This window comes from Janthinobacterium sp. GW823-FHT03B06, assembly GCF_058796955.1.
This window is the reverse complement of the sequence record NZ_JBXAJE010000009.1, coordinates 163,610-211,533: the sequence shown is the minus strand read 5'-3', so window position 1 is coordinate 211,533 and position 47,924 is coordinate 163,610. Positions and strand designations below refer to the sequence as shown.

Here is a 47,924-nt window from a genome sequence, read left to right as displayed (position 1 = left end):
GACGCGTGGCGAGCCACGCGACGACTCCCCGCTTCTGAGGGGCGCTTGCAAGAGATGTATTCATCTACTGGGATAGGATCTTAGTTCAGGCTCCAGACGTATTGCACCTTGACGCTGGCGCTGACCGGCTTGCCGCCAGCGAGGGCCGGCTTGAACGTGCACTTGGCAATGCCAGTGCGCGCCGCCTCGTCGAGGGCAGGATGGCCGCTGCTCTTGACCACGCTTGACCCTTGGACCTTGCCGGTGGCGTCGACATCAAAGGACAGGTTGACCGTGCCCGTTTCCTTCGCCTGCAGCGATGCGGGCGGGTAGACCGGTTTGCCGCACACGCCAAAGTCGATGACGGGGCGGCGCTCCAGCACGGGTGCGCTGTCGGCGGCGACGGCCTGGCCGTAGATGCCGAGGCAGGCGCCGGCCAATGCCAGCAGCGGCACGGCCGCCTTCCAGTTCAGGGCTTGTGGTGCGGGGCGCAGCAATCGTTTGATACGTGACATAAGATCTCCTCCGTTGGCCGCCTGGGCCAGGTGGTGGGTTGAGAACTGGAGACGTTCCAGTTCCGAGAGTGCAAGAGCCAGACGCCGCGGTTCGCCCAGTTGTCTTGCTGCGAAATCATCTGCAATATGTTCGCGTTCGAGGCGCACGCTGCGTGAAATCCACCAGACGGCGGGGTGGAAGAACAGCAGCGCCTCGATGGCGTTTTGCAGCAGGTTGATCAGATAATCGTGGCGCCGGATGTGCGCCAGTTCATGCGCCAGCAGCGCATCGAGCAGGTGCGGCGGCATGCCGGTGAGCAGCGCCGCGGGCACCAGCACCATGGGGCGCCAGATGCCGGCCGTGAGCGGACTGGCGATGTTGTCGAGCACGCGCAGCCGCACCGGCCGCGCCACGCCGGCATCGTGCGCCATGCGCGACAGCCTTGTCTGCAGTTGTCCATGCGTGGTGCCCGTGTTCCTGGCGCTGCGCTCTATCCACAGCATGCCCAGCGCCATGCGCACGGCCAGCACGGCGGCGCACAGGGCCCACACGCCGACGACGGCGCGCAGCAGCAGGTCCAGGTCGGGCAGGCTGTCGGGCGCCAGCAGCGCGGCGGGCAGCAAGGCGCTGGAGTACAGCGCGCCCGTGGCATCGGCCCCGGCCAGGCGCAGATACAAGCCCGCCGCCGGCCACGCCAGGCAGGCCAGCAGGGCGCCGCAACCGACGGCGTAGCGCGCCTCGGGACGCGCATTGCGCAGGGCCGCCCACGCCAGCGCCGTGGCGCAGCCGATCAGCAGCCCTTGCCACAGGAAGTGCAGCAGGGTCCAGCCCAGCGCCGGCACGAAGCCGCTCATGACTGATCGTCCTTGAGCATTTTTTCGATTTCCTCGCGTTCGGCGCGCGACACGCCCGTGCGCAGCGCCGCCAGCACCAGCGCCTTGGCCGAACCGGCAAAGGCCTTCTGCATCAATTCCTTCAGCAGATTCGTCTGCAGGCTGTCCTGCGCCTGCGCTGGCGCATACACGTGCGAGCGCTGGCTTTCGTCGCGGATCAGCAAGCCCTTGCCGTGCATGATCTGCATCAGGCGCAGCACGGTGCCATAGGTGATGGCCGGCTTGGCCAGCGCCATCGCCTCGTGCACCTGCTTGGCCGTGGCCGCACCCAGCGGCCACAGCGCCTGCAGCAGATCGAGCTCGGCTGCCGTCGGTTTCGGGATGTCGTGCGTCTTGGTCATGCGGTCTTCCTCTTGCCTGAAATTCAATATGGCTAGATTAAACCTTGTAGACAAAAATGTATACTTTAATTTTCAGTAGCGTATAAACGCCTGTCAGACATGACATAAAACGTAGACAAGCTTGTTTATAAGGAGACCAGACAGGCAAAAAAAAAGACGCCGCAGCGTCTTTTTTTGGGGCGAGTGAAAATTATCCAGCCAGCTTGGCCTTCAGCAGTTCCGTCAGCTGGGCCGGGTTGGCCTTGCCTTTGGATGCCTTCATGGCCTGGCCGATCAGCGCGTTGATCGCCGCTTCCTTGCCGGCGCGGTACTGCTCCACCGACTTGGCGTTGGCCGCCAGTACTTCATCGACGATGGCCTCCAGTGCGCCCGAATCCGAGATCTGCTTCAAGCCCTTGGCGTCGATGATGGCGTCGACCAGGTGCTCGTCGTTTGACTTCGCTTCCCACATGCCGGCGAAGACTTCCTTTGCCGCCTTGTTCGAGATCGTGCCGTCGGCGATGCGCTTGAGCATGGCGGCCAGCTGCGCGGCGGAGACGGGCGCGTCGTCCAGGTCCACGCCTTCGCGGTTCAGGGTCGACGAGACGTCGCCCATCAGCCAGTTGGCGGCGGCCTTGGCGTTTTCCTTGCCGGCCTTCTCGACCACGGCGACGAAGTAGGTCGCCATGGCTTTCGATTGCGTCAGCACCAGCGCATCGTAGTCCGGCAGTGCGTATTCGCTGATGAAGCGGGCGCGCATGGCGGCCGGCAGTTCCGGCATCGAGGCCTTGACCGTGTCGATCCACGCTTGCGAGATGACCAGCGGCGGCAGGTCAGGGTCCGGGAAGTAGCGGTAATCCTGCGCGTCTTCCTTGCTGCGCATTTCGCGCGTTTCCTTGCGGTCCGGGTCGTACAAACGCGTCGCTTGCACGACCTTGCCGCCGTCTTCGATCAGTTCGATCTGGCGGCGCACTTCGACGTGCACGGCTTCCTCGATGAAGCGGAAGGAGTTCAGGTTCTTGATCTCGCAGCGCGTGCCGAATTCCTTCTGGCCGACGGGACGCACGGAAACGTTGACGTCGCAGCGGAACGAGCCTTCTTGCATGTTGCCGTCGCAAACGCCCAGCCACATGACCAGCGAGTGCAGGGCCTTGGCGTAGGCCACGGCTTCGGCGGCGCTGCGGATTTCCGGTTCCGAGACGATTTCCAGCAGCGGCGTGCCGGCGCGGTTCAAGTCGATGCCGCTCATGCCGGCATAGTCTTCATGCAAGGACTTCCCGGCGTCTTCTTCCAGGTGGGCGCGCGTCAGGTTCACCGTCTTGGTGACGAATTCGCCATCCTTTTCGTAGCCGAAGGTCAGTGCGCCGCCGATGACGACAGGGTCTTCGAACTGGCTGATCTGGTAGCCCTTGGGCGAATCGGGATAAAAATAGTTCTTGCGCGCGAAGACCGAGTGCGGCGCGACGGTGGCGCCCACGGCCAGGCCGAAGCGGATCGCGCGGTCGACGGCCTGCTTGTTCATCACCGGCAGCACGCCGGGCAGCGCCAGGTCGACGGGGCTGGCCTGCGTGTTGGCTTCGGCGCCGTACTTGATCGGCGAACCGCTGAAAATTTTGGATTCGGTCGTGAGCTGCACGTGGTTCTCAAGACCGATGACGACTTCCCATTGCATAGTGTTCTCGCTTAATTTGGTGGCGCCGCCTGGGCGGCGCGAATTTTTTCTTAATTTTCTTAAATGCCGTCAGGGCTGCGCGTATGCCAGTCCGTCACTTGCTGGAACTGGTGGGCCACGTTCAGCAGTTTGGCTTCGCCAAAATAATTGCCGATGATTTGCAGGCCGACGGGGCGCTTGCCATTCTTCTCTCCTGCGCCGAAGCCGCAAGGGATTGACATGCCGGGCAGGCCGGCCAGGCTGGTCGACAGGGTGTAGATGTCGGCCAGGTAGTTCGCCACCGGGTCGTCCGTCTTGTCGCCCAGGTCCCAGGCGACGGTCGGCGCGACGGGGCCCATGATGACGTCGCAGACGGCGTTCGGGCCATTCAGGACGGCGTCGAAATCCTGCGCGATCAGGCGGCGGATCTTTTGCGCCTTCAGATAGTAGGCGTCGTAGTAGCCATGGCACAGCACGTAGGTGCCGACCATGATGCGGCGCTGCACTTCCGGACCGAAGCCCTGGGCGCGCGACTTCTTGTACATGTCCTGCAAGTCCTTGTACTCGGCGGCGCGGTGGCCGTAGCGCACGCCGTCGTAGCGCGACAGGTTCGACGATGCTTCGGCCGGGGCGATCATGTAATAGGCGGGAATCGACAGGGCCGTATTCGGCAGCGAGATGTCGACCAGGGTGGCGCCCAGCTTTTCATACTGCGCCAGCGCGCCGCGCACGGCCGCTTCCACGTCCTTGGCCAGGCCCTCGCCGAAGTACTCGCGCGGCACGCCGATGCGCAAGCCCGTCAACGGCTGGCCCAGTTCACGTGAAAAATCTTCCGCCACGCCGCCCTGTTCCGGCGACAGGCTGGTCGAGTCGCGTTCGTCGAAGCCGGCCATGGCGGTGAGCAGCAGGGCGCAGTCTTCGGCCGAGCGGGCCATCGGGCCGCCCTGGTCCAGCGACGAGGCAAAGGCGATCATGCCGAAGCGCGAGACGCGGCCATAGGTCGGCTTGATGCCGGTGATGCCGCAGAAGGCGGCCGGCTGGCGGATCGAGCCGCCCGTATCGGTGCCGGTAGCCGCTGGCGTGAGGCCGGCCGCGACGGCGGCGGCCGAGCCGCCGGACGAGCCGCCCGGCACGGCTGTTTTATCCCACGGGTTCTGCACGGCGCCGAAGGCCGAGTTCTCGTTGCCGGAACCCATGGCGAATTCATCGCAGTTGACCTTGCCCAAAGTGACCATGCCGGCCGCCTGGAATTTTTCCACCACGGTGGCGTCAAACGGGCTGGCGTAGTTGGCCAGCATTTTCGAGCCGGCCGTCGTACGCCAGCCTTTCGTGACGAACAAGTCCTTGTGCGCGATCGGCACGCCCGTCAATGGCGTGGCCGTGCCGGCGGCGATACGCGCGTCGGCGTCGGCAGCTTGCGCCAGGGTCAGGGCACGGTCGACGTGCAGGAAGGCGTTCGAGTTGTCCGCTTCGATGCGGTCGAGGAAATGCGTCGCCAGTGCAACGGCGGAAATTTCCTTGTTCTGCAAAAGCGTGGACAGCTGTTTGATGGATTTTGTATGCATGGCGTTTCTATTGTGATATTCGGCAAGAAGGCGGGAACGGCGCAACGGCGTGTTTATTCGATAACCTTGGGCACCAGGTACAGGCCATCCTGTACCTTCGGCGCCACGGCCTGGTAGGCGTCGCGGCGATTCTGTTCCGTGGCGACGTCTTCGCGCAGGCGCAGGGCGATATTGTCCATGTGGGCGGCCAGCGGGTGGCTCAGGGGCGCCACGCCATCGGTATTGACGGCTTGCATTTGTTCTGCCAGTGCGAAAATCTTGTTCAATTGGGCCAAAGACGTGACGGCCTGGTCGTCGGCCATTTCAAGTTGGGCCAGGTGGGCGATGCGTTTTACGTCGGAGAGTGTCAGGGACATGGCGAATGGCGCGGAGTGCCGCGCATTAGTATTAAGTTGGCGTTTTGATAAAACGCGGGTATTTACTGCTATTTTGCTCACAAAAATCGAGGAATGCCGCGTAACTCGCGGCTGCAAGAGTCGCACTTTTCCATGGTTTTTGAGCAAATCGCATTCAAATTATAAGGTAGAATGGCGGGTTAATGCGTTGCCGGCGCTGATGGACCGCTGCCGCAGCATAGAAAAGATTGCGCAAGCGCCAAGCGAAACCCGAAAAAATCGCCTCCACGGATTTTCAGGGTGCCTGAAAGCGCCCGCTTTGAAACTCCCCATAAACAGCTTTTGCGCAGCTCGATGCGCTACAGGACACTCATGTTTGGTTTTTTACGCAGGTATATCTCCACCGATCTGGCCATTGACTTGGGCACGGCCAACACCCTTATTTATGTACGCGGCCTCGGTATCGTCCTGGACGAGCCATCCGTCGTCGCCATCCGCCAGGAAGGCGGTCCGAATGGCAAGAAGACCATTCAGGCAGTCGGCAAGGAAGCCAAGCAGATGCTGGGCAAAGTGCCGGGCAATATCGAAGCGATTCGTCCGATGAAAGATGGCGTGATCGCCGACTTCACCGTGACCGAACAAATGCTCAAGCAATTCATCCGCATGGTGCATGACTCGAAATTCTTCCGTCCATCGCCGCGCATCATCATTTGCGTGCCGTGCGGTTCGACCCAGGTCGAACGCCGCGCGATCCGTGAATCGGCTCTGGGCGCCGGCGCCTCGCAGGTGTACCTGATCGAGGAACCGATGGCAGCGGCCATCGGCGCGGGCTTGCCCGTGTCGGAAGCGACCGGCTCGATGGTGGTCGACATCGGCGGCGGCACGACGGAAGTGGGCATCATCTCGCTCGGCGGCATGGTCTACAAGGGTTCCGTGCGCGTGGGCGGCGACAAGTTCGATGAAGCCATCGTCAACTACATCCGCCGCAACTACGGCATGCTGATCGGCGAACAGACGGCCGAAGCCATCAAGAAGGCCATCGGTTCGGCTTTCCCTGGTTCGGAAGTGAAGGAAATGGAAGTCAAGGGCCGCAACCTGTCCGAAGGCATTCCGCGTTCGTTCACCATTTCCAGCAACGAGATCCTCGAAGCGCTGACCGACCCGCTGAACAACATCGTCTCGGCCGTGAAAAACGCGCTGGAACAGACGCCGCCGGAACTGGGCGCCGACATCGCCGAAAAAGGCATGATGCTGACGGGTGGCGGCGCGCTGCTGCGCGACCTGGACCGCCTGCTGATGGAGGAAACCGGCCTGCCGGTGCTGGTGGCCGAGGACCCGCTCACCTGCGTGGTGCGCGGTTCCGGGATGGCACTGGAACGTATGGACAAGCTCGGCTCGATCTTCTCCTACGAATAATCTGACAGAAGGGCCGGAAACCATTCCGGCCTTTTTTTGGTTTTGGCGCCGGCGTCTGACCGGGGCCTGCACGTTGGCGCACTGCGCCTGGCCTGATTATTGGAAGTCATGGAATACAGTCCTCCGCCACTTTTCAAACAAGGCGCCTCCGCCCGCGTCAAGATGATGGTGTTCGCCGGCATTTCTATCGCCCTGCTGCTGGTCGATTCGCGCATGCACGCGCTGACGGCCGTGCGTCAGGCGGTCGGCACCGTGCTGTATCCGGTGCAGATGGCGGCCCTGGTGCCGCGCGACGTGGCGCTGGGCGTCGGCAATTACTTTTCTTCGCTGTCGGCCCTGGAAAAACAGGTGCGCGACCTGAAGCACGAACAGATCGCCTCGGCGCAGATCCTGCAGCAGGCGCAGCTCAACATCGTTGAAAACAACCACCTGCGCAAGCTGATGGAAGCGCGCGAGCGCGTGCCCGTCAAGACCATGATGGCCGAAGTGCTGTACGACACGCGCGATTCGGCCTCGCGCAAGATCGTGCTCGATCGCGGCATCCAGAATGGCGTGGAACTGGGCCGCCCCGTGATCGACAACCTGGGCGTGGTGGGGCAGGTCACGCGCGTGTTCCCGTTCACCTCCGAAGTAACGCTCTTGACCGATGAAGAGCAGGCCATTCCCGTGCAGCTGCTGCGCAACGGCGTGCGCAGCGTGGCCATCGGCCGCGGCAAGTCGGGCACCATGGAGCTGCGCTTCACGGCCCCCAGCGCCGACATCCAGATCGGCGACATCGTCATCACCTCGGGCCTCGACGGCCTGTACCCGGCCGGCCTGGCCGTAGCGCGCGTGACCCTGGTCGAGCGCAATGCGCATGGCCCGTTCGGCCGCGTCGTGTGCCAGCCGCTGGCCGGCATCGAACGCAACACCCAGCTGCTCATCCTGATGACGTCGCCCGATATTCCGCCGCGCCCGCCCGCCGAAGATGTCAAGACGGGCCGCAAGATCGCCGGCAAGATGGCGCCGATCAAGGACCCGGCCAAGGAGCCTGCCGCCGCCGCGACAGCCCCCGCCGCGAAGCCGCCCGCCAGCGCCGCGCCGAAACCGGCGGCGCCGGCAGGACCTGCCGCAACGCCTGTAACAACGCCAGCACCTGCCGCCGTGCCACCGAAGGAAGCGACACGATGAACCGCCCGCATTACATCCTGCTGCCGGTCAGCCCCCTATTCATCGGTTTTTCCCTGCTGTGCGCTTTTTTGCTGAATCTGCTGCCATGGGGCCAGTTTGTCGGCGTGCCCGATTTCGTCGCGCTGGTGCTGGTCTTCTGGGGCATCCACCAGCCGCGCAAGGTCGGCATCGGCGTCGCGTTCTTCATGGGCCTGATGATGGACGTGCACGATTCGACCCTGCTGGGCGAGAATGCCTTGGCGTATACCTTGCTGTCGTATTTCGCCATCATGATGCACCGGCGCGTGCTGTGGTTCCCCATCCTGACGCAGGCGCTGCACGTGCTGCCGCTGCTGCTGCTGACGCAGGCGCTGCAATTGCTGACGCGGCTGATCGTCTCGGGCCGTTTCCCCGGCTGGCTCAATTTCATCGAGAGCTTCGTCGCCGTCGCCCTCTGGCCTTTCGTGACGTGGATCCTGCTGGCGCCGCAGCGCCGCGCCGTGGACCGCGACCATAACCGGCCGATCTGACGGGCGCCTGCCATGACCGAACTGAAAAATACCGAGCGCGAACTGCATTTTTTCCGCATGCGCCTGACCATCCTGGGCGCACTCGTCTTCGTCTGCTTTTCGCTGCTGCTGGCGCGCTTCATCTGGCTGCAGGTGATCAAGCACGAGGACTACGCGACCAAGGCTGAGGACAACCGCATCGCCGTGGTGCCCATCGTGCCCACGCGCGGCCTGATCCTCGACCGCAACGGCGTGGTATTGGCGCGCAATTACTCGGCCTACACGCTGGAAATCACGCCGTCGAAATTGAGCGCCAGCCTCGATTCGGTGATTGACGAGCTGTCGACCCTGGTGCAGATCGATATCAAGGACCGCCGCCGCTTCAAGAAGCTGCTGGAAGAATCGAAGAACTTCGTCAGCGTGCCGCTGCGCACGCGCCTGACGGACGAGGAAGTGGCGCGCTTCACGGCGCAGCGTTTCCGCTTCCCCGGCGTGGAAGTGCAGGCGCGCCTGTTCCGCCAGTATCCGATGGGCGAGGTGGCTTCGCACGTGGTGGGCTTCATCGGCCGCATCAACCGCAATGAAGCCAAGGCGCTGGAAGAGGGCGAGGACGCGGCCAACTACAACGGCACCGACCATATCGGCAAGGAAGGCCTGGAAAAAAGCTACGAAAAGCAGCTGCATGGCACCACCGGCTACGAAGAAGTGGAAGTGTCGGCCGGCGGGCGCGCCATGCGCACCCTGTCGCGCACGGCGGCCACCCCCGGCAACAACCTGATCCTGTCGATCGACATCGAACTGCAGAAGGTGGTAGAGGAAGCGTTCGGCGAATGGCGCGGCGCGGCCGTGGCCATCGACCCGGCCACGGGCGACATCCTGGCCTACGTCTCCAAGCCAGGCTATGACCCCAACCTGTTCGTCGACGGCATCGACCAGCAAAGCTGGAACGAACTCAATACCTCGCTGGACCGGCCGATGGTCAACCGTCCCCTGTCCGGTACCTACGCGCCCGGTTCGACCTTCAAGCCCTTCATGGCGCTGGCCGCGCTGGAACTGGGCAAGCGCACGCCGAGCCAGTCGATTTCCGATCCCGGCTTCTTCATCCTCGGCGGCCACACCTTCCGCGACGACAAGGTGGGCGGCCATGGCACGGTGGACATGCACAAGTCCATCGTCGTCTCGTGCAACACCTATTACTATCAGCTGGGCCGTGACATGGGCATCGACGCCATCCACGACTTCATGAAGCCGTTCGGTTTCGGCCAGCTGACCGGCATCGACCTGAATAATGAAAAGACGGGCGTGCTGCCGTCGACGGAGTGGAAGCGCAACCGCTTCAAGACGCCGCAGCAGAAAAAATGGGTGGGCGGCGACACGATTTCGGTGAGTAACGGCTCCGGCTACAACTCCTACACGCCGCTGCAGATCGCCCACGCGACGGCCAACCTGGCCAATAACGGCGTGGTGATGAAGCCGCATCTGGTGAAGATCATCGAAGACGCGAGCACGCGTGCGCGCACCCTGACGGTACCGAAGGAAAGCTACCGCATCGCGCTCAAGCAGGAAAACATCGACATCATCAAGCGCGCCATGGTGGGCGTGACCAGCGAGCAGGGCGGCACGGCCGCGCGCATCTTCACCGGCGTGCAGTACACGGTGGGCGGCAAGACGGGCACGGCGCAGGTGGTAGGCATCAAGAAAAACGAGAAGTACAATGCCAAGCTCCTGGCCGAGCGCCTGCGCGACAACGCCCTGTTTACGGCCTTCGCGCCGGCCGACAAGCCGCGCATCGCGATCGCCATCGTGGTGGAAAACGCGGGCTTCGGCGCCGGCGTGGCCGCGCCGATCGCGCGCAAGGCGCTCGACTACTACCTGCTGGGCAAGCGCCCGAGCGACAAGGAAAAGGACACCACCAAGGTGCCCAAGGAAGATGTCGACGAAGTGCGTACCCTGGAAGAAATCACCGACGAGCAGGCCGCCCCGGCGCCGCCTGCCAGGCAATAAGGAAGCACATGCCCATTAACGAGAGGCGCTCGCTGTGGCGGCGCGCCAAACCCTACCTGGCGGTGTTCGATCCGCCGCTGATGATCATCATCCTGATGCTGCTGTGCACCAGCCTGCTGACCCTGTATTCGGCCAGCATCGGCATCCCCGGCAAGATCGAGGACCATCTGCGCAACATCATGCTGTGCTTTTTCGTCATGTGGGTGGCGGCCAACGTCACGCCGCAGATGATGATGCGCATCGCCGTGCCGGCGTACACGGTATCGGTGATCTTGCTGGTGGCCGTGGCGCTGTTCGGCACCATCAAGCTCGGTGCGCGGCGCTGGCTGCATATCGGCGTGATCGACATCCAGCCGTCCGAATTCCTGAAGATCGCCACGCCGCTGATGCTGGCCTGGTTCTTCCAGCATAATGCGGGCGCCCTGCGCTGGAAATCGTTCCTGATGGCGGCCGTGCTGCTGCTGGTGCCCGTCTACCTGATCGCGCGCCAGCCCGACCTGGGCACGGCGCTGCTGGTGGTGGCGGCCGGCTTTACCGTCATCTTCCTGGCCGGCCTGTCGTGGAAGGTGCTGGCCGGCTTGCTGATCACCTTTGTTTCCTGCCTGCCGATCGCCTGGTCGCACCTGCATGATTACCAGCGCGACCGCGTGATGATGCTGATCGACCCGACCAAGGACCCGCTGGGCAAGGGCTTCCATATCATCCAGTCCATCATCGCCATCGGTTCCGGCGGCATGACGGGCAAGGGCTGGACGCACGGCACGCAGGCTCACCTGGAATTCGTTCCGGAGCGCACCACCGACTTCATCTTCGCCGTGTATTCGGAGGAGTTCGGCCTGGTCGGTAATCTGATTCTGATGCTGATGTATTTACTGCTGGTGGGACGGGGCATGATGATCGCCGCCAACGCCCCCAGTTTTTTCACTCGCCTGCTGGCAGGAGCGATAACTATGATTTTCTTTACGTATGCGTTTGTCAACATGGGCATGGTCAGCGGCATCGTGCCGGTGGTCGGCGTTCCCCTTCCATTCCTCAGCTATGGCGGCACCGCGCTGCTGACCCTGGGCGTGGCCACCGGCATCCTGATGAGCATTCAGCGCCACCGCAAGCTGGTGCAGACCTGATGCGGGCGCCTATCGATACCTTCGCCATGCGCGGGCTGAGCCTTGTCGCCTTGCTGACCCTGGCCGCCTGCGGCACCGCGCCGCACAAGCCCGCATCGAACAACGTGCCGCTGCCGTCGGGCGGCAAGGTCAAGGTGCCCGTGCGCCAGGATCCCACCTTGCCGGTCTTGCCGGCGGCCGGCTCCGGGCGCGGCGGCTACTACAAGGATGACGGTCCGGGCGACAATCCGCCTGCCAACCTGCGCGACGTGCCCGATGCGGAAGTGCGCAACGAGCCGTATTCGACGCGCTCGAACCGCCCGTATGTCGTCTTCGGCAAGACGTACACGCCGATCACCGACAACGAGCCGTTCAAGCAGAAGGGCACGGGCACCTGGTATGGCAAGAAATTCCATGGCCAGCGCACCTCGTCGGGCGAAATCTACGATATGTACAAGATGACGGCGGCCCATCCGACCTTGCCGATTCCATCGTATGCGCGCGTGACGAGCATCGACAGCGGCGAGCAGGTGATCGTGCGCATCAATGACCGCGGCCCGTTCCACGCCACGCGCGTGATCGACGTGTCCTACACGGCGGCGCTGAAACTGGGCTTCCTCGGCAAGGGCAGCCACCAGGTGGTCGTCGAACGCCTGCTGCCGGCCGATATCGATGCCATCCTGGCGGCCCGCGCGGCGCCCAAGCCGGTGCCGTCGGTGGTGGCCATTTCCATCGATACGCCGGCCGACAGCGAACCGGAAATGCGCGCCGTGGTGCAGCCTGAAATCACCGCGCTGTCAGCGGTCGATGCCACCGTGGCCGCGCCCGCGCCAGCGGCGCTGGCCACCGGCTTCTACCTGCAGCTGGGCGCCTATTCGCGTGCGGACAATGCGGAAGCGGGCCGCGCGCAACTGGCGCCGTATGCGCAAACGCTGGGCAATCTTGATGTGGTGCCGGCCGGCCCGTTGTTCCGCCTGTACGGCGGACCGTTCACGAGCCGCACCGATGCGGCGCGCGCGGCGGCCAGCCTGCCGGCGTCGGCGGGTGTCAAACCGATCGTCATTGAGAGATGAGCGTAGGTCGGATTAGCGTGCAAGCGCGTAATCCGACACCATGGTTGGCGTCGCTGGCGTTGTCGGATTACGCGCAAGCGCTAATCCGACCTACCTGGCTGAAGCACAGTGAGCATCGCAGGTTGCCTATGCCGGACGCGCAGTAGGTTTGGTCCGGCGCTTATTTACAGGAGCGCAGTTCCTGCTCGTCGAACTGCTTCGTGATCTCGGCCAGCCGCGCGCGCGTGGCGGCGTCGAGGTCGCGGAACTGGTAGGCAAATTGCTTGCTGGCGCTGTAGCGCGGCGCGACGCGGGCGCTGTGCACGCCCTGTTTGTTGAGCGATGCCAGCTGACTTTGCGCGCTCGTTTCCGACTTGAATACGCCCAGTGAAATGCCCCAGCGCAGTGGGCTGTTTTCGTTCATGATGAAGTAATTCGTCACGCCCAGCTGCTTCAATTCGCCGGCCTTGCGGTCGGCGCCTTCCTTGCTGCCCTGCGGCGGGATGTACACCATGTAGCTGGAAATGTCCTGGCCGGCGACATTGCGGCGCGACTGGCGGTCGCCCAGGCTCAGCGCGGCCACTTGCGCTTCGAAGCGGCGGCCATCGGCCAGCAGGAAATTGCCCACCTCCGTGCACGCATACGATGGCGGCGGCGCCGTGGTTTCTGCGGCGACCGGCGCAGGCGCTGTGGCCACGGCCGGTGCGGTCGCCTGCTCCTGGGTCAGCAAGGTGAGCTTGCCCGCCTGCAGCTGGTTTTTCAGGCGCGCCGGCTCGCGCGTCTCGCTGCGAAAACTGCCCAGATAACCCTGGCCGATGGCCAGCACCAGCAGGTTGACGCCGGCCAGCAGCCAGAAGACGAATTTCAGCATACGTGGTTTCCTTGTGTTCCTGCGGCCCCGGCGCGCGCGGCCGCCTGCAGGCCGATCATAACGATATTGTCGACCAGGTGCAGCGGCACCGCCAGCGCCAGGGCTGGTGCGATGCGCGGTGCGGCGCCGCCCGACAACAGGCAGGCGCTGGCGCCGTGCATGCGCACGGCCCGTTCGATGGCGCCCGCCTGCGCCGCCAGGCAGCCGGAGAGGATGGCGTCGTCCGTGTTGTCGGCAAAGCCGGCGGGCAGCATGGCATCGCTGGCGATGTGTGGCAGCTGCGCCGTATTGCGCGCCAGCGAACTGGCCATCAGTCCCAGTCCCGGCAAGATCATCCCGCCGAGGAAAACGCCGTCGGCCGTGATGGCGTCGATGGTGGTGGCGGTGCCGCAATTGGCGACGATGACGGCCTGGCCAGGCGCCAGCGCGTGCGCGCCGATGGCGGCGGCAAAGCGGTCGCAGCCCAGTTGCGACGGCGCGCGGTAGCCGTTCGTCAGTCCGGCCAGCTGCGGCAGCGAGACAAAGTCACGCGGCACGACCGGCAACATGGCGCGCAGGCGCGTGCCGATGACGGCGCCCGCCACGTTCGACAGCAGCGCTTTGCTGATGGCCAGTGGTGCCCAGTGCGCCGCCAGGGTGTCGATCTGCGCATGCGCGACGGCGCCGCTGGCCAGCCAGCCGCCGGCGGCACTGTCGGCGGCCACGAGCGCCCATTTGATGCGCGTATTGCCGGCGTCGATCAGCAGCAGCATGCGCTCACTCCCCGGCCAGGCGCAAGGACACGTCGCCCGACATGACTTCCTGCAGGCCGCCGTCGGTGCGCAGCAGCAAACGGCCCAGCTGATCGACGCCGGCCGCCACGCCTTGCTGCAGCAGCTGGCCGTTGTCGAGGATTTTCACGTGCTGGCCCTGCCAGGCGTGCAGCAGGTTCCAGCGTTCCGCAAACGGCGCAAAGCCGGTGTCGTCGAATTCGGCCAGCACGCCGGCCAGGCGGCTCAGCAGCGCCGCCACCAGGGTGTTGCGCTCCATCTGCGCCAGCCAGGGCACGGCCGAGACGCTGCGCCCGATCTGCCGTTCCAGCGCATCGGGCATCAAGAGATTGATGCCGCAGCCGATGACGGCCCACACGCCGCCGCTATCGTCGCCCTGTGCCTGTTGCGTTTCGACGAGGATGCCGGCCAGTTTGTGGCCATCCTTGAGCAGGTCGTTCGGCCATTTCAGTTGCACCGGCACGCCCAGCGCCGTCATGCTTTCGGCCAGCGCCACGCCGACGGCCAGCGGCAGGCCGACCAGCTGGTGCAGCGGCCCCTTGAAGCGCCAGGCCAGCGAGAACATCAGGCTGGCGTCCGCCTGCGACACCCACGGCCGTCCGGCGCGCCCCCGTCCGGCCGTCTGCTGGCCGGCGATGCGCAGGGTGGGGCCGGCCAGGCTGGCGCAGCGCGCCAGCAGGTCGGCGTTGGTCGATCCCGTTTCATCGACCACTTCGATGGCAACGTGCGAGGCGCCGGTGGCGCAATGGGCGGCGATGGCCGCGCTGTTCAAGTCTGAGTGCTTCGTCATGTTGGTCAGTTCAGTTGCGCGCCTTGTGCGGCGCATTCGCGAAGGCGCGGTCGTAGACGGCATTGGGCAGCGCGCGCAGCAGCTTGGCGACGACGCCCATCTGCCACGGGATCACGCGGTAGCTGTCGCCGTCGGCGATGGCGCGCGCGGCGCGCACGGCGAATTTTTCGGCCGGCATCAGGAAGGGCATGCGGTAGGCGTTGTGGCGCGTCATCGGCGTGTCGATGTAGCCGGGCGTGATGGTGACGACCTTGATGCCCGCCGGTTTCAATTCCAGGCGCAGCGATTCGCAGTAGCTGATGACGGCCGCCTTCGAGGCACTGTAAGCTTCGGCGCCGGGCAGGCCGCGGATGCCGGCCACGCTGCCGATGCCCACCAGGCGTCCGCGGCCCTGGTTCTTCATGGCGGCGATAAAAGGCGCGAAGGTGGCGACGGTGGCCGTGACGTTGATGGCGATGAGGCGCGCGAAGGCGTCGAGGTCTTCCGCGTGTTCGCTCAGGGTGCCGTAGGACACGCCGGCGCTGGCGATGACGACGTCGATGCCGCCGGCGTGGGCGATGAAGTCCTGTGCTGCGCCTTTCAGGGCGGCGTGGTCGCACACGTCGACGGCGTAGGCGCGGTGGCGTTCAGGGTGGGGCAGGGAAGCGATCAGTTGCTGCAGCGCGTCGCCGCGGCGGGCCAGCAAGCCCAGTTGGGCGCCCTGGCGCGCGTACTGCAGCGCCAGGGCGGCACCCAGTCCGCTCGACGCGCCCGTGATGAAAACGCGATGCATCAGGCGATGCCCGGGCGCGCCAGGGAAGTGGCCATGCTTATTTCTTTTCCGCTTTGGCTTTCGCGACCAGCACGTCCATCACGGTGAGCGCCTGGCCGTTCAGCTGCTCTTCGTTCTTGGCCGACTTGCTGCCCTGATCGGCTTGCGAAGGCGAGGTGATGTAGCGGCCGTCGATGGCGATCATGGGCCAGAACGTCACGTTATAGCCCTGCATCATGGCGTCCGCGCGGCGCACGCGGGCCGAGACGCCCATCGAACGGTAGGTGTCGATGAATTTCTGGCGGTCCACGCCCTGCTTGGCGACGAAGTCGAAGACGGCGTCGTCGGTGTTCAGGCGGTTGCGTTCCACGTGCATGGCGTGGAAGACGCCGGTGTGCAGCTTGTCGACCAGGCCCATGGCTTGTAGGGTGAAGAACAGCCGCTGCTGCGGCGCCACGCTCTCGTCGCGCGACACGTGCACGCGCTTGAAGACGATATTGTCGCCCTGTTTCTTGACCCACGCCGCCAGCTGCGGTTCGAGCACGTTGCAGTGCGGGCAGTAATAGGCGAAGAATTCCGTCACTTCGATTTTCTTGCCCGACTCCGTCGCCTGCGGCGCGGGCAGGGTTTCGTACTCGACGCCGTTCTTCGGCTCGGCCGGCGAGGCGGACGCGCCCAGGGCGATGGTGCAGAGGGCGGCGGCGAACAGGATTTTCTTCAGAAAACGCATGCTGGTTCCTTATTTTTGGTTGCGGACGACGGCGACATCGATGCCGTTTTCAGACAGTTTGGTGCGCGCGCGGTTCATCGCTTCGAGCTGGTTGAACGGCCCGATGCGTACCCGGTGCAGCACGCCGGCGTCGGTGCTGCGGTCGCTGATGGCCGCTTCGAAACCGAGCAGCGCCAGTTTGCCGCGCGTGCTTTCGGCGTCCGACATGTCATGGAAGGCGCCGGCCTGCAGATAATAAATCCATTTGTCGCTGGCTGCATCGGCCTTGGTTTCCTTCACGTCTGCCTTGGCTTGCGGTGCTGGCGCCGCTGGTGCGGCCGCCGGCGTTTTCGGCGCCGGCTTGTCCTTCAAGGTACCGATCAATTCCTGCAGCGCGTCCGGCGGCGGTGCCTTCGGCTGCTGCGCGGGTGCGGGCGCCGGCGCCGGTGCGGCTGGCTGCGTCGGCGTGACGATCTCGCGCGGCTCCTTGGAGAAGTCGCGCGCCGCTTCCTTGGCCGCTTCCTTGTTGCCGTACATCGGCTTGTTCGGGTCGGCGATCTGGCCGGCCGTCGGTTCGGCCGACTTGCCGGCCTTGCCCGATTTGTCGGTGAAGGGCGAGGCGCCCTTGGTGATCACCAGGGCGACCACCACGGCGATGCCCAGGCCGATGACCAGGCCGATGATGATGCCGACCAGGGTATTGCCCTGCTGGCGCCGGGTCGAAGAGAAGCGGGAAGCATGATTCATTGACGGTTTGACCTTCGCGATTACATTTTGTTTGGCGCGGACACGCCGATCAGTGCCAGGCCGTTGCGCAGCACCTGGCGCGCGGCGACGACGAGGGCCAGGCGGGCCATCTTGACGGCGTCGTCCTCGACCAGCACTTTTTCGGCGAAGTAGAAGCTGTGCAGGTTGGCGGCCAGCTCGCGCAGGTAGAAGGCGACCTGGTGCGGTCCCAGTTCGGCTTGTGCGCGCGCCAGCATTTCCGGGTAGGCGGCCAGAGTCGCCAGCAGGGTCGCTTCGGTCGGCGCCGTCAGCGGGGACAAGTCCACGCCGGCAACCGTGCTTTCATCGCCGCCCCAGTTTTCCAGGATGCGGCAGATGCGCGCATGCGCGTACTGCACGTAATAGACGGGGTTTTCATCGGTGGTTTTCAGGGCCACGTCGACGTCGAAGACGAATTCCGTGTCGGCCTTGCGCGAGATCAGGAAGAAGCGCACGGCGTCGCGGCCTTTGGCGATGTCGCCGCCGCCCGACCATTCGATCAGGTCGCGCACGGTCACGTAGGAGCCGGCGCGTTTCGAAATCTTGACTTCTTCGCCGTCCTTCATGACGGTGACCATCTTGTGCAGCACGTAGTCGGGGTAGCCTTGCGGGATGCCCATGTCGACGGCCTGCAGGCCGGCGCGCACGCGCGCGATGGTGCCGTGGTGGTCGCTGCCCTGGATATTGATGGCCTGCACGAAGCCTCGCTGCCATTTCACCAGGTGATACGCGACGTCGGGCACGAAATACGTGTAGGTGCCGTCCGTCTTGCGCATGACCCTGTCCTTGTCATCGCCGAAGTCGGTCGTGCGCAGCCACAGCGCGCCATCCTGCTCGTAGGTGTGGCCCGCCTTGATCAAGGTTTCCACCGCGCTGTTGACCTTGCCGTCCGCGTACAGCGACGATTCCAGGTAGTAATTGTCGAACTTCACGCCAAACGCCTGCAAGTCGATGTCCTGCTCGTTGCGCAGGTAGGTGACGGCGAACGGGCGGATCGAATCGATGTCTTCCACATTGCCGTTGGCCGTCGCTGGCAAGCCGTCGCTGGCCGCAACCGTCTTGCCGGCCTTGAAGTCGCTGGCGATGTCGGCGATGTAGTCGCCGTTGTAGGCGGACTCGGGCCATTCGGCGTCGCCGGGCTTGAAGCCGCGCGCGCGCGCCTGCACGGAGTTGGCCAGGGTCTGGATCTGCACGCCCGCGTCGTTGTAATAGAACTCGCGCGTCACCTGGTAGCCTTGCGCGTCGAACAGCGAGGACAGGGCGTCGCCCAGGGCCGCCTGGCGGCCATGGCCCACGTGCAGCGGACCGGTCGGGTTGGCCGAGACGAATTCCAGGATGACTTGCTTGCCGGCGCCTGCCGTGCTGCGGCCATAGCGATCGCTTTCGCCCAGGATGGTCTTGATGACGGCCTGCTTGGCGGCGGCGGAGACGCGCACGTTGATGAAGCCGGGACCGGCGATTTCCACTGCTTCGACCAGGCCCTTGCCGGCCGGGTTGGCCAGCACGGCCGTCACGATGGTTTGCGCCAGTTCGCGCGGGTTCTGTTTCAGCTGCTTGGCCAGTTGCATGGCGATATTGCAGGCGACGTCGCCATGCGATGCATCGCGTGGTCGCTCGAGCACCACGGTAGGCTCAAGCGAAGTGCCGGCCAGGACGGGAGCGAGGGCGGCCTGGAACAGGGCGATGATTTCTTGTTTCTGTTGGGCGAGCATGAGCAGGATGGCGGTGGAACCGCGTTAAGAATGAATAGAATGAATCGAAAAGCAAAACGGACGGCCATGACATCGCCGCCCAGACTGCGTTAATTATACTGGTTTGCTGCCGGGAACAATACGCTAGCCGGCAGTGTCCCCGTGCTGGCGCGTTTCACGATATTATCAGGACAGCATGCCCATGTTGGTGCGCGAAAACATCAGCATGGCGCATTCTGCTTGTATATATGCAGTTTTTTGCCGCAATTTACATGTATCGCTGCAATCGCTTGGGTCAGAGGACGCCACAAACGCTACAATCGACCCTTTATTGATGACGCGCGGCCGCGACTTTGCCTCCATGCAGCCCGCCGCGCGCAGCCACACCGGATAACTATGAACAAGCGCCCCACGCTGAAATTGAAAACCAAGCCGGCGCCAGGCCAGGCGCCTGCCGCACCGAAATTGCGTCCCAGCTACCATCCCGACCTGAAACCGGTCTTGCAGCCAGGCTTCCAACCCGATTTGCGCGCCGACTCGCTGGCGTTTTGCCTGCTGGGCGCGGCCAATGCCGTGGCGCAAGTGCGCACGGGCACGGCCCTGCCGCAGGCGCTGGCCAAGGTGTTTGCGCAATCGAACGCCAGCCCGCAGGCGCGCGGCGCCATCCAGGATATTTCCTACCGCACCATGCGTCAGCTGGGCCGCAGCGAAACGCTGGTCGGACTGATGACGTCGAAGGCGCCGGAGCCGCCGATGCTCGCAGCCCTGCTGTGCTGCGCGCTGTCCTTGATGTCGGCCGAGCCGGGCGAGCAGCCGTACGAAGAATTCACGGTGGTCGACCAGGCTGTCACGGTGGCCACCTCGCACCCTGACCTGGCGCACGCCAAGGGCATGGTCAACGCCGTCTTGCGCCGCTTCTTGCGCGAGCGCAAGTCCTTGCTGGAAGCGGCCTTGCAGCAACCTTTGGCGCAATGGAATTATCCGCAGTGGTGGATCGATTCGCTGCGCCTGGCTTACCCGCGCGACTGGCAAGCCATTTTGACGGCCGGCAATGCCGTGCCGCCATTGACCTTGCGCGTGAACCGCCGCAAGAGCACGGTCGAAGCCTACCTGGCCGTGTTGCAGGAAGCGGGTATCGCCGCGCGCCAGGTGGGACCGTTCGCCGTGCGACTGGACAAGCCGATCGGCGTGGCGCTGATCCCCGGCTTCGAGCAAGGTGTCGTCTCCGTGCAGGATGCTGGCGCGCAACTGGCCGCGCCGCTGCTGGATTTGCAGGACGGCATGCGCGTGCTCGATGCCTGTGCGGCGCCGGGCGGCAAGACGTGCCATATCCTGGAACTGGCCGACGTGCACGTGACGGCCATCGATGCGGACGCCAAGCGCCTGCCGCGCATCGCGGAAAACCTCGAGCGCCTGGGCCTGGACGCGACCTTGAAGGCGCAGGACGCGCAATCGAGCGCATGGTGGGACGGCCAGCAGTACGACCGCATCCTGGCCGATGTGCCGTGCACGGCCTCGGGCATCGTGCGCCGCCATCCCGATATCCGCTGGTTGCGCCGCAAGGGCGACGCGTTCCAACTTGCAACACTTTCATCCAAAATTCTGGACAACCTGTGGCAGATGCTGCGCCCCGATGGTAAATTGCTGTTCGTGACATGTTCGTTGTGGCCGCAAGAGTCCGAGGCACAGGCGGCGGCATTTGCGGTGCGCAATAATGCGACCCGATTGACAGCGCCTGGCCAGCTGTTGCCGACTGGCAGCGCGGAGCAGGACCACGACGGTTTGTTCTATGCGCTATTCCAAAAAAATGCGGCTTGAGCGATTCGTCGAACCTTTTCTCACGGACACTACCGGCACACTTGTGACAACACGACTCTTCCGACTCCTGGCCCTGCTGCTGATGCTGGCATGTACCATGCCACGCGCGCATGCCGCCGATATGGTCGAGATCACCCGTGCCTACATCGAGGCCAGCGAAGAGGGCTACAAGCTGGCCGCCACGTATTCCTTCGAGCTCAATCATGACCTCGACGATGCCGTGCAGCATGGCGTGCCGCTGTATTTCACGACGGAAATCGAACTGACCCGGCCCCGCTGGTACTGGTTCGATGAAAAAGCCATCGTGGCGCGCCAGACCAGCAAGCTGTCGTACAACGTGCTCACACGCCAGTACCATGTGTCGGGCGGCGGCTTGCAGCAAAGCTTTCCCACGCTCGACGATGCGCTGTTCCTGATCCGCCGTCCCAGCCGCTGGCTGGTGGCGCGGCGCGGCGAGCTGAAAGTGGGGCAGACGTATAACGTCACCTTGCGCATGGGCATGGACCGCGATTACCTGCCCAAGCCGATACAGGTCAATGCCTTCAATAACAGCGACTGGCGCCTGGCTTCGAATAAAAAAACCTTCTTGTATACGGCGGAGTAGTGAGTCAAGCATTGCGCTATCTGCTGGTGGTGGGCGGCGGCATAGTCAGTATCCTGCTGTTCCTGCTGGCATCGGCTTCCGATAATTCCGGCTTTTTCGACCGTTACTACACCTGGCTGCTGGGCCTGAACGCGGCCGTGGCCGTGTCCCTGCTGGCGCTGGTGGGCATTTCCCTGGGGCGCCTGTACGCGCGCTACAAGAGCGGCAAGTTCGGCTCCAAGCTGATGACGCGCCTGGTGATGCTGTTCGCCGCCGTCGGCATCCTGCCGGGCCTGGTGATTTTCCTTGTCTCTGTGCAATTTGTCTCCCACTCGATCGAATCCTGGTTCAACGTCAAGATCGAAGCGGCGCTGGAATCGGGGATTGAGCTGGGCCGTGCCGGCCTCGATGCGGCCCTGGTCGAGCTCGATCACCGGGGCCACAAGGCCGTCGAAGAAATGGGCGCCGACCCGGTGGCCGGCCCGGCCGTGCTGACCAGCCTCCTGCGCGAAGAGGGCATGCAAAATGCCATGCTCGTCAGCGGCGACGGCGTGCTGCTGGCCAGCGCCGGGCCGCACAGCGCGGCCGACTTGCCGACGCCGGCCATGCTGGTGCAGGCAGCCTTGCCGGCCGGCTATGCCTCCGCGGAAGGGGGACTGGAATTGCACGACGACGGCACGGAGTCGGGCGGCGGCGGTTTCCGCTCGGGCTTGCCGGCGTCGCTGGAAACGGCGGCCAGCCTGCGCCTGCGCGTGCTGGTGGCCGTGCCGGGACCGTCCGTCTCGCCCCGCTACCTGCAACTGCTGCAATCGGTGCCGCCCAAGCTGGCGACGAATGGCGAGGTGCTGCGCGCCGCCTACAGCGAATACAAGGAACGTTTCGTCGCGCGCGTGGGACTGCGCAAGATGTACATGGAAATCCTCACCTTGACCTTGCTGCTGGCTATCTTTGGCGCCATCGGCAGTGCTTTCCTGATCGCGGGCAACCTGGCCCAGCCCCTGCTGCTGCTGGCCGAGGGCACGCGCGCCGTGGCCGAGGGCGACCTGTCGCCGCGCCCCATCGTCGCCACCAAGGATGAATTGGGTACCTTGACGCAATCGTTCAACATCATGACGCGCCAGCTGCTCGATGCGCGCACGGCCGTGGAAAGCAACCGCGCCGCGCTGCAAAACGCCAAGGCCCACCTGGAATCGGTACTGGCGAATATGTCGGCCGGCGTGATGGTGCTCGATGGCGACTTTAAACTGGTGACCTGCAATGAATCGGTCGAGCGCATCCTCCAGCATTCCGGGATGAGCATGGTGGGCCAGCCGCTGGCGCAGATTGCTGGAATGGAAGAATTTGGCGGCGCCATCATCAGCGCCTTCACGGCGCAAAGCGCGCAATCGGCGTCGGGCCGCAACCAGCAGCGCCTGCATTGGCAGCGCCAGATCGAGATTCCGCGCCGTCTGGGCAGCAGTGCCGACGAGCATGACATCACCTTGCTGGCGCGCGGCTCGCGCTTGCCGCTGGAGTCCGGCAGCGGCTACATCGTCGTGTTCGATGATATTTCCGACGTCATTTCCGCGCAGCGCTCGATCGCCTGGGGCGAGGTGGCGCGCCGCCTGGCGCATGAAATCAAGAATCCGCTCACGCCGATCCAGCTGTCGGCCGAGCGCCTGCAGATGAAGCTCGAAGGCAAGCTGGAGCAACCCGATGCAGACCTGCTCAGCCGCGCCACCACCACCATCGTCAAGCAGGTCGATGCGATGAAGCGCATGGTCGACGACTTCCGCGACTATGCGCGCACGCCGCCGGCCGTGCTCGTGCCCCTGCGCCTGAACGAGCTGATCGAAGAGATACTGAACCTGTATCTGCGCGGCGACGATGGCGACATCATCCACCCGCTGCTGGCGCCGAATCTGCCGATGGTGATGGGCGATCCGACCCAGTTGCGCCAGGTGATCCATAACCTGCTGCAGAACGCGCAGGACGCCATGGCCGACCTGCCGCCGGATTCGCCGCATCCGCGGATTGACGTAAGGACGGAAGCAATTCATTATCGCAGTGCGGACGGCGGCGTGAATATCGCCGTGCGGCTGGCCATCACCGACAACGGTCCCGGTTTTGCGCCAAAAATCCTGGCGCGCGCCTTCGAGCCGTATGTGACCTCGAAAGCCCGCGGCACGGGATTGGGCCTGGCGATGGTCAAGAAAATTATCGATGAACACGGCGGACGCATCGATATCGAGAACCGGGTCGACGGCAATGGCGCTTCGGTGGTCATTTTGCTGTTAAAGTTAGCTCCCGACACTCCTGCCCAGGAATTCCTGGCGTGAGGGTCTGGTTTAGTATTTAAAACACTAATAAAATCATAGTTGTCCGCCGTGTACATCTTGTGCGCGACGGCCGGCGAAATGAGGAAGGCAAGACACGAATGGCAAACATACTCGTAGTGGATGATGAAATGGGTATCCGTGAGTTGCTCTCGGAAATTCTGGGCGACGAAGGACATGCTATCCAGCTGGCCGAAAATGCGCAGCAGGCGCGCGAAGCGCGTGCCGCCGGTGCGCCGGATCTGGTATTGCTGGATATCTGGATGCCCGACACCGATGGCGTCACCTTGCTCAAGGAGTGGCAGCGCGATGGCTTGCTGACCATGCCGGTGATCATGATGTCGGGCCACGCCACCATCGATACGGCGGTCGAGGCGACGCGCATCGGCGCCATGAATTTCCTGGAAAAACCGATTGCCTTGCAAAAACTGCTGAAAGCGGTCCAGCAAGGCTTGACGCGGGCACAGGAAACCGTGCGCGCGCCGAGCGTGGCGCCGCGTCCTGCGGCACCCGTGGTGACCGAGGAAAGCAGCCATCCCGTGCCCAGCTTTGGCGGCAGCGCGCCGCAACAGCTGATGGTGCGCCCAGGCATCGCCGTACCGGCGGTGGCCGAAGGCCATGGCTACAACCTGTCGTTCGACTTGCCGCTGCGCGAGGCGCGCGATGCGTTCGAGCGCATGTATTTCGAACACCACCTGGGCCGCGAAGGCGGCAGCATGACCCGCGTGGCAGAAAAAACGGGCCTCGAACGCACCCATTTGTACCGCAAACTGAAACAGCTGGGCGTCGAACCGGGCAAGCTGGCCAAGAAAGGCCTGTGACGTCAGCCGTACGGCGTCCGACGCCGCTGACCCTGGTCAGCGGTGCTTGCGCGGCCGGGCGCGAGGCGGCCATCGCGCAAGCCTTGCAGCCTGACCAGCCGGCCGCCGTGATCCTCGAGGGTCTCGCTGACGGCAACGCCATCCTGGCCGACCTGGCCGAACAAATTTCCCCTTCTCCATCGTTTCCACTGCAACTGTTGCGTATTGCGCCCGGCTGCCTGTGCTGCAGCGGCAATCTCGTATTGCGTGTAACATTAAATCGTCTGCTGCGCCGTCCACCCGCGCGCCTGTTCATCAGCCTGGCCGACGCCTCGCATATCGAACAGCTGCGCACCTGGCTGACGGCCAGTCCCTACGATGTCCTGCTGGCGCTGGAACCGGACCTGCTTGTTTCCTGAACGCGGCTTTCTGACGGTATTACCGCAGTCGCAGTTTGCATCTCGTTACAACTCTGTAGCCCGCAGGGTGGCCCGGCCGCTTGAAATGGCGGCGTGGGGACCCCACCTCTGTCCTGAAACCGCAAGAGTTTCTCTTGCTTGAGCGAAGGATGCAAAATGAACCTGATCTATAACAGCGAACAATACAGCGTCGTGGAATTCGGCGTCGATGGCGACCTGGAAGCCCTGCGCTTCGGCGGCTATGAAATCGTCGACAAGGGCGGCAAACGCGAGACTTTCATCGCGGGAGTCCTCGCGCAAAACTTCCGCCGCGACGTCACGGAATTGATCGCCAGCGAACCGAGCATGGAAGAGATCGATGAATTTTTGGGCAGCTATGATTCTCTCATGAGCCAGCCGGTCCTGTTGCACTGATTCTGGCTGTCTGATGGCCATCGCCACCATACCAATCCGCAAGGCGGCGTGGTATGGTGGGCATGTTATCCCGCTGCAAACAGACCATGTGCCAACTTCTCGGAATGAATTGCAATGTCCCCACGGATATTGTCTTTAGTTTTACCGGCTTCGCCATGCGCGGCGGCCATACCGATACCCACCATGACGGCTGGGGCATCGCCTTTTTCGAGGGCGCCGGCGTGCGCCATTTCGTCGACCACCAGGCAGCCATCGCCTCGCCCGTGGCCGAACTGATCAAGCGCTACCCCATCAAGTCGCGCAATGTCATCGCGCACATCCGCAAGGCCACGCAAGGCCAGGTGGCGCTGGAAAACTGCCACCCGTTCGTGCGCGAACTGTGGGGCCGCTACTGGGTCTTTGCCCACAATGGCAATTTGAAGGAGTTCAACCCCGTGCTGACGGGCAGTTACCGCCCCGTCGGCTGCACGGACAGCGAACTGGCTTTCTGCTATCTGCTGCAGGAGCTGCACGCGCGCTTCGGCGACGCCCCGCCGGCCTTGCCGCAACTGCATGCCGCGCTGGCGGAGCTGTTGCCCGGCATCGCTGCCCACGGCACGTTCAACATGATGCTGTCGAGCGGCGAGGCGCTGTTTGCCCATTGCTCGACCAGCTTGCACTATCTGGTGCGACAACATCCGTTTCCAACTGCTAAACTCTCCGATGAAGACCTGAGCGTGGACTTTTCCCAGGTGACGACGCCCCAGGACAGAGTGGCCGTGATCGTTACCCAGCCGCTGACGACGAATGAACAATGGACGGCGTTTGCGCCCGGCGAATTGAAATTATTTGTCGATGGGATGGTGCAAGACACGCCAGTGGCCTGATTTTTGACGACAATAGCCTTGATTACTGCCAAAATACCCACAGCGCGGGCGAAATTCAGCTAAAGTATTGTCAATAGTGAACCTTGATGCGGGCGCCGCGCGGCCGGTGTCACTCGACGTGATTGATGAAGAGTTAATGATCGATATTTCCAGCAACGACATCACCCCGAAACCCTTGCGCGTGCGCGAGTTCTATCTGGGGCGACAACCTATCCTCGACCGCAACCAGGCCCTGTTCGGCTATGAGTTGCTATTCCGCAACGCTCCGGTCGGTCCCGCCAACATTACCAGCGACCTGTCCGCCACGGCCTCCGTGATCGCCCACGCTTCCCAGCTGGGCATGGAAAAAGTCATCGGCGACGCGCTCGGTTTCGTCAACGTCGACGCCGACGTGATCATGAGCGACATCTTCGTTTTCCTGCCGCGCGAAAAAGTCGTGCTGGAAATCGTCGAATCGATGCCCGTCACGCCGGAAGTGCGCGCGCGCATCAGCGAACTGGTGGGCCACGGCTTTACTTTCGCGCTGGAAAACGTCGTCTCCGATACGGCGCAAGTGCAGGAACTGTTGCCGTTGGTGCAATACGTCAAGATGGACATGAGCACGGTCGACCCGAAAGTGCTGGCAGCGCTGGCGCCCCGTTTCAAGCAGGAAAACAAGAAACTGGTGGCGGAGAAGGTCGAGACGCGCGAAGAATTCAAGTCGGGCCTGGACCTGGGCTTCGATTATTTCCAGGGTTATTATTTTGCCAAGCCCGCCATCATGACGGGCAAGAAGCTGTCGCCATCGCAACTGGCCGTCATGGAACTGATGACACTGGTGACCTCCGATGCCGACAACATGGACATCGAGCGCGCCATCAAGCGTGACGTGTCGCTGGCCCTGAACCTGTTGCGCCTGGTCAATACGCCGGCCGTGGGTGCGCGCCAGCGCATCGATTCGCTGAGCCAGGCCGTGACCGTGCTGGGCCGCCGCCAGCTGCAGCGCTGGCTGCAAATCATGCTGTACGCGGAGCCAAGCAAGCGTGGCCATAGCATGACGCCGCTGCTGATGCTGGCGACCACGCGCGGCCGTTTGCTCGAATTGCTCGCGCATAAACTGCGCCCGAACCATGCCCATTCGGCCGATATCGCCTTTACGGTCGGCATCATGTCGCTGATGGATACCCTGTTCGGCGTGCCGATGTCGGAAATCCTCAGCCAGATCGAAGTGATCGACGAAGTGGCCGAAGCGCTGCTGTCGCGCGAAGGCTTCTACGGCGACCTGCTGCGCCTGGCCGAATGCATCGAACGCATCGAAGACATGGAAGGCGAGATCGTGCCGACCTTGCGCGACCTGGCCATGTCGCCGGACGACCTGGTGGAACTGGAAATGGCGGCCTACGAATGGAGCGATAACGTAGTGCGTTATGCGCTGTAGGTTGGATTAGGTAGGGCCGCCGAGGCCCAAAGGGCCGTAATCCGACACAACATTGTTGGCACTGACCGGTGTTGTCGGATTACGCGCAAGCGCTAATCCGACCTACCCGCTGTAACGTCCCGGATTTCCACTTTTAAAAAACCCTGCACGGCATGCCGTGGCAGGGTTTTTTTACGCCGGTAGCTGCGCTACGCTGCCGCGCCGGGCCAGTGCTTGTGCAGTTCGGGGTCGGTGCGCAGCTCCCACAGGGCCAGCACGGCGACGGCGATACCGACGATCAGCTCGTTCCACATGACGACGCGCTGATCTGCCAGCCGCAGCACCCACGGCGAGGCGGCGACCCAGACGCCCACCAGCAGGTTGACGACGACGGCCCAGAAATAGGTCTTGTACAGATCGAAGGCGGCCAGCACGGCGATGACCAGGCCCGAGACAAAGGCGTTGATCATCTGCGGCGAGCCTTCGTGATAGGAAAAGGCCCAGGGCGAGACGAGCAGCCACAGGCCCAGCAACAGGATCACTTGGTCCTGCCAGCGTTTCAGTTTGAAGTTGGTTGCCATATTACCTCCTTGCCAGTTGGGGAACGGGCCGGAGCGGGCATGCAGCATGCCGGCCGGCATACTGCGTTAGTGCGCTGCGGCGCGCGAAAAGTTCCGCGCGCCGCAGCGCAAAGCGATGGTGCTTACGACAAGTTGGGCGCCAGCCAGCGTTCCACGTCTTCGATGCTGGCGCCACGGCGCTTGGCGATGTCTTCCACCTGGTCCATGCCGATCTTGCCGACGACGAAGTATTTCGACTCCGGGTGGGCAAAATAGAAGCCGGAGACGGCCGCGCCTGGGAACATGGCATACGATTCCGTCAGCTGCATGCCGATTTCCTCGGCCTGCATGACCTCGAACATCTCTTTCTTGACCGTGTGCTCGGGGCAGGCCGGGTAGCCGGGCGCCGGGCGGATGCCCACGTATTTCTCGGCGATCATGTCGTCGTTGCCCAAGTGTTCATCGGGCACGTAGCCCCACAAATCCTTGCGCACGCGTTCGTGCAGGTACTCGGCAAACGCCTCGGCCAGGCGGTCCGCCAGGGATTTGAGCATGATGGACGAGTAATCGTCGTGCGCATCCTCGAAGCGCTTTTCATACTTTTCGATGCCCAGGCCGGACGTGACGGCAAACATGCCGATGTAATCCTTCACGCCAGACGCCTTTGGCGCAATGAAGTCGGCCAGGCACTGGTTCGGACGCTGCACGCCGTCGACCACGGGTTTGACGCCTTGCTGGCGCATGCCGTAATACGTGAACGCCACCGTACTGCGCGTATCATCGGTGTACACCTCGATATCGTCGTCATTGACGCTGTTTGCCGGCAGCAAGGACACGACGCCGTTGGCCGTCAGCCAGCGTCCGTCGATGAGTTTTTTCAGCAAGGCCTGGCCTTCTGCGTACACCTTGGTGGCCGCGTCGCCCACCACTTCATCCGTCAAGATGGCGGGGAAGGGACCGGCCAGGTCCCAGGTCTGGAAGAATGGGCCCCAGTCGATGTAGTTGGCCAGCGTGGCCAGATCCACGTTCTTGAACACGCGGCGGCCGATGAATTTCGGCTTTACGGGCGTGCAGGCGCCGTCGAACGGCACGACCATCTTGTTCGCGCGCGCCTGCGCCAGCGGTAATATGGGCAGGGCCTTCTTGTTGGCGTGCTGCTCGCGGATGCGCGCGTAGTCGAGTTCGATGTCTTCCACGTATTTGTCGCGCTGTTCCGGCGTCAGCAGCGATTGCGCTACGGAAACGGAGCGCGAAGCGTCCGGCACGTAGATCACGGGGCCTTCGTAGTTGTGCGCGATTTTCACGGCCGTGTGGGCGCGGCTGGTGGTGGCGCCGCCGATCAGCAGGGGAATCTTCAGCATGCGGAAGTGTTCGTCGCGCTGCATTTCCTTGGCGACATACGCCATTTCTTCCAGCGACGGCGTGATCAGGCCCGAGAGACCAATGATGTCGGCGTTTTCCACCTTGGCGCGGGCCAGGATTTCCGAGCACGGCACCATCACGCCCATGTTGACCACTTCGAAGTTATTGCATTGCAAGACTACCGTGACGATATTCTTGCCGATGTCATGCACGTCGCCTTTCACGGTCGCCATGATGATCTTGCCCTTCGGCTTGGCGACGATGCCCGTGCGTTTTTCTTCCAGCAGCTTTTCTTCCTCGATAAACGGGATCAAATGGGCCACGGCCTGTTTCATCACGCGTGCCGATTTCACCACTTGCGGCAGGAACATCTTGCCTTGGCCAAACAGGTCGCCGACCACGTCCATGCCGGCCATCAGCGGTCCCTCGATCACGTGGATGGGGCGCCCGCCATTGTGCAGCAGTTCCTGGCGCGCCTCTTCCGTGTCTTCCACGATGAATTGCGTGATGCCATGCACGAGCGCGTGCGACAGGCGTTCCTGTACCGTTCCCTCGCGCCAGGCCAGGGTTTGCGCTTCGGCCTTGCCGCCCGCCTTCAGGGTACCGGCAAATTCGATCATGCGCTCGGTCGAGTCTTCGCGGCGGTTCAGCACCACGTCTTCCACGCGCTCGCGCAATTCCGGGTCCAGGTTGTCGTACACGCCCACCATGCCGGCGTTGACGATGCCCATGGTCATGCCGGCCTTGATGGCGTGGTACAGGAAGACGGTATGGATGGCTTCGCGGGCGGGATCGTTGCCGCGGAAACTGAACGACACGTTCGACACGCCGCCCGAGATCTTCGCGTACGGCAGGTTTTCCTTGATCCAGCGCGTGGCGTTGATGAAATCGACGGCGTAGTTGTTGTGCTCTTCGATGCCGGTGGCGACGGCAAAGATGTTCGGGTCGAAAATGATGTCTTCCGGCGGGAAGTCCAGCGCATCGATCAGCAGGTGGTAGGCGCGGGCGCAAATCTCGATCTTGCGCTCGAAGGTGTCGGCTTGCCCTTTTTCATCGAAAGCCATGACGATGACGGCGGCGCCGTAGCGGCGGCACAGTTTCGCCTGGCGCAGGAATTCCTCTTCGCCTTCCTTCATGGAAATGGAATTGACGATGGCCTTGCCCTGTACGCATTTGAGGCCCGCTTCGATGACCGACCATTTCGACGAGTCGACCATGATGGGCACGCGCGAAATATCGGGTTCCGAGGCGATCAGGTTCAGGAAACGCGTCATGGCGGCCAGCGAATCGAGCATCGCCTCGTCCATGTTGATGTCGATCACTTGCGCGCCGTTTTCCACCTGCTGGCGCGCCACGGACAAGGCTTCGTCGTATTGCTCGTTGAGAATCATGCGCGCGAACGCCTTGGAACCCGTGACGTTGGTGCGCTCGCCCACGTTGACGAACAGCGACTCGTCATTGACGACGAACGGTTCCAGGCCCGCCAGGCGCAAGTCGTGCGACGGGGCCGGCACGGTGCGCGGTGTATTTTTCGACAGCAACTCGCCGATGGCGGCGATGTGCTCGGGCGTGGTGCCGCAGCAGCCGCCCGCCATGTTCAAAAAGCCCGCGTCGGCAAATTCCCGCAGCAGGGCGGATGTGTCGGCTGGCAACTCGTCGAAGCCTGTGTCGCTCATGGGATTGGGCAAGCCCGCGTTCGGGTAGATGCAAACAAACGTGTCGGCGATCTTGGCCAGTTCTTCCGCATACGGGCGCATCAGGGCGGCGCCCAGCGCGCAGTTCAGGCCGATGGTCAGCGGTTTCGCGTGGCGCACGGAATTCCAGAAGGCGGGTACGGTCTGGCCCGACAAAATGCGGCCCGAGGCGTCCGTGACGGTGCCCGAAATCATCAAGGGCAGGCGCACGACGGTCGGATTCTGTTCGTAGAACAGGTCGATGGCGAACAGGGCCGCCTTGCAGTTCAAGGTATCGAAAATGGTTTCCACCAGCAGCACGTCGGCGCCCCCTTCCACCAGGCCCTGCGTCTGCTGCAGGTAGGCGGCCACCAGCTGGTCGAAACTGACGTTGCGCGCGGCCGGGTCGTTGACGTCGGGCGAGATCGATGCCGTCTTTGGCGTCGGTCCCAGGGCGCCCGCGACGAAGCGCGGCTTGTCCGGGGTGGAATATTTATCGCAGGCGGCACGCGCCAGTTTCGCCGCCTGGACGTTCATTTCATAGGCCAGGTGGGCCATGTGGTAATCGTCTTGCGCGATCGTCGTGGCGCCGAAGGTATTCGTTTCGATCAGGTCGGCGCCCGCCGCCAGGTAGCGCTCGTGGATTTCCTGGATGATGTGCGGCTGCGTGAGGGTCAGCAGCTCATTGTTGCCCTTGACGAACAGTTCGCGCGCGCCGCTGTCGGCCGGCGCGGCGAAATCGATGAAGCGGCCGGCGGGACCGCCACGGTACGCTTCTTCGTCGAGCTTGTACTGCTGGATGATCGTGCCCATGGCGCCGTCGAGGATCATGATCCGCTGCGCCAGGATGGCGCGCAAGGTGGCTTCGGTCGGGGACATGGCGGGGATCACGGTATCGTTCATTTCATGCTTTCAATAGGCAAACGGGCGGCGGCGCGGCGACAAGACAGTACGAGGCGGTTGCGGGCCAGCAGGATCAGCTGACGGAGTGTGCCCGCCGGGTAGGGCAGGCAGAAGGTGGCAATCGCCTGAATCACCGGGTCTAAAATTATACGGCATCAGGCTGCTTTGGTTTTAAGCAAAAGCGGCCGTTCGCCTCGCGGCAGGCTTGCTTGCAACAGATCGGCTTGCGCCGCGCCTGATTCTGAAATGACATTCCTGAAAATCTTACTCAAAGTGTTAATTCTTCCGCCAAAATTGCCAGGAAGATATGTCCTCCAGGCTGTGGAAAAATTCCCACATTCTTGGCGCCATAGCAGCCTGTTTTTAATGGATTGTATGGCAATAGCTGCAAAGGAAAATAATTTTGATTCAAGGCCATGTAGGTGGGGGCGAATAATTCTTAGATAAATATTTCCAGACGAATACTTTATTATTATCAAAACCAATTGAATCAAAAGCATTAATAGTTGTCTTTAGGAATCGAATTAACCGATAATATGGGTTCTTCGAAATCACATTCTCACCAAAAGTCACCAATATGTCACATTTCTCTCGTGTCCTCCCCGGCATCGCGCTGCACCAACATGGTTGCCATCCATGAAAAACCATCTGCTTGTTGCATTGTTTCTTGTGCTGGGCCTGTCCGCTTGCGGCGGTGGCGGCGGTGGTGACACGGCGGTGGCGACCACGTCGGGCAATCCTGCCGTGGTTCCTGCCGTAACGGCCGTCTCGGCGGCGAATGTCGCCGTGGGCGGCAGGCTGGTGGTGACGGGCACGAATCTGAGCCGCGTGACGGCTTTCCAAGTAGGCGGCGTGAACGTTGCCGCCAGTGCCAGCAGCGACACCAGCGTGACCCTGGCCATGCCGGGCACCCCTGTGACGGGCGCCTTGAGCCTCGTCAGCGCCAGCGGCACGGCGACCACCAGTTATAACGTCAATGTGTACTTGCCGCTGAGCGTGAGCAGCGTCGCGCCGGCGACGGGCGGCGTCGGTTCCAGCGTGACGATCGCGGGCGGCGGCATGGGCGCCGTGACGGCGGTGCAGTTCGGCAGTGGCGCGGCGGCAACGCCGCAAAGCCAGACAGCCGGCAGCGTGACGGTAGTGGTGCCTGCGGGCGCAGCGACAGGCGCGCTGACGGTGCGCGGTCCGTACAACGATGTGATCAGCAGCGACACGTACACGGTCCTGGCGAGCGTGGCAGTGACGTCAATCACGTCGGCCGTCAACGGCGCGACCTTGTCGGTGACGCTGCAGGGCAGCAATCTGGACCAGGTCAGCTCGGCAACGGTGGGCAGTACGCCAGCCGTCATCGTCAGCGCCAGTAGCAGCCAGCTGCTGCTGTCTGCGCCAGCGTCGGCAACGGGCAACGTGATGCTGTCGGCCGCTTCGCGCATCGCCGTGAATGCGGGCACGGTGTCGGCCTTTACCTTGGGCAGCATTGATTTCGCGCAGGTACTGAACTTGAATTCCAGCGATGCCGCCTTGCGCTTGACGCGCGGCAAGCCGGCCGCCGTGCGCGTCTCCGTGCTGGCCACGCAAACAGGCCAGACCAGCCCGGCCGTGATCTTGAATGCGACGGCCGCCAATGGCGGCAACCTGGGCAGCATCACCATGAGCGGCCCATCGGTCTTGCCGACGGTGAAAAGCGATTACAGTTTCAACGGCAATTTCAGCGCCGTCCTGCCTGCTGGCTGGATCTTGCCCGGCGTGCGCGTGCGCGTGACGGCAGTGGGCAATGACGGCGTGCAAGTGAGCCAGGAAGCGGCGCCCGTGGTGGGCAGCGCAGCGAAAATTCACCTGGTGCTGGTACCGCTGAGCACCGATGATGGTGTGGCGCAATTGCCGGACGCCGAGGTGATCCGTGCTGCACTGACGCGCGTGTATCCGTATGCGGCGGAAAATATCAGCATCACCACGCGCACGGCGCTGAGCATGCCAGGCAGCAGCACGGCCGACAGCTGGTGGAGCGATGCCTTGGACAAGCTGGACAACAAGCGTGCACTGGAAGATAGTGGCGCCTATTATTATGGTTTCGTGCCGAGAATGTCTTCCACGCGCACCGCCGGCCTGGCCTACATCAACCCGACGGGCAGCAGCAATGCCTTCACGGCGGCCATCGGCCTCGATGCCAGGTTCAACAGCATTGCCTCCGTCGATCCCTTTGGCAATAGCTGGCCTGAATGGCTGACCACGCTTGTGCATGAGCTGGGCCATAACCACTCGCTGCAGCACGTCGCCTGCGGCGGTCCAGCCAGTGCGGCCACCGACTACCCGTATCCGAATGGCGAACTGGGCCCGCAACCGCTGTACAACAGCGACTATGCGGGCAGCATTGGCCAGTTGAGCAAGGCCGTGTATGGCGCTACGCCGATGAAGGACGTGATGAGCTATTGCAGCGGTGCCTGGTTCTCCGACTACAGCTATGTGCGGGTACAGCAATTCCTGGAAAGGCGCAGCACGCAGGTGACGGGCAGCAATGTGCTGGCCGCCAGCATGTCCGTGGCCGAGAACGGCTATCTGACCATTTCCGGCCGCATCACGCCGGCCGGTGTGGGGCTGCGTCCCGCCGTTGCCTCGTCTGCGCGCATCGGCCCCGCTGCCGGCGGCAGCGGCCATGCATATACCCTGCGCGTGCTGACGGCGTCGGGACAGACTATCGACTTGCCTTTTGATGGCGTTTCCGTGGCTGATCATGGCGGCAACGCCATGAGTCATTTCCGCGTCAGCTTCGCCAACCCGGGCGACATCAGCGACGTGCAAGTGCTGCAAAATGGCAAGGCTCTAGCCAAGCTGGAGCGCTCTGCGCGCCGCAGCAGGGCCGCCGCCAACGATGCCACGTTCGATGCGACACAAAGTGGCGGCAAGCTGGCGCTGGTCTGGAATGCCGATGCGGAACCCTACGCCGCCGTGCTGCACGTGGCCGCCGATGGCCGCAAGACGGTGGTCGCCAGTGACTTGACGGGTGGCAAAGCCAGCGTCGACGTCAGCGCCTTGCCGGCCGGCGGCCGTTTCGAGGTCAGCCTGTCGTCGTCCGTGGGCGCACGCCTGATGAGGGTGCAGCGCCGCTAAGCCAGCGGGCTCGATGCGACGAGGGCTTGCCGCGGCAAGCCCTTTTTTTGTGTGTGGAATATGCACAGATCCTGTACCTGGCGAGGGCTGCCGTTTTACCTCCCGCCTGCCTAGAATGGGACTTCATCCACTTGCGGAGCATCCCATGCCCATTCTGAACCTGCGTTTGTCCACCACGCCCGATGCGCGCCAGTCGGCCGCCATCGCCGCCACCTTGAGCACCTTGACGGCACAGTTGCTGCACAAGGCGCCCGAACTGACGTCGGTCGCGATCAGCCATCTTGACGCGGCGCACTGGTTTGTCGGCGGGCCATCCCTGCAGGTGCAGGGCAAGGCCAGCTTTTTCCTCGATATCCTGATCAGCGATGAAACGAATACGGCGGCGGAAAAGGCCGCGTATATCGCCGCCGTGTTCGCCGCCATGCATGAGCATCTCGGCGCCTTGCATGACGTCAGCTACATCCACGTGCACGACGCGCGCCAGGCGGCCTGGGGCTACGGCGGCTTGACGCAGCAGTTCCGCGCCGTGCGCAAGGCGCTGCAGCCGGCCTGATCAATCCCAGCGGTGATTTTGATAGTGTTGCACGGCAAAATCGACGAAGACCCTGACCTTCGGCGACAGCTGGCGGCTGTGCGGATACAGCGCGTACAAGGTGCGTGGGCGCAAGGTGTAGCCGGGCAAGACTTCCACCAGCTGGCCGCTGCGCAGCGCCTCGCGCACGATGAAGTCGGCCGCGCCGGCAATGCCCATGCCGCCCACGGCAGCCTCGCGCAGGGCTACGCTGGTATTGGCTTGCAGGCTGCCGCGCACGGCCACCTTGTGCACGGCACCGCCCGCATCCGTGAACGACCACTCGGCCGGCTTCTCGCCGGAGCTGTACATCAGGCAATCGTGCTGTGCCAGGTCTTGCGGCGTGGCCGGATGGCCATGGCGGGCCAGGTAGGCGGGCGAGGCGACGGCCAAGGTGCGGCTGCTGCCCAGCTGGCGCGCCACCAGGGTGGAGTCGGGCAAGCCGCGCGCCAGGCGCAGCGCCACGTCGAAGCCATCGTCGATCAGGTCGACGATGCGGTCATTGCAGACGAGATCGATGTGGAGGTGCGGGTAGTGGCGCGTAAAGTCGGGCAGCCAGGCGGCCAGTTCCAGGGTGCCGAAGGCCATCGGCGCATTGATGCGCAGGCTGCCGGACGGCTGCGCCTGGTGCATGGCGACGGCGCGGTCGGCCGCATTGAGGGCGTCGAGGATGTCGCGGCTGGCCAGATAGTATTCCTGGCCGGCGGCCGTCAGGGCGAAGCGGCGCGTGGTGCGGTTGAGCAATTGGGCGCCCAGCTGGCTTTCCAGCTGGCGGATCTGGCGCGACACGATGGAGTGGGAAATGCCGAGCGCGGCGCCGGCGGCCGTGAAACTGCCCAGTTCCACGACGCGGCGCAAGGCGCGCAGGGCGGTCAGCTGGTCCATGGGCGCTTGCCGCCGGTATCGATGGCTTAATTAAACGAAACGCTTGCCTTCGAGGGGGAAGCCCTTGATGAACTCGGCTGCGGGCAGGCGCTTGCCGCCCGGTTTTTGCAGTTCCGTCAGGCGCAGCGAGCCATTGCCGCAGGCCACGACGATGCCGTGCTGGGCGTCGGCCGCCAGCACCTGGCCCGGCGCTTCCTTGCTGTCCGCGTCGAGTACCTCGGCGGCCCATATCTTGATGGTGACGCCATCGACCTGGCCGCAGGCGCCGGGAAACGGATTGAAGGCGCGGATTTTCAGGCCCAGTTCCAGCGCCGGCAAGCTGAAATCGAGCGCCGCTTCTTCCTTGGCGATCTTTGCCGCATAGGTGACGCCCGCTTCCGGCTGCGGCACCGCTTCCAGCGGCTGCTGCTGCATCTTGCGCAGGGTCTCGACGATCATCTTGCCGCCCAGTTTGGCCAATTTGTCGTGCAGGGTGGCGGTGGAGTCGCCCGCCTCGATGGGCGTGCGCTCGATGGCCAGCATGGGACCCGTATCGAGGCCTTCTTCCATCTGCATGATGGTCACGCCCGTTTCATCGTCGCCTGCCTCGATGGCGCGGTGGATCGGCGCGGCGCCGCGCCAGCGCGGCAGCAATGAACCGTGGATATTGATGCAGGGTTTGATGTCGAGCGTGCTGCGCGGCAAGATCAAGCCGTAGGCCGCCACCACCATCACATCGTAATCGGTGGCCAGCAGGCGCTCGTGGGCCGCTTTTGCCTCGGCGGCGCGCTGCGGGTCCTTGCTGTCCATGCGCAAGGACAGCGGTTGCAGCACCTCGATGCCGTGCTGCTGCGCGTACTGCTTGACGGCCGAGGCGTGCAGCTGCATGCCGCGTCCGGCAGGACGGTCGGGCTGGGTCAGCACCAGCGGAATCTCGAATCCCGCTTCGTGCAAGTCTTTCAGGGCCGTGGCGGCGAATTCAGGCGTGCCTGCGAAGATCACTTTCATAGCGTTCCTTGACGTGAGGTGCGCAGGCCCGGGCCGGAGGCGCCAGGCTGGCGTGGTGTTACGACTATTGTTGCTTAGTCTATCAGCAGCGGCTTAGAAACGACGGTTCTGTGCGCGCAAGCTCGCTTCGCGCTCGAGACCGCGGATTTCCTTGATCATCTTGGTCTTGATGCGGTTGCGCTTGAGCGGCGACAGGTATTCGACGAATACCTTGCCCAGCAAGTGATCCATCTCATGCTGGATGCAGACGGCCAGCAAGCCATCGGCTTCCAGCTCGTACTGCTTGCCGTGGCGGTCCAGGGCGCGCACCTTGATGCGGGCCGGACGCTCGACGCCGTCATACACGCCGGGCACGGACAGACAGCCTTCGTCGTAGACCTGCTTTTCTTCGCTGGACCAGGTGATTTCCGGGTTGATGAATACTTGCAGCTGGTTTTTTTCTTCGGTGGTGTCGATCACCATCATCTGGATATGCTCGTCCACTTGCGACGCGGCCAGGCCGACGCCCGGGGCGTCGTACATGGTTTCGGCCATGTCGTCGATCAGGGTTTGCAGGCGCGCGTCAAATTCGGTGACGGGCTTGGCGATCGTGTGCAGGCGAGGATCGGGGTAACGCAGGATATTTAATATGGACATACGGATTCGACTGGTTAAGGTGGGCGCCGGTGCGCCGGATTATTCATGCCTGGGCCATGCGAACGATGGCAGGGCTATTTTATTTTTGAGTACGCTACGGTTGGGCGCGTGTGGCGCAACGGCGCGGCAGATGCGTTTGCCAGTGCGCTATTCGTTTGCTGCAAAGGGAAATTTTATCACAGACGCCCATGGCCCTGTGGACGGCGGGCCGTTTTGCGGCGTCATTGCACGCATCCTTGCGCGCGTCGGTATCGCGTGCGCGCCATGGCGCTAGCATGGGATGCCACAGTACATAACGAGGTTGTCATGCATGCACTTGCAACGATGGCGGACACGGCCACGGAACTGGCGGGCTGGCTGCGCCTCCAGCATCTGGCCGGTGTGGGGCCGGTGGCGGCGCGCGCCTTGCTGGCCCGCTTCGGCTTGCCGCCGCAAATCTTTGCCACGCCGTTCGACATCCTGCGCGAGGTGGTGCCGGCCAGCGTGGCGCGCGCCATCGTGCAGCCGCCCAAGCCGGTGGCCAACAGCCAGCTGGCGCTGACCCTGCAATGGCTGCAGCGGCCCGGCAATACCGTGCTGACCCTGGCCGATGCCGCGTATCCGCCCCTGCTGCTGGAAATCGCCGATCCGCCGCTGTTGTTATATGTGCGGGGACGGGCGGAACTGCTGTCGCGTCCGGGCGTGGCCATCATCGGCAGCCGCAATGCCAGCGCGCAAGGCATGCAGAACGCGGCCGCCTTCGCCCAAGCGCTGAGCGCGGCAGGCTTGACCATCATTTCAGGGCTGGCGCTCGGCATCGACACGCACGCGCACGAGGGCGGCTTGCGCGGCGCGGGCGGCACGGTGGCCGTGATCGGCACGGGCGCCGATTTGGTGTATCCACGCCGTAACCTTGATCTGGCGCAAAGAATTGCCGAACAGGGCTGCATCGTCAGCGAGTACGCGCTGGGGCTGCCTGCCATGCCCGGGAATTTTCCGCGCCGCAACCGCCTGATCAGCGGCCTGGCGCGCGGCGTGCTGGTGATCGAGGCGGCGGCCCAGTCGGGTTCCCTGATCACGGCGCGCCTGGCGGGCGAGCAGGGGCGCGACGTGTATGCCTTGCCCGGCTCCATCCATGCGACTTTGGCCAAGGGTTGCCATGCACTCATCAAGCAGGGTGCCAAGCTGGTCGAGTCGGCCGATGACGTGCTGCAAGAGCTGCAGTGGCTGGGCGGCGTCCCCAGCGTGCCGGCCGCGGTGGAAGACGAGCCGCCGCTGCTGGCCGCGCTGGGCCACGATCCCCACGACGCCGATACCCTGGCCGCGCGCAGCGGCCTGGCCATGGGCGCACTGATGGGGCAATTGCTGGCGCTGGAGCTGGCGGGCCGGGTCGAACGCTTGCCGGGAGGACTGTTTCAACGCTGCAAATGACAGCTTGTCACTTGTGTGGCGGCCTTGCCGCACGGGCGCGCTTTGTCTGCGCGCACCCTTGTGTCTTAGCGAGCTTAGCTGCTAGAGTAGAGCCATGTTCGATATCCTGGTGTACCTCTACGAGACTTACTATCGCCCCGATGCCTGCCCCGAGCCGGCAGTCCTGGCGCGCAAACTGTCGGCCGTCGGTTTCGACGACGTGGAGATTTCCGAAGCGCTCGTGTGGCTGACGGACTTGAACGCCATGGCCGGCGCCGAACAAACCCTGACGGCCAGTTCCACGGGCACGCGCTTCTACGTGCAGCAGGAAAGCGACGTGCTGGGCACGGCCGCCATCGGCTTCATCCAGTTCCTGGAAAGCGCCAAGGTGCTCTCGCCGCTGCAGCGCGAAATCGTCATCGAACGGGCGCTGGCGCTCGACGAGGCGCCCGTGTCGCTGGGCAAGCTGAAAGTCATCGTGCTGATGCTGTTGTGGAGCCAGGGCAAGGAACCGGACGCCTTGATGTTCGACGATTTATTCGTCGACGACGAAGACCTGCCTCCCCGCCTGCTACACTAATATAATAGAGCGCTTGCTGGCTGCTCCTCCAGCCGTTGGCCTGACACCCCGGCGCCGCTGCCGCGCCATCCCCTTTAAGATGCACTGCACCGGCGCGCACGCCAGTCCATTGTGTTTGCGCCTGCGCATTCTTGCTTGCAGATAACTTGCCGAATTCTTCAATAGGCGCTTATCATTGGCCGCTTGACAAGACCACAAGTCACAAGGCCTTGCGCAGACAAAAGCGTCGGCGCCTGGCAATGCACTGTATGATGCGCATGCTGAAACTATCCTAGAGCATTTTTCGAGACCAAAAAATATGACAAAAACCCTCATCATCGCCGAGAAGCCTTCTGTCGCGAACGATATCGCGAAGACGCTTGGCGGCTTCACCAAGCACGATGAGTACTTTGAATCGGATGAATACGTCCTGTCGTCGGCGGTCGGCCACTTGCTGGAGATCGCCGTACCGGAAGAATTCGACGTGAAGCGCGGCAAATGGAGTTTCGCGCACTTGCCGATGATTCCACCGTATTTCGCGCTCAATCCCATCCCGAAGACGGAAGCGCGCCTCAAAGTATTAAACAAGCTGATCAAACGTAAAGACGTTTCCACCCTCATCAACGCATGCGATGCGGGGCGCGAAGGCGAGCTGATTTTCCGCCTGATCGCGCAAAACGCCAAGGCCAAGCAACCGGTCAAGCGCCTGTGGCTGCAGTCGATGACGCCGGGCGCCATCCGCGACGGTTTTGCGCACCTGCGCAGCGACGAAGAAATGCTGCCGCTGGCCGACGCGGCCCGCTGCCGTTCGGAAGCCGATTGGTTGATCGGCATCAATGGCACGCGCGCCATGACGGCGTTTAATTCGAAAGAAGGCGGTTTTTACCTGACCACCGTGGGCCGCGTGCAAACGCCGACCCTGTCCATCGTCGTCGAACGCGAAGACAAGATCAAGAAATTCGTGCCGCGCGACTTCTGGGAAGTGCGCGCCGAATTCGTCTGCGCGGCCGGCATCTATGAAGGCCGCTGGCTCGACACGAAGTTCAAGAAGGACGAGAACGACCCCGAGAAGCGCGCCGAGCGCCTGTGGAGCAAGACGGCTGCCGACTCGATCGCCACCGCCTGCCGCGGCCGCCAAGGCATCGTCACGGAAGAATCGAAACCGACCACCTCGATGGCGCCGGGCCTGTTCGACCTGACCAGCCTGCAGCGCGAAGCGAACTCGCGTTTCGGCTTCTCCGCCAAGAACACCCTGGGCCTGGCACAGGCGCTGTATGAAAAGCACAAGGTCTTGACGTATCCGCGTACCGATTCGCGCCACCTGCCGGAAGACTACATGCCGACCGTGCTGCAGGCGCTGGAAACGGTCAAGGAAAACAGCAACTACCACCAGTTCGCCAAGCAGATCATCGACAAGGGCTGGGTCAAGCCGAACAAGCGCATCTTCGACAACACGAAGATCTCGGATCACTTCGCGATCATCCCGACGACGATCGCGCCAAAGAATTTGTCCGAGCCGGAACAGAAGTTGTACGACCTGGTCACGCGCCGCTTCATGGCCGTGTTCTTCCCGCCTGCGGAATTCCAGGTCACCACGCGCTACACGGAAGTGTCCGGCCATCAGTTCAAGACTGAAGGCAAGGTCATGACCAATCCGGGCTGGCTGGCCATCTACGGCAAGGAAGCATCGACGGACGCCGACAAGGAAAGCAATGGCAACGGCAACCTGGTGCCCGTCGCCAAGGGCGAGAAAGTGCAGACGGAAAGCGTCAGCGCCAACGGGCTGGTGACGAAACCGCCAGCGCGTTTCACGGAAGCGACCTTGCTGTCGGCCATGGAAGGCGCCGGCAAGCTGATCGACGACGACGAGCTGCGCGACGCGATGGCCGGCAAGGGTCTTGGAACCCCGGCCACGCGCGCGGCCACCATCGAGGGCTTGCTGACGGAACGCTACCTGATCCGCGAAGGCCGCGAACTGATCCCGACGGCCAAGGCATCGCAGCTGATGACTTTGCTCAAAGGCCTGGGCGTCAATGAATTGACGGCGCCTGAGCTGACGGGCGAGTGGGAATACAAGCTGTCGCAGATGGAAAAAGGCAAGATTTCGCGCGAAGAATTCATGCGCGAAATCGCGCAGATGACGCAAATCATCGTCAAGCGCGCCAAGGAATACGACAACGACACGATTCCCGGCGACTACGCGACCCTGGAAACGCCGTGCCCGAATTGCGGCGGCGTGGTGAAGGAAAACTACCGTCGTTTCGCCTGCACCAAGTGCGAATTCTCGATGAGCAAGACGCCGGGTTCGCGCCAGTTCGAAATCGCCGAAGTGGAGCAATTGCTGAAGGACCGCACCATCGGCCCGCTGCAAGGCTTCCGCTCGAAGATGGGCCGTCCGTTCGCCGCCATCCTGCGCATCGTGCGTGATGAAGAGATCAAGAATTTCAAGCTGGAATTCGATTTCGGCCAGAACGACGAGAGCGAAGATGGCGAAGGCGTCGATTTCACGGGCCAGACGCCCGTGGGACCGTGCCCCAAGTGCAATGCCGGCGTGTACGAAATGGGCCTGGCCTATGTGTGCGAACACAGCGTAGCCAAGCCGAAGACGTGCGATTTCCGCAGCGGTCGCATCATCTTGCAGCAGGAAATCTTGCCGGAACAAATGGCAAAACTGCTCAACGATGGCAAGACGGACTTGCTGCCGGGCTTCGTATCGCAGCGCACGCGCCGTCCGTTCAAGGCTTTCCTCGTGCGCGGCAAGGATGGCAAGGTGAGCTTCGAGTTTGAAGAGCGCAAGGCCAAGCCGGGTGCGAAGACAAAGGCTGCCGCTGCCGAGGTCGAAGGCGAAGAAGGCGCGGCGCCAGCGAAGAAAACGGCCGTCAAGAAAGCGGCAGCCGTCAAAAAGGCACCGGCCAAGAAGGCCACGGCCGTGAAAAAGCCGGCCGCCAAGAAGGCGCCGGCGAAGAAGGCGGCAACGGCCGAGTAATCGGACGCCAGCCAGACAAAAGCCAGGGATTTCCCTGGCTTTTTTTATGTCCCGAGGCTGGCTTAGTCCAGGTAGTCGGAGTACTCGCGCTGCGCGTAATTCTGCAGATTCGCCCACGGCTGCGCCTTGCTGACGGTTGGCTGCAGCTTGACGTCGACCCGGCGATAGAAGGTATTCGCGCGGTCGCCGCTTTCGATGATCAGGGGAATCTGCTTTTGTTCATCCCACAGGATGCGCTGGAACACGCCGTTCTTTTCCACTTCGCGCCAGCGCGCCCCCGTCACGTTCGATGCCTGTTTCGACAGGGGCATGGCGGCCACCAGTTTCGGGTCCAGCAGATAAAAACTGTTTTCCCAGGAGCCGTCGAAATTGACGTTTTCGTATTCGGCCTTGGGAATCGAGACGACGATCTTGTCGTGCGCATCGATGTATTCCACGCGCACGGTGTTCTTTTCCAGCATCACGTGGCGCGGGATCAGCACGGGATTGAAGTGCTTGTGTTCATGCTGCGTAGCTTTCAGTGCCACCTTGGTGTTGTCGCCATGCTTGTGGCCCGCATGCGGGTCCGTCGACGGCGCCAGCACGCGCTCGACCCACACGTGGCCGGGGCGGCGCAGCATCTTTTCTTCGTAGCGGCTTTCGCGCGTCACGCCTTCCGGCGTCAGGACGCGGCTGTAATAGGTGATGCCCAGGTCCAGGTCGGCAGGAGCAGCAGCGGTGGGGGCGGCCTGGGCGCTGGCGGCAAAGCCGGCGGCGAGGAGGATGGCGATCAGGGACGATTTCATGGTGGTGCCTTTACGTGCAGAGGGGCGGAGGGCATACGCCATCCGCCCCGGTGGGGTTGCCGTGTTGATGTGGATCAGAAGCCGAAGGCCGCCTTCAGCAAATCAAACACCTTGGTGTTGTCCAGGGTGCCCTTGAAGGTCTTCGCGCCGGCGCCCGTGGCCAGCAGCTTGACGTCGCCGCCGCCATGGGTTTCGCTGGCCAGGCGCACGCCTGTTTCTTGCAGATAGTTGTCTTTCAGCGCCGTGGCGCTGTCGACGTTGCTGCGCAAGTCAGGGCGGTTCGGGCCATTGCCGAATACCAAAGTGGTGTAGGTGTTGCCATCGGCATCCTTGCTTGGCTGGTTATCCTTGTAGCCGCGGTTGATGTCGAGGATATTGTTGCCGCGCTTGCCGTAGCCGTTGAAGGCCAGCGTGTGGTCATGGTCGGCCGTGACGACGATCAGGGTATTGGCCAGGGTCGGGTCGGTTTCCTTGATCTTGGCGATGGCCGCCTTGATGGCGTCGTCGAAGGCGATGGTGTCCGTCAGCGCGCGCTTGGCATTGATGCCGTGCAAGGCGTGGTCGATGCGGCCGCCTTCGACCATCAGGAAGTAGCCGTTCGTGTTTTTCGACAGCAAGTCGATGGCTTTCAGCGTCATTTCCGACAGGCTAGGCTGGGTCGCGCCTTCGCCCAGCGGCGGCGTGGCCGTACGGTCCAGTTCATATTCGAGGTGGCTGCGGGTGCTGTACAGGCCGATGAATTTCTTGCCGCTCGGCGCTGCCGCCATTTCCGCTTTCGTCGCGGCCACGGTGTAGCCCTTGGCGGCAAACTCCGTCAGCAGGTTGCGGCCATCGGCGCGGCCGTACTTGTTGCTCGTCGACCAAGGCGTGAAGTGGTTGCGGCCGCCACCCATCAGCACGTCGACGCCATCGCCGAGGGCTGCGTTGTAGCCGGCGCCGCCTGGCGCCGTTTGCGCGGCGATCGCGTATTGGGCATTGCGGTTGCAGATGTGCGAGAACGTCGTCGCCGGCGTGGCGTGCGTCAGTTCCGTGGTAGTGATGGCACCCACGGCCTTGCCCTTGGCTTTCGCCAGTTCCAGGATGGTCGGCACGGTCTTGCCGCCGGCCGGGCAATTGTCCACGCCCAGGTTGCCGTTGGCATCGCGGCCGGGTTCCTTGGCGATCGTGTCCTGCGCCATCGAGATGACTTCATTGTTCATCTTGACGCCGGTCATGTAGGCGGCCATCGATGGCGCGCTGTCCGTCGTTTGCGCATCGTTCGAGAACGTCTTGATGCGCGCCGTGCGTTCCAGCGTGTCCATGGTCAGGCTGCCGTCTTCGCCGTATTTGTAGATGCGCGACGCCGTCACGACGGACGGGCCCATGCCGTCGCCGAGGAAGAAGATGACGTTCTTCGCGTCGGCGGCGTAGGCGCTGGCGACGCTGGCGGCCACGAGCGTGGTCAGCAAGGAGAGTTTCAGGGCGGGTTTCAATGCGAGTTTCATGTGCTTGTCCAATTCTTGTCTCTTGGGGATTACAGACCGCCGGCGGTCTTGACCAGGCCGAATACTTTGGTGTTGTCGATGGTGCCCAGGAAGGTTTCCGAACCCTTGCCGATGGCGCCCAGGAAGACGTCGGTGCCGCCGTGGGTTTCGTTGCCCGCCGTGGTGCGGATCACCGCTTCCTGGTGGTAGGTATTGGCGCTGGTGACGGTTTCATCAAGGCTGGCCATGGCGGCGCGGCTCGATTGCGTGCGGTTTTCGCCATTGCCGAAGCCGATGATCGAATACGGTGCGCCGTCCAGGTCTTTCTCGACCGCGCCGGTGACGTAGTTCTTCACCACGCCCAGCACGCCAGGGTTGCCGGCAGCCGTCTTGCCCGTGCGCTTGGCGTAGCCGTTCAGCACCAGAGTATGGTCATGGTCGGCCGTGACGACGATCAGGGTATTGGCCAGGGTCGGATCGGTGAGCTTGGCTTTTTCGATGGCGGCCTTGATGGCGTTGTCGAACGCGACTGTGTCTTGCAGCGCTTTCTTGGCCGTCGTTTCGTGCAGCGCATGGTCGATGCGGCCGCCTTCGACCATCAGGAAGTAACCCTTCTTGTTCTTGGCCAGCACGTCCATGGCTTTGGTGGTCATTTCCGCCAAGCTAGGCTCCTTGGCCGCATCGCGGTCCAGGTCGTAACTCATGTGGCTGGAAGTGAACACGCCGAACAGACGGTCGGTCTTGGCCGGATCGACGGCCTTGAAGTCGGTGGCGTTGTTGGCGACCGTATAGCTCTTCGCTTTCAGTTCGGCCACCAGGTCGCGGTCGTCGGAACGCTTGCCGCCGCTCTTGAATGGCGTAAAGAATTGCGCGCCGCCACCGAGGACCACTTCCAGGCCGGTGGTGCCCAGCGCGCTGTTGTAGCCCGTGCCGCCCGGCACCAGGGCCGCGGCGATATCGTTTTCCAGGTCGCGGTGGCAGATGTGCGCGTAGGTCGCGGCCGGCGTGGCGTGCGTCACGCGCGCCGTGCTGACGACGCCGGCGGCAAAGCCCTTGGCCTTGGCCAGTTCCAGCAAGGTGGTGGCGGGCGTGCCGTTGCCGGTGCCGCATTTGTTGACCAGCTTGTTGCCGTTCGCATCCGTGCCCGGATCGATGGCGACCGTGTTGGCCGACATCGAGATGACTTCATTGTTCATCTTGACGCCGGTCATGTAGGCGGCCATCGATGGCGCGCTGTCGGTCACTTGCGCGTCGTTCGAGAACGTCTTGACGAAGGCCGTTTCCGGCAGGGTGTCCATGGTCAGCGAACCGTCTTCGCCCACCGAATAGATGCGCGCGGCCGTCATGGTGGTCAGGCCCATGCCATCGCCGAGGAAGAAGATGACGTTTTTCGGCGGCGCTTCAGCCACTACCTCTTCTTTTTTTGCATCGCTGCCGCAGGCGGCCAGCATCAGGGTGATGGCGACGCTGCAGCCAGCGACGGAAATTTTTCTGCGTGTCATGTGGTTCATCCGGCTAGGTTTGAAAGAGCTAGCAAGATAGCAATCCAATGTGACACCCTCATGACGCTGTGACATGTTTTGTGACGGCGCCACACCGCCGCAGCGGCGTGGCTTTCGCGTACGTCTACGCCGGAAAAATACACCGTCGCATGCCCGACATCGGTAGATTGCATCGAAATAAGCAACAAACTATTGCGATTTAACGGGTTTTTCTACCGAATCAAGCAACGTAAGATGCCGTCATCCCAATCATTTTGTGAAGGCAGATCATGTTCTCCAAATCCATCAGCAGCGTTCTTGTTTCCACCCTGTTTGCCGCCGGCGCCGCCTCGGCCGCCGCCAACGCCCCTTTGACCCTGGAAGTCTTCAACCCGGGCGAAGCGGCGATTTTCCCCGTCGCTTCCGTGCTGGTGGCGGGCAAGCATGACGCCGTGCTGATCGATGCGCAGTTTTCGCGCGCCGAAGCGCAAAAGCTGGTGGAGAAGATCCGCGCCAGCGGCAAGAAACTGACGACGGTCTATATCAGCCACAGCGACCCCGATTTTTACTTTGGCCTCGACGTGATCAAGGCAGCTTTCCCGAAGGCAAAGATCGTCGCCACGCCGGAAACCGTGGCCGAGATCCGCCGCAAGGCTGACGCCAAGGTCGCCTACTGGGGCCCTATCCTGAAAGACAATGCGCCGCACGGCATCGTCATTCCCGAAGCCTTGAAAGGCAAGCGCATCAGCCTGGAAGGCCAGTCGCTCGATATCGCCGGCCCGACGCCAGCGCGCACCTATGTGTGGATTCCATCGATCAAGGCCGTCGTCGGCGGCGTCGTGCTGTTTGGTAACTTGCACGTGTGGACGGCCGATACGCAAAGCCTGCAATCGCGCCAGGACTGGCTCAAGACCCTGGACGGCATCGCGGCGCTGCAGCCCGTCACCGTCGTGCCTGGCCACTTCAAGGTCGGTTCGCCCCTGACGCCCGACAGCATCGGCTTTACGCGCGACTACCTGGTGACGTTCGAAGCGGAAACGGCCAAGGCCGCCAATTCGGCCGCCCTGATCGCCGCGATGAAACAGCACTACCCGCAACTCGGCCTCGATGGCGCTTTAGAAACGAGCGCCAAGGTGGCAAAGGGTGA

Annotated in this window: 40 protein-coding genes and 1 pseudogene (1 of these 41 cut by a window edge); 20 read left to right on the top strand and 21 right to left on the bottom strand. The window is 63.1% G+C overall.

All coding sequences use genetic code 11. From position 1 onward, the window contains the following. Positions 1-80: 80 nt before the first annotated feature. The 5 genes and pseudogenes from AC1RBA_RS24890 to gatC all read right to left on the bottom strand — a co-directional run bounded on the left by AC1RBA_RS24890 (position 81) and on the right by gatC (position 5,259). Positions 81-1,328, bottom strand: coding sequence for a M56 family metallopeptidase (locus AC1RBA_RS24890; RefSeq protein ID WP_070289951.1), 1,248 nt, complete (start codon positions 1,326-1,328; stop codon positions 81-83). Next, positions 1,325-1,708 carry a BlaI/MecI/CopY family transcriptional regulator gene (locus AC1RBA_RS24885; protein WP_070222793.1) on the bottom strand — a complete coding sequence of 128 codons (384 nt, stop codon included), beginning with the start codon at positions 1,706-1,708 and terminating at the stop codon, positions 1,325-1,327. Before AC1RBA_RS24885 ends, AC1RBA_RS24890 begins: the two co-directional genes overlap by 4 nt. A gap of 190 nt (positions 1,709-1,898) precedes the next feature. After that, a pseudogene (gene gatB / locus AC1RBA_RS24880) lies at positions 1,899-3,362 on the bottom strand (Asp-tRNA(Asn)/Glu-tRNA(Gln) amidotransferase subunit GatB); the annotation flags it as partial. Positions 3,363-3,418: 56 nt separating this feature from the next. Then, the gene (gene gatA / locus AC1RBA_RS24875) at positions 3,419-4,903 is read right to left on the bottom strand and encodes an Asp-tRNA(Asn)/Glu-tRNA(Gln) amidotransferase subunit GatA (RefSeq protein WP_070289956.1); all 1,485 of its coding nucleotides are present in this window, start codon (positions 4,901-4,903) and stop codon (positions 3,419-3,421) included. A gap of 53 nt (positions 4,904-4,956) precedes the next feature. Next, the gene (gene gatC, locus AC1RBA_RS24870) at positions 4,957-5,259 is read right to left on the bottom strand and encodes an Asp-tRNA(Asn)/Glu-tRNA(Gln) amidotransferase subunit GatC (RefSeq protein WP_070222787.1); all 303 of its coding nucleotides are present in this window, start codon (positions 5,257-5,259) and stop codon (positions 4,957-4,959) included. A gap of 351 nt (positions 5,260-5,610) precedes the next feature. Here gatC and AC1RBA_RS24865 point away from each other — a divergent pair, with 351 nt between their 5' ends. The 6 genes from AC1RBA_RS24865 to AC1RBA_RS24840 all read left to right on the top strand — a co-directional run bounded on the left by AC1RBA_RS24865 (position 5,611) and on the right by AC1RBA_RS24840 (position 12,492). After that, positions 5,611-6,654 (top strand): rod shape-determining protein, encoded by a 1,044-nt coding sequence (locus AC1RBA_RS24865; RefSeq protein ID WP_010393186.1) that lies wholly within the window; start codon positions 5,611-5,613, stop codon positions 6,652-6,654. Between the two features lie 108 nt (positions 6,655-6,762). Next, a complete protein-coding gene (gene mreC, locus AC1RBA_RS24860) occupies positions 6,763-7,824 on the top strand; it encodes a rod shape-determining protein MreC (protein ID WP_070222785.1) in 1,062 nt (353 codons plus the stop codon). After that, positions 7,821-8,333, top strand: a complete 513-nt coding sequence (mreD, locus tag AC1RBA_RS24855; RefSeq protein ID WP_035824494.1) for a rod shape-determining protein MreD — start codon at positions 7,821-7,823, stop codon at positions 8,331-8,333. Before mreC ends, mreD begins: the two co-directional genes overlap by 4 nt. A 12-nt stretch (positions 8,334-8,345) precedes the next feature. Then, positions 8,346-10,316 (top strand): penicillin-binding protein 2, encoded by a 1,971-nt coding sequence (mrdA, locus tag AC1RBA_RS24850; protein ID WP_230506391.1) that lies wholly within the window; start codon positions 8,346-8,348, stop codon positions 10,314-10,316. 8 nt (positions 10,317-10,324) lie between these two features. Then, a complete protein-coding gene (rodA, locus tag AC1RBA_RS24845) occupies positions 10,325-11,440 on the top strand; it encodes a rod shape-determining protein RodA (protein ID WP_070222781.1) in 1,116 nt (371 codons plus the stop codon). Next, entirely contained in the window at positions 11,440-12,492 is a 1,053-nt protein-coding gene (locus tag AC1RBA_RS24840; protein ID WP_492420064.1) for a septal ring lytic transglycosylase RlpA family protein, read from the top strand. Before rodA ends, AC1RBA_RS24840 begins: the two co-directional genes overlap by 1 nt. Positions 12,493-12,652: 160 nt before the next feature. Here AC1RBA_RS24840 and AC1RBA_RS24835 read toward each other — a convergent pair whose 3' ends face one another. Genes AC1RBA_RS24835 through argS form a run of 7 tightly spaced genes read right to left on the bottom strand, consistent with a single transcriptional unit; the run spans position 12,653 to position 18,839 of the window. Beyond that, entirely contained in the window at positions 12,653-13,342 is a 690-nt protein-coding gene (locus AC1RBA_RS24835; RefSeq protein ID WP_492420063.1) for an SPOR domain-containing protein, read from the bottom strand. Further along, positions 13,336-14,094, bottom strand: coding sequence for a type III pantothenate kinase (locus AC1RBA_RS24830; protein ID WP_492420062.1), 759 nt, complete (start codon positions 14,092-14,094; stop codon positions 13,336-13,338). Before AC1RBA_RS24830 ends, AC1RBA_RS24835 begins: the two co-directional genes overlap by 7 nt. Before the next feature lie 4 nt (positions 14,095-14,098). Beyond that, positions 14,099-14,902: a biotin--[acetyl-CoA-carboxylase] ligase gene (locus tag AC1RBA_RS24825; protein ID WP_070222772.1), complete on the bottom strand. Its 804-nt coding sequence runs from the start codon at positions 14,900-14,902 to the stop codon at positions 14,099-14,101. A 10-nt stretch (positions 14,903-14,912) separates the two neighbouring features. Further along, positions 14,913-15,674 carry an SDR family oxidoreductase gene (locus AC1RBA_RS24820; RefSeq protein ID WP_492420061.1) on the bottom strand — a complete coding sequence of 254 codons (762 nt, stop codon included), beginning with the start codon at positions 15,672-15,674 and terminating at the stop codon, positions 14,913-14,915. Positions 15,675-15,711: 37 nt separating this feature from the next. Continuing rightward, positions 15,712-16,383, bottom strand: a complete 672-nt coding sequence (locus tag AC1RBA_RS24815; protein WP_492420060.1) for a thiol:disulfide interchange protein DsbA/DsbL — start codon at positions 16,381-16,383, stop codon at positions 15,712-15,714. A 9-nt stretch (positions 16,384-16,392) separates the two neighbouring features. After that, entirely contained in the window at positions 16,393-17,109 is a 717-nt protein-coding gene (locus tag AC1RBA_RS24810) for an SPOR domain-containing protein (protein ID WP_492420059.1), read from the bottom strand. A gap of 20 nt (positions 17,110-17,129) precedes the next feature. After that, on the bottom strand, positions 17,130-18,839 hold the full coding sequence (gene argS / locus AC1RBA_RS24805; RefSeq protein ID WP_070311051.1) for an arginine--tRNA ligase: 1,710 nt from the start codon (positions 18,837-18,839) through the stop codon (positions 17,130-17,132). A gap of 375 nt (positions 18,840-19,214) precedes the next feature. Between argS and rsmB the strand changes: the two genes are divergently transcribed. The 8 genes from rsmB (at position 19,215) to AC1RBA_RS24765 (ending at position 27,450) form a co-directional block, all read left to right on the top strand. After that, positions 19,215-20,636 carry a 16S rRNA (cytosine(967)-C(5))-methyltransferase RsmB gene (rsmB, locus tag AC1RBA_RS24800; RefSeq protein ID WP_070289970.1) on the top strand — a complete coding sequence of 474 codons (1,422 nt, stop codon included), beginning with the start codon at positions 19,215-19,217 and terminating at the stop codon, positions 20,634-20,636. Positions 20,637-20,733: 97 nt separating this feature from the next. After that, entirely contained in the window at positions 20,734-21,240 is a 507-nt protein-coding gene (locus AC1RBA_RS24795) for a DUF4390 domain-containing protein (protein ID WP_226939765.1), read from the top strand. Further along, complete coding sequence (locus AC1RBA_RS24790) at positions 21,240-23,537, top strand: sensor histidine kinase (RefSeq protein ID WP_070222758.1); 2,298 nt, start codon at positions 21,240-21,242, stop codon at positions 23,535-23,537. Before AC1RBA_RS24795 ends, AC1RBA_RS24790 begins: the two co-directional genes overlap by 1 nt. 98 nt (positions 23,538-23,635) lie before the next feature. Next, positions 23,636-24,355, top strand: a complete 720-nt coding sequence (locus AC1RBA_RS24785) for a response regulator (protein WP_070222756.1) — start codon at positions 23,636-23,638, stop codon at positions 24,353-24,355. After that, positions 24,352-24,753 (top strand): GTPase, encoded by a 402-nt coding sequence (locus tag AC1RBA_RS24780; RefSeq protein ID WP_492420058.1) that lies wholly within the window; start codon positions 24,352-24,354, stop codon positions 24,751-24,753. The genes AC1RBA_RS24785 and AC1RBA_RS24780 overlap by 4 nt, the downstream gene beginning before the upstream one ends. Before the next feature lie 156 nt (positions 24,754-24,909). Continuing rightward, positions 24,910-25,167, top strand: coding sequence for a BTH_I0359 family protein (locus AC1RBA_RS24775; protein WP_070222752.1), 258 nt, complete (start codon positions 24,910-24,912; stop codon positions 25,165-25,167). 86 nt (positions 25,168-25,253) lie between these two features. Further along, positions 25,254-26,033 carry a class II glutamine amidotransferase gene (locus tag AC1RBA_RS24770; protein ID WP_492420057.1) on the top strand — a complete coding sequence of 260 codons (780 nt, stop codon included), beginning with the start codon at positions 25,254-25,256 and terminating at the stop codon, positions 26,031-26,033. Between the two features lie 136 nt (positions 26,034-26,169). After that, positions 26,170-27,450 carry an EAL and HDOD domain-containing protein gene (locus AC1RBA_RS24765; protein ID WP_035824533.1) on the top strand — a complete coding sequence of 427 codons (1,281 nt, stop codon included), beginning with the start codon at positions 26,170-26,172 and terminating at the stop codon, positions 27,448-27,450. A 188-nt stretch (positions 27,451-27,638) separates the two neighbouring features. Here AC1RBA_RS24765 and AC1RBA_RS24760 read toward each other — a convergent pair whose 3' ends face one another. The 3 genes from AC1RBA_RS24760 to AC1RBA_RS24750 form a co-directional block, all read right to left on the bottom strand. Further along, positions 27,639-28,010: an SPW repeat protein gene (locus tag AC1RBA_RS24760; protein WP_492420056.1), complete on the bottom strand. Its 372-nt coding sequence runs from the start codon at positions 28,008-28,010 to the stop codon at positions 27,639-27,641. A 122-nt stretch (positions 28,011-28,132) separates the two neighbouring features. Next, the gene (gene metH, locus AC1RBA_RS24755; RefSeq protein WP_492420055.1) at positions 28,133-31,927 is read right to left on the bottom strand and encodes a methionine synthase; all 3,795 of its coding nucleotides are present in this window, start codon (positions 31,925-31,927) and stop codon (positions 28,133-28,135) included. A 155-nt stretch (positions 31,928-32,082) separates the two neighbouring features. Then, positions 32,083-32,427, bottom strand: coding sequence for a hypothetical protein (locus AC1RBA_RS24750; RefSeq protein ID WP_139143694.1), 345 nt, complete (start codon positions 32,425-32,427; stop codon positions 32,083-32,085). A 136-nt stretch (positions 32,428-32,563) separates the two neighbouring features. On the opposite strand from AC1RBA_RS24750, the gene AC1RBA_RS24745 reads away from it, so the two are divergent. Continuing rightward, complete coding sequence (locus AC1RBA_RS24745) at positions 32,564-35,035, top strand: IPT/TIG domain-containing protein (protein ID WP_492420054.1); 2,472 nt, start codon at positions 32,564-32,566, stop codon at positions 35,033-35,035. Positions 35,036-35,180: 145 nt separating this feature from the next. Then, on the top strand, positions 35,181-35,588 hold the full coding sequence (locus AC1RBA_RS24740) for a tautomerase family protein (protein ID WP_070289978.1): 408 nt from the start codon (positions 35,181-35,183) through the stop codon (positions 35,586-35,588). Here the strand turns inward: AC1RBA_RS24740 and AC1RBA_RS24735 are convergent, their stop codons facing one another. From AC1RBA_RS24735 to def, 3 genes are all read right to left on the bottom strand, one after another. Continuing rightward, positions 35,589-36,491 carry a LysR family transcriptional regulator gene (locus AC1RBA_RS24735; protein ID WP_070222744.1) on the bottom strand — a complete coding sequence of 301 codons (903 nt, stop codon included), beginning with the start codon at positions 36,489-36,491 and terminating at the stop codon, positions 35,589-35,591. A 30-nt stretch (positions 36,492-36,521) separates the two neighbouring features. Next, positions 36,522-37,478, bottom strand: coding sequence for a methionyl-tRNA formyltransferase (gene fmt, locus AC1RBA_RS24730; protein ID WP_070222742.1), 957 nt, complete (start codon positions 37,476-37,478; stop codon positions 36,522-36,524). Between the two features lie 93 nt (positions 37,479-37,571). Beyond that, the gene (gene def, locus AC1RBA_RS24725) at positions 37,572-38,114 is read right to left on the bottom strand and encodes a peptide deformylase (protein ID WP_121668437.1); all 543 of its coding nucleotides are present in this window, start codon (positions 38,112-38,114) and stop codon (positions 37,572-37,574) included. 306 nt (positions 38,115-38,420) lie between these two features. On the opposite strand from def, the gene dprA reads away from it, so the two are divergent. The 3 genes from dprA to AC1RBA_RS24710 all read left to right on the top strand — a co-directional run bounded on the left by dprA (position 38,421) and on the right by AC1RBA_RS24710 (position 43,048). Continuing rightward, the gene (dprA, locus tag AC1RBA_RS24720; protein ID WP_121668438.1) at positions 38,421-39,524 is read left to right on the top strand and encodes a DNA-processing protein DprA; all 1,104 of its coding nucleotides are present in this window, start codon (positions 38,421-38,423) and stop codon (positions 39,522-39,524) included. Between the two features lie 94 nt (positions 39,525-39,618). Further along, positions 39,619-40,083, top strand: a complete 465-nt coding sequence (locus tag AC1RBA_RS24715; RefSeq protein WP_070222738.1) for a Smg family protein — start codon at positions 39,619-39,621, stop codon at positions 40,081-40,083. Between the two features lie 298 nt (positions 40,084-40,381). Further along, complete coding sequence (locus AC1RBA_RS24710) at positions 40,382-43,048, top strand: DNA topoisomerase III (RefSeq protein ID WP_070311033.1); 2,667 nt, start codon at positions 40,382-40,384, stop codon at positions 43,046-43,048. A 62-nt stretch (positions 43,049-43,110) separates the two neighbouring features. Here AC1RBA_RS24710 and AC1RBA_RS24705 read toward each other — a convergent pair whose 3' ends face one another. The 3 genes from AC1RBA_RS24705 to AC1RBA_RS24695 form a co-directional block, all read right to left on the bottom strand. Beyond that, positions 43,111-43,833: a hypothetical protein gene (locus AC1RBA_RS24705; RefSeq protein ID WP_492420053.1), complete on the bottom strand. Its 723-nt coding sequence runs from the start codon at positions 43,831-43,833 to the stop codon at positions 43,111-43,113. Between the two features lie 74 nt (positions 43,834-43,907). Beyond that, positions 43,908-45,317, bottom strand: a complete 1,410-nt coding sequence (locus tag AC1RBA_RS24700) for an alkaline phosphatase (protein ID WP_409027270.1) — start codon at positions 45,315-45,317, stop codon at positions 43,908-43,910. Positions 45,318-45,346: 29 nt separating this feature from the next. Next, positions 45,347-46,798 carry an alkaline phosphatase gene (locus AC1RBA_RS24695; RefSeq protein ID WP_099409856.1) on the bottom strand — a complete coding sequence of 484 codons (1,452 nt, stop codon included), beginning with the start codon at positions 46,796-46,798 and terminating at the stop codon, positions 45,347-45,349. A 269-nt stretch (positions 46,799-47,067) separates the two neighbouring features. Between AC1RBA_RS24695 and AC1RBA_RS24690 the strand changes: the two genes are divergently transcribed. Then, a protein-coding gene (locus AC1RBA_RS24690) for an MBL fold metallo-hydrolase (RefSeq protein WP_492420052.1) crosses the window boundary here: on the top strand, positions 47,068-47,924 show its 5' portion. 13 nt of this gene lie beyond the right edge of the window; 857 of the gene's 870 nt are visible here — the first part of the coding sequence; it begins with the start codon at positions 47,068-47,070; its stop codon lies off the right edge, out of view.

What these genes read in the sequence shown, in the direction of transcription:
- AC1RBA_RS24890 (WP_070289951.1), bottom strand. Translation starts at nt 1,328, where the DNA reads ATGAGCGGCTTCGTGCCGGCGCTGGGCTGGACCCTGCTGCACTTCCTG.
- AC1RBA_RS24885 (WP_070222793.1), bottom strand. Translation starts at nt 1,708, where the DNA reads ATGACCAAGACGCACGACATCCCGAAACCGACGGCAGCCGAGCTCGAT.
- gatA (WP_070289956.1), bottom strand. Translation starts at nt 4,903, where the DNA reads ATGCATACAAAATCCATCAAACAGCTGTCCACGCTTTTGCAGAACAAG.
- gatC (WP_070222787.1), bottom strand. Translation starts at nt 5,259, where the DNA reads ATGTCCCTGACACTCTCCGACGTAAAACGCATCGCCCACCTGGCCCAA.
- AC1RBA_RS24865 (WP_010393186.1), top strand. Translation starts at nt 5,611, where the DNA reads ATGTTTGGTTTTTTACGCAGGTATATCTCCACCGATCTGGCCATTGAC.
- mreC (WP_070222785.1), top strand. Translation starts at nt 6,763, where the DNA reads ATGGAATACAGTCCTCCGCCACTTTTCAAACAAGGCGCCTCCGCCCGC.
- mreD (WP_035824494.1), top strand. Translation starts at nt 7,821, where the DNA reads ATGAACCGCCCGCATTACATCCTGCTGCCGGTCAGCCCCCTATTCATC.
- mrdA (WP_230506391.1), top strand. Translation starts at nt 8,346, where the DNA reads ATGACCGAACTGAAAAATACCGAGCGCGAACTGCATTTTTTCCGCATG.
- rodA (WP_070222781.1), top strand. Translation starts at nt 10,325, where the DNA reads ATGCCCATTAACGAGAGGCGCTCGCTGTGGCGGCGCGCCAAACCCTAC.
- AC1RBA_RS24840 (WP_492420064.1), top strand. Translation starts at nt 11,440, where the DNA reads ATGCGGGCGCCTATCGATACCTTCGCCATGCGCGGGCTGAGCCTTGTC.
- AC1RBA_RS24835 (WP_492420063.1), bottom strand. Translation starts at nt 13,342, where the DNA reads ATGCTGAAATTCGTCTTCTGGCTGCTGGCCGGCGTCAACCTGCTGGTG.
- AC1RBA_RS24830 (WP_492420062.1), bottom strand. Translation starts at nt 14,094, where the DNA reads ATGCTGCTGCTGATCGACGCCGGCAATACGCGCATCAAATGGGCGCTC.
- AC1RBA_RS24825 (WP_070222772.1), bottom strand. Translation starts at nt 14,902, where the DNA reads ATGACGAAGCACTCAGACTTGAACAGCGCGGCCATCGCCGCCCATTGC.
- AC1RBA_RS24820 (WP_492420061.1), bottom strand. Translation starts at nt 15,674, where the DNA reads ATGCATCGCGTTTTCATCACGGGCGCGTCGAGCGGACTGGGTGCCGCC.
- AC1RBA_RS24815 (WP_492420060.1), bottom strand. Translation starts at nt 16,383, where the DNA reads ATGCGTTTTCTGAAGAAAATCCTGTTCGCCGCCGCCCTCTGCACCATC.
- AC1RBA_RS24810 (WP_492420059.1), bottom strand. Translation starts at nt 17,109, where the DNA reads ATGAATCATGCTTCCCGCTTCTCTTCGACCCGGCGCCAGCAGGGCAAT.
- argS (WP_070311051.1), bottom strand. Translation starts at nt 18,839, where the DNA reads ATGCTCGCCCAACAGAAACAAGAAATCATCGCCCTGTTCCAGGCCGCC.
- rsmB (WP_070289970.1), top strand. Translation starts at nt 19,215, where the DNA reads ATGAACAAGCGCCCCACGCTGAAATTGAAAACCAAGCCGGCGCCAGGC.
- AC1RBA_RS24795 (WP_226939765.1), top strand. Translation starts at nt 20,734, where the DNA reads ATGCCACGCGCGCATGCCGCCGATATGGTCGAGATCACCCGTGCCTAC.
- AC1RBA_RS24785 (WP_070222756.1), top strand. Translation starts at nt 23,636, where the DNA reads ATGGCAAACATACTCGTAGTGGATGATGAAATGGGTATCCGTGAGTTG.
- AC1RBA_RS24775 (WP_070222752.1), top strand. Translation starts at nt 24,910, where the DNA reads ATGAACCTGATCTATAACAGCGAACAATACAGCGTCGTGGAATTCGGC.
- AC1RBA_RS24770 (WP_492420057.1), top strand. Translation starts at nt 25,254, where the DNA reads ATGTGCCAACTTCTCGGAATGAATTGCAATGTCCCCACGGATATTGTC.
- AC1RBA_RS24765 (WP_035824533.1), top strand. Translation starts at nt 26,170, where the DNA reads ATGATCGATATTTCCAGCAACGACATCACCCCGAAACCCTTGCGCGTG.
- AC1RBA_RS24760 (WP_492420056.1), bottom strand. Translation starts at nt 28,010, where the DNA reads ATGGCAACCAACTTCAAACTGAAACGCTGGCAGGACCAAGTGATCCTG.
- metH (WP_492420055.1), bottom strand. Translation starts at nt 31,927, where the DNA reads ATGAACGATACCGTGATCCCCGCCATGTCCCCGACCGAAGCCACCTTG.
- AC1RBA_RS24750 (WP_139143694.1), bottom strand. Translation starts at nt 32,427, where the DNA reads ATGCTTTTGATTCAATTGGTTTTGATAATAATAAAGTATTCGTCTGGA.
- AC1RBA_RS24745 (WP_492420054.1), top strand. Translation starts at nt 32,564, where the DNA reads ATGAAAAACCATCTGCTTGTTGCATTGTTTCTTGTGCTGGGCCTGTCC.
- AC1RBA_RS24740 (WP_070289978.1), top strand. Translation starts at nt 35,181, where the DNA reads ATGCCCATTCTGAACCTGCGTTTGTCCACCACGCCCGATGCGCGCCAG.
- AC1RBA_RS24735 (WP_070222744.1), bottom strand. Translation starts at nt 36,491, where the DNA reads ATGGACCAGCTGACCGCCCTGCGCGCCTTGCGCCGCGTCGTGGAACTG.
- fmt (WP_070222742.1), bottom strand. Translation starts at nt 37,478, where the DNA reads ATGAAAGTGATCTTCGCAGGCACGCCTGAATTCGCCGCCACGGCCCTG.
- def (WP_121668437.1), bottom strand. Translation starts at nt 38,114, where the DNA reads ATGTCCATATTAAATATCCTGCGTTACCCCGATCCTCGCCTGCACACG.
- dprA (WP_121668438.1), top strand. Translation starts at nt 38,421, where the DNA reads ATGCATGCACTTGCAACGATGGCGGACACGGCCACGGAACTGGCGGGC.
- AC1RBA_RS24715 (WP_070222738.1), top strand. Translation starts at nt 39,619, where the DNA reads ATGTTCGATATCCTGGTGTACCTCTACGAGACTTACTATCGCCCCGAT.
- AC1RBA_RS24710 (WP_070311033.1), top strand. Translation starts at nt 40,382, where the DNA reads ATGACAAAAACCCTCATCATCGCCGAGAAGCCTTCTGTCGCGAACGAT.
- AC1RBA_RS24705 (WP_492420053.1), bottom strand. Translation starts at nt 43,833, where the DNA reads ATGAAATCGTCCCTGATCGCCATCCTCCTCGCCGCCGGCTTTGCCGCC.
- AC1RBA_RS24700 (WP_409027270.1), bottom strand. Translation starts at nt 45,317, where the DNA reads ATGAAACTCGCATTGAAACCCGCCCTGAAACTCTCCTTGCTGACCACG.
- AC1RBA_RS24695 (WP_099409856.1), bottom strand. Translation starts at nt 46,798, where the DNA reads ATGACACGCAGAAAAATTTCCGTCGCTGGCTGCAGCGTCGCCATCACC.